This is a genomic window from Pseudomonas sp. URIL14HWK12:I12 (assembly GCF_003097135.1).
Classification (GTDB): domain Bacteria; phylum Pseudomonadota; class Gammaproteobacteria; order Pseudomonadales; family Pseudomonadaceae; genus Aquipseudomonas.
Window position 1 is genome coordinate 57672 of sequence record NZ_QEQL01000004.1, and the last position, 55199, is coordinate 112870.

At 62.3% G+C, this 55199-nt stretch carries 59 protein-coding genes and 1 tRNA gene (2 of these 60 cut by a window edge); 33 read left to right on the forward strand and 27 right to left on the reverse strand.

All coding sequences use genetic code 11. From position 1 onward, the window contains the following. The 4 genes from F474_RS12975 to F474_RS12990 form a co-directional block, all read left to right on the forward strand. Window positions 1-10: the 3' portion of an HlyD family secretion protein gene (locus F474_RS12975; protein ID WP_097085199.1), read on the forward strand. Its footprint begins 1019 nt before the window's first position; 10 of the gene's 1029 nt are visible here — the last part of the coding sequence; its start codon lies beyond the left edge, outside the window; it ends in the stop codon at window positions 8-10. 3 nt (window positions 11-13) lie between these two features. Further along, window positions 14-1417, forward strand: a complete 1404-nt coding sequence (locus F474_RS12980) for an efflux transporter outer membrane subunit (protein ID WP_097085198.1) — start codon at window positions 14-16, stop codon at window positions 1415-1417. A 76-nt stretch (window positions 1418-1493) separates the two neighbouring features. Beyond that, complete coding sequence (locus F474_RS12985; protein ID WP_097085197.1) at window positions 1494-1796, forward strand: hypothetical protein; 303 nt, start codon at window positions 1494-1496, stop codon at window positions 1794-1796. 207 nt (window positions 1797-2003) lie between these two features. Next, on the forward strand, window positions 2004-2861 hold the full coding sequence (locus tag F474_RS12990; protein ID WP_165830314.1) for a LysR family transcriptional regulator: 858 nt from the start codon (window positions 2004-2006) through the stop codon (window positions 2859-2861). Between the two features lie 22 nt (window positions 2862-2883). Here F474_RS12990 and F474_RS12995 read toward each other — a convergent pair whose 3' ends face one another. Continuing rightward, on the reverse strand, window positions 2884-3114 hold the full coding sequence (locus tag F474_RS12995; protein ID WP_097085195.1) for a hypothetical protein: 231 nt from the start codon (window positions 3112-3114) through the stop codon (window positions 2884-2886). Between the two features lie 105 nt (window positions 3115-3219). Beyond that, window positions 3220-4248, reverse strand: a complete 1029-nt coding sequence (locus F474_RS13000) for an antibiotic biosynthesis monooxygenase (RefSeq protein ID WP_097085194.1) — start codon at window positions 4246-4248, stop codon at window positions 3220-3222. Window positions 4249-4331: 83 nt separating this feature from the next. Between F474_RS13000 and F474_RS13005 the strand changes: the two genes are divergently transcribed. Beyond that, the gene (locus F474_RS13005; protein WP_097085193.1) at window positions 4332-5198 is read left to right on the forward strand and encodes a LysR family transcriptional regulator; all 867 of its coding nucleotides are present in this window, start codon (window positions 4332-4334) and stop codon (window positions 5196-5198) included. On the opposite strand, the gene F474_RS13010 is transcribed toward F474_RS13005, so the two are convergent. Beyond that, a complete protein-coding gene (locus F474_RS13010; RefSeq protein WP_097085192.1) occupies window positions 5192-5815 on the reverse strand; it encodes a nucleoside/nucleotide kinase family protein in 624 nt (207 codons plus the stop codon). The two genes, F474_RS13005 and F474_RS13010, sit on opposite strands and share 7 nt — an antisense overlap. A 126-nt stretch (window positions 5816-5941) precedes the next feature. Here F474_RS13010 and F474_RS13015 point away from each other — a divergent pair, with 126 nt between their 5' ends. Beyond that, window positions 5942-7351, forward strand: coding sequence for a sugar porter family MFS transporter (locus F474_RS13015; protein WP_097085191.1), 1410 nt, complete (start codon window positions 5942-5944; stop codon window positions 7349-7351). Here F474_RS13015 and F474_RS13020 read toward each other — a convergent pair. Beyond that, window positions 7345-7620, reverse strand: a complete 276-nt coding sequence (locus F474_RS13020) for a hypothetical protein (RefSeq protein ID WP_097085190.1) — start codon at window positions 7618-7620, stop codon at window positions 7345-7347. The two genes, F474_RS13015 and F474_RS13020, sit on opposite strands and share 7 nt — an antisense overlap. Window positions 7621-7859: 239 nt before the next feature. On the opposite strand from F474_RS13020, the gene F474_RS13025 reads away from it, so the two are divergent. After that, window positions 7860-9236 (forward strand): MFS transporter, encoded by a 1377-nt coding sequence (locus F474_RS13025; RefSeq protein ID WP_097085189.1) that lies wholly within the window; start codon window positions 7860-7862, stop codon window positions 9234-9236. Window positions 9237-9307: 71 nt separating this feature from the next. Here the strand turns inward: F474_RS13025 and F474_RS13030 are convergent, their stop codons facing one another. The 5 genes from F474_RS13030 to F474_RS13050 form a co-directional block, all read right to left on the reverse strand. Further along, window positions 9308-10054 (reverse strand): SDR family oxidoreductase, encoded by a 747-nt coding sequence (locus F474_RS13030; RefSeq protein WP_097085188.1) that lies wholly within the window; start codon window positions 10052-10054, stop codon window positions 9308-9310. A 125-nt stretch (window positions 10055-10179) separates the two neighbouring features. After that, entirely contained in the window at window positions 10180-10491 is a 312-nt protein-coding gene (locus tag F474_RS13035; RefSeq protein WP_097085187.1) for a hypothetical protein, read from the reverse strand. A gap of 58 nt (window positions 10492-10549) precedes the next feature. Beyond that, window positions 10550-12931 carry a response regulator gene (locus tag F474_RS13040; protein ID WP_097085186.1) on the reverse strand — a complete coding sequence of 794 codons (2382 nt, stop codon included), beginning with the start codon at window positions 12929-12931 and terminating at the stop codon, window positions 10550-10552. A 30-nt stretch (window positions 12932-12961) separates the two neighbouring features. Then, the gene (locus F474_RS13045) at window positions 12962-13423 is read right to left on the reverse strand and encodes a response regulator (RefSeq protein ID WP_097085185.1); all 462 of its coding nucleotides are present in this window, start codon (window positions 13421-13423) and stop codon (window positions 12962-12964) included. A gap of 31 nt (window positions 13424-13454) precedes the next feature. Further along, entirely contained in the window at window positions 13455-15695 is a 2241-nt protein-coding gene (locus F474_RS13050; protein WP_256577741.1) for an ATP-binding protein, read from the reverse strand. A 211-nt stretch (window positions 15696-15906) separates the two neighbouring features. Here F474_RS13050 and F474_RS13055 point away from each other — a divergent pair, with 211 nt between their 5' ends. The 7 genes from F474_RS13055 to F474_RS13085 all read left to right on the forward strand — a co-directional run bounded on the left by F474_RS13055 (window position 15907) and on the right by F474_RS13085 (window position 21480). After that, window positions 15907-16140: a DUF6555 family protein gene (locus F474_RS13055; protein WP_097085184.1), complete on the forward strand. Its 234-nt coding sequence runs from the start codon at window positions 15907-15909 to the stop codon at window positions 16138-16140. A 99-nt stretch (window positions 16141-16239) separates the two neighbouring features. Then, on the forward strand, window positions 16240-16473 hold the full coding sequence (locus F474_RS13060; protein ID WP_125483380.1) for a hypothetical protein: 234 nt from the start codon (window positions 16240-16242) through the stop codon (window positions 16471-16473). Window positions 16474-16614: 141 nt separating this feature from the next. Beyond that, complete coding sequence (locus tag F474_RS13065; RefSeq protein ID WP_097085182.1) at window positions 16615-16791, forward strand: general stress protein; 177 nt, start codon at window positions 16615-16617, stop codon at window positions 16789-16791. A gap of 146 nt (window positions 16792-16937) precedes the next feature. Next, window positions 16938-17195, forward strand: a complete 258-nt coding sequence (locus tag F474_RS13070; protein ID WP_125483381.1) for a hypothetical protein — start codon at window positions 16938-16940, stop codon at window positions 17193-17195. 102 nt (window positions 17196-17297) lie between these two features. Beyond that, the gene (locus F474_RS13075) at window positions 17298-18518 is read left to right on the forward strand and encodes an HD-GYP domain-containing protein (RefSeq protein WP_097085180.1); all 1221 of its coding nucleotides are present in this window, start codon (window positions 17298-17300) and stop codon (window positions 18516-18518) included. 407 nt (window positions 18519-18925) lie between these two features. Beyond that, window positions 18926-20983 carry a transketolase gene (gene tkt, locus F474_RS13080; RefSeq protein WP_097085179.1) on the forward strand — a complete coding sequence of 686 codons (2058 nt, stop codon included), beginning with the start codon at window positions 18926-18928 and terminating at the stop codon, window positions 20981-20983. Window positions 20984-21078: 95 nt separating this feature from the next. Beyond that, window positions 21079-21480, forward strand: a complete 402-nt coding sequence (locus F474_RS13085) for a VOC family protein (protein WP_097085178.1) — start codon at window positions 21079-21081, stop codon at window positions 21478-21480. Between the two features lie 52 nt (window positions 21481-21532). Here F474_RS13085 and F474_RS13090 read toward each other — a convergent pair whose 3' ends face one another. Genes F474_RS13090 through F474_RS13100 form a run of 3 tightly spaced genes read right to left on the reverse strand, consistent with a single transcriptional unit; the run spans window position 21533 to window position 23903 of the window. Next, complete coding sequence (locus tag F474_RS13090) at window positions 21533-22111, reverse strand: SAM-dependent methyltransferase (RefSeq protein WP_097085177.1); 579 nt, start codon at window positions 22109-22111, stop codon at window positions 21533-21535. Beyond that, window positions 22108-22878 carry a PIG-L deacetylase family protein gene (locus F474_RS13095; RefSeq protein ID WP_097085176.1) on the reverse strand — a complete coding sequence of 257 codons (771 nt, stop codon included), beginning with the start codon at window positions 22876-22878 and terminating at the stop codon, window positions 22108-22110. The genes F474_RS13090 and F474_RS13095 overlap by 4 nt, the downstream gene beginning before the upstream one ends. Next, a complete protein-coding gene (locus F474_RS13100; protein ID WP_097085175.1) occupies window positions 22875-23903 on the reverse strand; it encodes an acyl-CoA dehydrogenase family protein in 1029 nt (342 codons plus the stop codon). Before F474_RS13100 ends, F474_RS13095 begins: the two co-directional genes overlap by 4 nt. Before the next feature lie 172 nt (window positions 23904-24075). On the opposite strand from F474_RS13100, the gene F474_RS13105 reads away from it, so the two are divergent. After that, the gene (locus F474_RS13105) at window positions 24076-25356 is read left to right on the forward strand and encodes a HAMP domain-containing sensor histidine kinase (RefSeq protein ID WP_097085174.1); all 1281 of its coding nucleotides are present in this window, start codon (window positions 24076-24078) and stop codon (window positions 25354-25356) included. A 62-nt stretch (window positions 25357-25418) separates the two neighbouring features. Here F474_RS13105 and F474_RS13110 read toward each other — a convergent pair whose 3' ends face one another. After that, complete coding sequence (locus F474_RS13110; protein WP_097085173.1) at window positions 25419-26327, reverse strand: LysR family transcriptional regulator; 909 nt, start codon at window positions 26325-26327, stop codon at window positions 25419-25421. Between the two features lie 117 nt (window positions 26328-26444). On the opposite strand from F474_RS13110, the gene F474_RS13115 reads away from it, so the two are divergent. Further along, entirely contained in the window at window positions 26445-27440 is a 996-nt protein-coding gene (locus F474_RS13115) for an aldo/keto reductase (RefSeq protein ID WP_097085172.1), read from the forward strand. Window positions 27441-27552: 112 nt separating this feature from the next. On the opposite strand, the gene F474_RS13120 is transcribed toward F474_RS13115, so the two are convergent. Further along, window positions 27553-27629: transfer RNA gene (locus F474_RS13120), tRNA-Val, on the reverse strand. Between the two features lie 184 nt (window positions 27630-27813). Between F474_RS13120 and F474_RS13125 the strand changes: the two genes are divergently transcribed. Beyond that, the gene (locus F474_RS13125; RefSeq protein WP_097085171.1) at window positions 27814-29097 is read left to right on the forward strand and encodes an FAD-binding oxidoreductase; all 1284 of its coding nucleotides are present in this window, start codon (window positions 27814-27816) and stop codon (window positions 29095-29097) included. Here the strand turns inward: F474_RS13125 and F474_RS13130 are convergent. Then, a complete protein-coding gene (locus F474_RS13130) occupies window positions 29094-29786 on the reverse strand; it encodes a hypothetical protein (RefSeq protein WP_097085170.1) in 693 nt (230 codons plus the stop codon). The two genes, F474_RS13125 and F474_RS13130, sit on opposite strands and share 4 nt — an antisense overlap. 172 nt (window positions 29787-29958) lie before the next feature. Here F474_RS13130 and F474_RS22675 point away from each other — a divergent pair, with 172 nt between their 5' ends. Then, window positions 29959-30126, forward strand: coding sequence for a hypothetical protein (locus F474_RS22675; protein ID WP_165830315.1), 168 nt, complete (start codon window positions 29959-29961; stop codon window positions 30124-30126). Here the strand turns inward: F474_RS22675 and F474_RS13135 are convergent, their stop codons facing one another. After that, window positions 30127-30876: a TerC family protein gene (locus F474_RS13135; protein WP_097085168.1), complete on the reverse strand. Its 750-nt coding sequence runs from the start codon at window positions 30874-30876 to the stop codon at window positions 30127-30129. Between the two features lie 109 nt (window positions 30877-30985). On the opposite strand from F474_RS13135, the gene nhaR reads away from it, so the two are divergent. The 9 genes from nhaR to F474_RS13180 all read left to right on the forward strand — a co-directional run bounded on the left by nhaR (window position 30986) and on the right by F474_RS13180 (window position 39867). Beyond that, entirely contained in the window at window positions 30986-31891 is a 906-nt protein-coding gene (nhaR, locus tag F474_RS13140; RefSeq protein ID WP_097085167.1) for a transcriptional activator NhaR, read from the forward strand. 65 nt (window positions 31892-31956) lie between these two features. Beyond that, window positions 31957-32577, forward strand: coding sequence for a YceH family protein (locus F474_RS13145; protein ID WP_097085166.1), 621 nt, complete (start codon window positions 31957-31959; stop codon window positions 32575-32577). A gap of 138 nt (window positions 32578-32715) precedes the next feature. Then, entirely contained in the window at window positions 32716-33249 is a 534-nt protein-coding gene (locus F474_RS13150) for an ATP-dependent zinc protease (RefSeq protein ID WP_097085165.1), read from the forward strand. A 3-nt stretch (window positions 33250-33252) separates the two neighbouring features. After that, entirely contained in the window at window positions 33253-34794 is a 1542-nt protein-coding gene (locus F474_RS13155) for an inactive transglutaminase family protein (protein ID WP_097085164.1), read from the forward strand. Next, a complete protein-coding gene (locus F474_RS13160) occupies window positions 34794-35771 on the forward strand; it encodes an alpha-L-glutamate ligase-like protein (protein ID WP_097085163.1) in 978 nt (325 codons plus the stop codon). Before F474_RS13155 ends, F474_RS13160 begins: the two co-directional genes overlap by 1 nt. An 8-nt stretch (window positions 35772-35779) precedes the next feature. Continuing rightward, complete coding sequence (gene pabB, locus F474_RS13165; RefSeq protein ID WP_097085162.1) at window positions 35780-37111, forward strand: aminodeoxychorismate synthase component I; 1332 nt, start codon at window positions 35780-35782, stop codon at window positions 37109-37111. A 64-nt stretch (window positions 37112-37175) separates the two neighbouring features. Then, window positions 37176-37910: a phosphoadenylyl-sulfate reductase gene (locus tag F474_RS13170; protein WP_097085161.1), complete on the forward strand. Its 735-nt coding sequence runs from the start codon at window positions 37176-37178 to the stop codon at window positions 37908-37910. A gap of 131 nt (window positions 37911-38041) precedes the next feature. Next, window positions 38042-38794 (forward strand): response regulator, encoded by a 753-nt coding sequence (locus F474_RS13175; protein WP_097085160.1) that lies wholly within the window; start codon window positions 38042-38044, stop codon window positions 38792-38794. Continuing rightward, window positions 38794-39867, forward strand: a complete 1074-nt coding sequence (locus F474_RS13180; RefSeq protein ID WP_097085159.1) for a HAMP domain-containing sensor histidine kinase — start codon at window positions 38794-38796, stop codon at window positions 39865-39867. The genes F474_RS13175 and F474_RS13180 overlap by 1 nt, the downstream gene beginning before the upstream one ends. 6 nt (window positions 39868-39873) lie before the next feature. On the opposite strand, the gene F474_RS13185 is transcribed toward F474_RS13180, so the two are convergent. From F474_RS13185 to F474_RS13220, 8 genes are all read right to left on the reverse strand, one after another. Then, a complete protein-coding gene (locus F474_RS13185) occupies window positions 39874-40923 on the reverse strand; it encodes an AI-2E family transporter (RefSeq protein ID WP_097085158.1) in 1050 nt (349 codons plus the stop codon). A gap of 10 nt (window positions 40924-40933) precedes the next feature. Then, window positions 40934-41758, reverse strand: coding sequence for a DUF4892 domain-containing protein (locus tag F474_RS13190; RefSeq protein WP_097085157.1), 825 nt, complete (start codon window positions 41756-41758; stop codon window positions 40934-40936). 51 nt (window positions 41759-41809) lie between these two features. After that, on the reverse strand, window positions 41810-42661 hold the full coding sequence (locus tag F474_RS13195) for an alpha/beta fold hydrolase (RefSeq protein WP_097085156.1): 852 nt from the start codon (window positions 42659-42661) through the stop codon (window positions 41810-41812). Further along, window positions 42648-43451, reverse strand: a complete 804-nt coding sequence (locus F474_RS13200) for an alpha/beta fold hydrolase (RefSeq protein WP_097085155.1) — start codon at window positions 43449-43451, stop codon at window positions 42648-42650. The genes F474_RS13195 and F474_RS13200 overlap by 14 nt, the downstream gene beginning before the upstream one ends. 116 nt (window positions 43452-43567) lie before the next feature. Continuing rightward, window positions 43568-44011, reverse strand: coding sequence for a hotdog fold thioesterase (locus F474_RS13205; protein ID WP_097085154.1), 444 nt, complete (start codon window positions 44009-44011; stop codon window positions 43568-43570). 17 nt (window positions 44012-44028) lie between these two features. Further along, window positions 44029-44487, reverse strand: coding sequence for a phosphohistidine phosphatase SixA (gene sixA / locus F474_RS13210; protein ID WP_097085153.1), 459 nt, complete (start codon window positions 44485-44487; stop codon window positions 44029-44031). Further along, window positions 44484-44810 (reverse strand): DUF4389 domain-containing protein, encoded by a 327-nt coding sequence (locus F474_RS13215; RefSeq protein WP_097085152.1) that lies wholly within the window; start codon window positions 44808-44810, stop codon window positions 44484-44486. Before F474_RS13215 ends, sixA begins: the two co-directional genes overlap by 4 nt. Window positions 44811-44821: 11 nt before the next feature. Beyond that, the gene (locus F474_RS13220; RefSeq protein ID WP_097085151.1) at window positions 44822-45847 is read right to left on the reverse strand and encodes an NAD(P)H-dependent glycerol-3-phosphate dehydrogenase; all 1026 of its coding nucleotides are present in this window, start codon (window positions 45845-45847) and stop codon (window positions 44822-44824) included. Between the two features lie 176 nt (window positions 45848-46023). On the opposite strand from F474_RS13220, the gene F474_RS13225 reads away from it, so the two are divergent. The 3 genes from F474_RS13225 to fabB all read left to right on the forward strand — a co-directional run bounded on the left by F474_RS13225 (window position 46024) and on the right by fabB (window position 49913). Then, window positions 46024-47934 (forward strand): response regulator, encoded by a 1911-nt coding sequence (locus tag F474_RS13225; protein ID WP_097085150.1) that lies wholly within the window; start codon window positions 46024-46026, stop codon window positions 47932-47934. Between the two features lie 231 nt (window positions 47935-48165). Then, on the forward strand, window positions 48166-48681 hold the full coding sequence (fabA, locus tag F474_RS13230) for a 3-hydroxyacyl-[acyl-carrier-protein] dehydratase FabA (protein ID WP_097085149.1): 516 nt from the start codon (window positions 48166-48168) through the stop codon (window positions 48679-48681). Between the two features lie 11 nt (window positions 48682-48692). Beyond that, complete coding sequence (fabB, locus tag F474_RS13235) at window positions 48693-49913, forward strand: beta-ketoacyl-ACP synthase I (protein WP_097085148.1); 1221 nt, start codon at window positions 48693-48695, stop codon at window positions 49911-49913. A 63-nt stretch (window positions 49914-49976) separates the two neighbouring features. Here fabB and F474_RS13240 read toward each other — a convergent pair whose 3' ends face one another. Both F474_RS13240 and htpG read right to left on the reverse strand, forming a co-directional pair. After that, a complete protein-coding gene (locus F474_RS13240) occupies window positions 49977-50711 on the reverse strand; it encodes a dienelactone hydrolase family protein (protein ID WP_097085147.1) in 735 nt (244 codons plus the stop codon). Between the two features lie 75 nt (window positions 50712-50786). Next, entirely contained in the window at window positions 50787-52697 is a 1911-nt protein-coding gene (gene htpG, locus F474_RS13245) for a molecular chaperone HtpG (RefSeq protein WP_097085146.1), read from the reverse strand. Window positions 52698-52896: 199 nt separating this feature from the next. Here htpG and F474_RS13250 point away from each other — a divergent pair, with 199 nt between their 5' ends. Then, window positions 52897-53178: a hypothetical protein gene (locus F474_RS13250; RefSeq protein WP_097085145.1), complete on the forward strand. Its 282-nt coding sequence runs from the start codon at window positions 52897-52899 to the stop codon at window positions 53176-53178. 37 nt (window positions 53179-53215) lie between these two features. Here F474_RS13250 and brnQ read toward each other — a convergent pair whose 3' ends face one another. Beyond that, a complete protein-coding gene (brnQ, locus tag F474_RS13255; RefSeq protein WP_097085144.1) occupies window positions 53216-54526 on the reverse strand; it encodes a branched-chain amino acid transport system II carrier protein in 1311 nt (436 codons plus the stop codon). 332 nt (window positions 54527-54858) lie between these two features. On the opposite strand from brnQ, the gene F474_RS13260 reads away from it, so the two are divergent. Together F474_RS13260 and F474_RS13265 are read left to right on the forward strand one after the other, a co-directional pair. Further along, window positions 54859-55077 carry a hypothetical protein gene (locus F474_RS13260; RefSeq protein ID WP_097085143.1) on the forward strand — a complete coding sequence of 73 codons (219 nt, stop codon included), beginning with the start codon at window positions 54859-54861 and terminating at the stop codon, window positions 55075-55077. A gap of 63 nt (window positions 55078-55140) precedes the next feature. After that, window positions 55141-55199, forward strand: the 5' end (the start) of a protein-coding gene (locus F474_RS13265; RefSeq protein WP_097085142.1) for a LysR family transcriptional regulator. The gene runs 835 nt beyond the window's last position; 59 of the gene's 894 nt are visible here — the first part of the coding sequence; it begins with the start codon at window positions 55141-55143; the stop codon falls past the right edge of the window.

Sequence of the window (55199 nt, forward strand, 5' to 3'; positions counted from 1 at the left end):
GGAGCATTGAGTGATGCGCACTTTTCATGTGTTGCTTGCCACTGTTGCTTTGGCCACCGCCGGTTGCAGCGTAGGCCCGGACTTCCAGCCACCTGCCGCCGCGCTGCCGGACCAATGGGCAACGAGCACTGAGCCACGCCCCTTGGACGCGCGATGGTGGCAAAATCTGGGCGATGATCAATTGAGGCAGGTCGTCGAGCGCACTGTGCAGGCCAACCTGGACCTGGCAAGCGCTAGCAATCGACTGGCACAAAGCCGCAGCCTGCTGCAGGTCAGCGGTGCTCAGCGGGTACCGGCCTTGGCCGGCGGCGGCAGTTACCAGCGCGAACGAAACAGCAGCGAAGGCCTGAACGACCCCTCCGGCCGCGACGGCCAGGCCCCCTTCGAACTGTGGAGCGCCAGCCTTGACGCCAGTTGGGAGCCCGACCTGTGGGGGCGTGTGCGACGCTCGATGGAAGCCGCTCAGGCGCAGGTGCAGGTCAGCCAGGCCGACCGCGATGCCCTGGCATTGTCCCTGGCCGCGCAGGCGGCAAGCGATTACCTGCGCCTGCGCGGTGTGCAGGCCCAGCTGGAGGTTACCCGCCACAACCTCAGCATTGCAGAGCAGAGCTTGGCACTGACCCGCACTCGTTTCGAGAACGGGGTGACCACTCACTTGGACGTCGCCAATGCCGCCGCCCAGGTCGCCACCGTCCAGGCGAGGGTGGCACCGCAGGAGGCTGAACAGACCCGGCTGATCAATGCCTTGAGCTACCTCCAGGGGCTGCCGCCTGGTGCCCTGCAGGCAGCGCTTGGCAGCCCGCGCCCGCTTGCCAGCCCCAGTGCAGATGTACCTATGGGCGTGCCGTCGCAGCTTGCGCAACGACGCCCGGATATTCGCCGAGCCGCAGCTGCGCTGCACCGGGCAACGGCTGAAGTCGGCATGGCCGAAGCTGACTTCTATCCGCGGGTCACCTTGGGTGCAGGCTTCGGCTGGCAAAGCCTGGAAGGCGCCAACCTGGGAGATTGGGAGGCCAGAGACTGGCATTACGGCCCCACGCTCTACCTGCCGCTGTTCCAGGGCGGCCGGTTGACTGGGACGTTGGCGCTGCGCCAGCAGCAGGCGCAGGCCGCAGCGATAGACTACCGGCGCACCGTGCTGGCCGCTTGGCACGAAGTGGCCAGTGCCTTGAGCGACTATCAGGCCGAGCTACGCCATTACGCAGCATTGACCGAGGCGGTCGAGCAGAACAGTGAAGCGTTCAAAGCAGCCAACCAGCGTTACCGCGAAGGTGCTACCGACTACCTGAACGTACTCAACGTGCAGCGTGCTCTACTTGACACCCAGAGCGCGCAGGTTGCCAGCAGCACCCACGTGGCGCTGGATCGGGTGAGGTTGTACAAGGCGTTGGCTGGCGGATGGCCGCGACAGGGCTGACCGTTCGTCGTGACTGTGGCACCAATTCCGATGGGCGGTACCAAAGACATAACTCACCCTGCCAAGGAAAAGATCGATGAAAAAGCCAATCGCCAGCCTCGCCCTCGCCGCGCTGTTCTCTGCGGCTTCGCTCACCGCTCTGGCGGCCCAACCCCAGGCCGGCGCTTCCAATGAGCCCATGCATAACACTGGTAACCCAAGCACCCAGGCCAACCCCAGCTCGGCCAGTGACGGCGCCAACGGCGGTGCGGCCATTCCAGACCCGCAGCGCACCCCGCAAGGCCATAGCAAGCAAAGCCACGATACCCATGGCACTCAGAAAGGCAGTGGCGCGGTAGGTGGCAAAAGCCAGCCCAAGGGCGACGTCAAACAGCAATGAGCACGTCCCTTCCCCACATTGCCTTGTGGGGAACGCTGAATGGGCGGGCAGCAACTTGCCCGCCTTCGCTTGACCAGATCCCGCACGACGTCCAGGTTCCCTAGGCCTCAAATACCCCCTGGGCCAGCAACTTTCCCCCTCATCCCCCGTCGAATGCCTCTCTGCCCGTAGAATGCCCCGCTCATGCCACTCAAGGAAGACGCTTCCATGATGAACCTGCACCACTGGCGCCTGTTGCTGGCAGTTGCCGACACCGGCAGTTTCAGCCAGGCTGCTCGCTTGCATGGTGTGACGACTTCCGCTGCCAGCCAGGCCGTGAGCCAGCTGGAACAAGCGCTGGGCTCCACGTTGCTCAATCGCGAACCCCGCCCTGCTCGCGCCACCGCGCTAGGCACAGATGTGATCGCCGGCGCCCGGCGCATGCTCGAGGCCTTCGACGGGATCCGCGAACAAGTTGCGCAGCGCATCGGCCATCATCACGGTGCTGTGCACTTGGCCTGCGTACCCTGTGCCAGTGCCGATGCACTGGCCGAGCCGTTACAGGCCTTCAAAGACGCCTACCCGCAGATAGAAATCGTACAGCTCTGGGGCACGACGCTGGAGGTTGAGCGTTGGCTGGCCCAAGGCGCTGCGGATATAGCGTTGCTACCCGACACGCCCCTGCAAAGGCAGACGTTGGCACTTGGCAAAGAAGAGTGGCTGGCCTGGGTGCCGGCCGGCCACCCATTTGCCCGTCGCGACCGGGGTACTCGGTTGAGCCTGGGCGATCTGGCCGGGCAGCCCTTCGTGCTGGCCCACCCAGAGCAAGTGCGACCGTTGTTTGAACGTGCAGGGCTCGAACTTTCAGATGTGCGGGCGACGGTTGAGGGCTGGAGGGCGGCTGCCTCACAGGTGCGAGAGGGTGCCGGGGTAACCGTACTACCTGCCAGTGAGGCCCCCGCGGACACCAACGGGGTATTGCAGTTTGGGCTTGCGCCTGCGTTGCAGCGGCGATCGGCCTTGGTGGTGCGCGAAGGGGCGCATGCTGCAGTAGGTTCGGTATTGGCGTTTTTGCAAGCGCGCTAGCCGTAGCCCCCCAGCGGGATGTTCAGAGCTCGCGAAGTATCCAGGCCAGCGCCCGCCATGGGTACTGATCACCCGCTGCCACGGCCCTGCATCCCGGGTCGTGGACGAACGAGCGGTCAGCGTGGCTGGCGGTCTGTACGCTATGGCAGAAGGGGCACCGAACCATATCGGCTTCCAGTGCCCATTGCCGGCCCCACTCTGCCATCTGCTCGCCCATCTTGGCGCGCCGTAAGCGGCTGTCATCGTGTTTCACTGAGCGCGCCTCCTGCGTCGGCACAGCACATGGCTAAAAACCGCGAGCCTACAGCAAGGCAGCTCTTTTACCTAGCGCGAGACGGCGAGTGGTTTGCCAACCCGATCACAGCAACGGCGCAGGCCCATACTCACGCTCACAGCGCAGGATCCGTACCCTGTAATCGCTGTACCAGACTGCCTTGCCCAACCGCTGTGCCGCCAGGTGCTCGGCATCGCGTTGCCAGGCGGCAGCAGATGCCTCATCGGCCCAATACGAAACGGTCAGGCCCAGCCCATCCAAGCCACGAGCGCTCTCAACGCTGATAAAACCGGGCTGTTCGCGGGCCAGCTCAATCATTCGCTCGGCACAAGCGTTATAGCCCGCTTCGTAGGGTGCTCGCCGCGAACTGAAAACGACGGCGGTATACGGCGGCAGAGGCGTCGTTGCGAGCGCCGTTGCGCGGGAGTGCCGGTAAACCTGCGCCGCCTCCAGCAACGCCAGGGCCGCAGGCGGTACGCGGCCGTTGAGCGCAGCTCGCTCCGGCTGGAACAGCGTGAGACAGAAAAACCGATGCCCAGCCAGTTCAAAGCCCAATACCTGGCCGTCGCCCGCCCAGGCCACAGGTTTCAGATCGCTCGCTTCCAGAGCCTGTGCCAGCTCCGGTGCCAAGCCGTAACTGCAGTTGAACTCGGCCTGTAGCTCAACACTGGCATAAGCCCGCGCCAGGCGCGAACCCGGTAGCAGGCGAACCTGCTTGGAAGTGTCTCGCAATGCGCAGGCCAATGGCGCTATCACTACCCTGCCCGCTTGGGGCGCCCATTCGGCGTGCACGGCGTCGGCCATGCCCAGGGCATGCCGGGCAAACTCGAGCACCCCGTGCTGAAAGCCGGCGCAAGTACCCAGTACCGGCACGCCAGAAAGCCTGGCTTGCTTGAGCGTATCCACCACGGCCTCACCGTCGCGATAGGGGCCTCCCGGTGCGACCCACAGGCCGTCGAACTCCTCAACCATCACCCGCCCGAGCCTATCGGTGGCGAGCCATTGGCTGGTGACAGGCTCACCCAGCACTTCGGCCGCCATCGCCAAGGCTCGCGGGATGGCCAAGTGGGCCACTATCTGGGGGTCGAAGTCCCCTATCAAGCCAATCTTCATATCGCTGCTCCTGTCGCTGTCGAAAACGCTCGACGGACTGTAAGCTTGCGCACCTGCAATGAATATCAGCCAGAGCACAAACCGTGATTGCAGCTACGCACTATCGTCTTGAACACTCTGACCTTCAGTTGGTCCTTGCCCTGCAACGCGGGGGCAGCCTCGCCCGTGCAGCGGTATTGCTTGGCCAGGATGTTTCCACGGTGTTCCGGGCCATCCATCGGCTGGAGAAAGCCATGGGGGCGCAGTTGTTTGAAAAACCGCGCAGTGGCTACCGCCCAACGCCGTTGGCCGAGCGTCTGGCACGCCAGGCCGAGCTGGCCGAACAGGCACTGCAACAGGCACGGGGCGAAGTGCAGGAAGGCAGCCAGGCGCTTCGGGGAACCGTACGCCTGACCTGCAGCGAGGCCGTGTTGCAGGCGTTGGTTGCGCCCGCATTGGGAAGGTTCATGGCGCAATGGCCCGGTGTCGAGCTACTGCTCGACAGCACGCGTCACTTTGCCAATCTCAGCCGCCACGAGGCAGACCTCGCGATCCGTATCACCGATCAGCCACCGCTACACCTGATCGGCCAACGCCTGGCCGGTGTCCACTATGTAATGTGCGGCCATCCACGGCTGATCGATCAGGACGCCCCTGGCGCGTTACCTTGGATCGCGCTGCGCGATGAGGGCGGCGAGCACTCCACCACTACGTGGCGGCGAGCGCAGTTTCCCGCTGCGCAGGTCGCCTGCCAGGCGCATGGGCTGCATGCCCTGGCACAGCTGGCGCTGGCAGGGCTGGGGCTGGCGCTGCTGCCCACCTGGCTGGTGGCTGCACCGCTGCAGGTGCTGGAAGCCGACACTCGCGGCTGCGACAGCGCTCTGTGGCTGCTGATGCGGCCTGACTGCCGGGCACAGCCATCGGTAAGCCATGTGTTTGATGCACTGCGCCAGCACTGTAAGGCTCACTGATCCCACGGTACCTGCAGCGCAGCCCTATGCCGGTGCGCTTCGATCAACACTGCGTTGGGCTCATCGGTGTCGCGCACCCAAGCCTTGGCCTGTTCCAGGGTACGGCCAAAACGGCAATGGCGTTCGACCAGCCGCTGGCGCCGTAGCTCACCGGGCACGGCCACATACCAGCACTCATCGAACAACTCGGCCACTGGCGCCCAGCCCTGCTCTGGCAGCAACAGGTAATTGCCTTCGCTGATCACCAAATGCGCTTCGGCAGGAACGGCGATGGCGCCAGCAATGCCCTCCTCCAGCGCCCGATCGAAAAAAGGGGCATAGACCACCTCTTGCGCGTTGGGCTTGCGCAGGCGCGCCAGCAATGCTCGATAGCCGGCGGCGTCGAAGGTGTCTGGCGCGCCTTTGCGTGCCGCGCGGCCAAGCCTTGCCAGCTCCTGGTTGGCAAGATGAAAGCCATCCATCGGTACGATCACCGCACTAGGCCCGATGGCCTCGGCGAGCAACCGCGCGACGGTCGACTTGCCGGCGCCGGGAGCGCCAGCGATGCCGAGCAGCACCCGCGGTGAGCGTTCCATGAGCGCGCGCGCCCGCTCTATCAGTGAGGATGGTAGCTGCATGCTGGATTTTCCTATGGCTGAATCGTTTCAAATAGACAAATTTTCTAACAAGTTTAGGGCACCAAAGTTCAATTACGGCGTCAGTAGCCCAAGCGCCCAGGCCGGGCGCTGTACAAGGAGACGTGCATGACCCTCAATAACAATACACAGGCCAATCCACGGCTGGTCATCCTGATCGCCGTGATCGCCGCGCTGGGAGGCTTGTTGTTTGGCTACGACACCGGCGTGATCGGCGTTGCCCTGCTCGGCCTGGGCCGCGAGTTTGCGCTGGACGACACCCTCAAGCAACTAGTGACCGGCGGGATCATTTTTGGCGCTCTGTTCGGTTGCCTGGGCACTGGCCCGGTGTCCGACCGCTTCGGCCGGCGCCGCGCGATCGTGCTGGTCGCGGTGGTGTTCGCCGTTGGCTCGCTGCTGTCGGCGATGGCTGGCAATGTGACCCTGTTGATCTTGTCCCGCATCTTGCTGGGGCTCTCGGCAGGTAGCTCGACGCAAATCATTCCGGTGTACATCGCCGAAGTGGCCCCGCCAGAGCACCGCGGCAAGCTGGTAGTGCTGTTTCAGTTCATGGTGGTGTTCGGCATTAGCGTGGCCTACTTCACAGGCTTTGCACTGGGCGAACATTGGCGCTGGATGTTCGGGCTGGGCGTGGTGCCCGCGTTGATCCTCCTGGCTGGCATGGCAGTGCTCCCCGAGAGCCCACGCTGGCTCCTGATGAAGGAGCGGGAAGCTGAGGCCGAGCAGGTGCTCAATCGGGTGAGGGGCAACCCCGCCCAGGCCCGTGCCGAAATCGAAGAGATCCGTGAAGTGGCGTTCAAGCAGCCCGAAGGAAGCTGGCGCGATCTGTTCAATCCCTGGGTGCGCCCGGCGCTGATCGTGGGCGCGAGCATTTCGATGTTTTCCCAAATCACTGGCAACAACGCGTTGATCTACTACGCGCCCACGATTTTGACCAAGGCCGGTTTCAGCGACGAAATGGCCGTGCTCGCCACTGGTGCCAGCACTCTGCTGGTGGTGGTGATGACGGTGATCGGCAGCTGGCTGGTCGACAAGGTCGGCCGCCGCCGTTACCTGCTGTGGATGATCCCAGGCTCAATCGTTGCGCTGGCATTGATGGGTTATCTATTCCAAGGTGCAGGGCCCTCCACCGATGCGCAACGCTACCTCGCCGTTGCCTGCCTGGCGGCTTACCTGATGCTCAACTGCGGGGGCTTTGGCGTGTGCATCTGGCTTATCAACGCCGAGGTCTACCCCCTGTTCGTGCGAGGCAAGGGGGCCAGCGTGGGAGCCTTCAGCCACTGGTTCTTCGACCTGCTGGTAACCCTGAGCACCTTGAGCCTGGTGACCTGGCTAGGTATCGCCCACACTTTCTGGCTCTACACCGGCATCTCGATCGTTTCGCTGGTGTTCATTTACCGCTGTGTTCCAGAAACACGGGGCCGAAGCCTGGAATCGATCGAGCACGCCCTTCGGGAATCGCGCTTCTATCCTTACCAGGAAAAGCAGGCAGCCGAGCGCACACCTGTGGCTCAGTAACGCCCCCGCATGAGGGCGCGCACATCGATGCGCGCCCCTTCCCGCGCCACACCCTGCAGGGGCGGCGCTTGCCAGCTGTCCGCTGCCTCAGTGATTTCGCCGTGGAGTTGCTCCCACTCGGCGAACCCATCGAGCAAACCCTGATAGTAGAGCGCGTTGAGCCAGCCCAGCGCTATGCCTGTGCTCAGCACCAAGGCATGCTCATCGTCGCTGTAGGCCAGCTCCGCAACCAGGTCCCGAAACTTGCTTACCAGGGTTGTCTTGTCCACGTGTGCCGATCCTCATAGGCTTATCGTTATCTCGACCTCGGCTTGGAAGCATTTGTTTCTTTTTATGTTTAAAGTATGCGACTGTCCGTTAATCGAACGCTATCAGAGGGCCGGCCAGGCCTGTCATTGACACCTATCAAGCTCAACGGTATCTATGTACCACCCAGTTAGTTTTGCCCCTTCCTGTTGGCGCATTACCGACGGTCATTTGCTCGATAATAAAAACAACGGAGATCGCCATGGCCAGCCATGACACCCACGGTTCCAACCAAGCGAAGAAAGCGACCGCCAGCGGATGGGTCGGCTCGGCACTCGAGTATTACGACTTCTTCATCTACGCCCAGGCGGCAGCGCTGATTTTCCCGCAGATATTCTTCCCATCCACCGACCCCAAGATCGCAATCGTCGCCTCGCTGGCAACCTATGGCGTAGGGTACGTTGCGCGCCCCATCGGCGCGTTCGTGCTCGGCCACCTGGGTGACACACGGGGGCGCAAAAACGTGCTGTTGTTGTGCATGTTCCTGATGGGCCTGGCCACCATGGCCGTGGGGCTGCTGCCGACCTACCACCAAGTGGGCATGCTGGCACCGACGCTCCTGGTGATCCTGCGCCTGATCCAAGGGTTTGCCGTTGCAGGGGAGATCTCCGGGGCAAGCTCGATGATTCTTGAGCACGCGCCGTTCGGGCGCCGGGGGTATTACGCCAGTTACACCCTGCAAGGCGTGCAGGCCGGGCAGATCTTCGCCGCCGCGATCTTCTTGCCGCTGGCCTATTTCATGCCAGACGATGCCTTCAACAGTTGGGGGTGGCGGATCCCGTTCCTGCTCAGCGCTGTCGTACTGATTGCCGGCCTGATCATCCGCAAGGAAGTGCATGAGACGCCGGTCTTCACTCAGGAAGGTGCCGCTTCGAAAACGCCTAAATCACCGATCGCCGAGGCCTTCCGCTATAACTGGAAGAACATGGGCCTTGTGATGTGCATGGCGCTGATGAATGTGATTCCGGTGGTAGCCACGATTTTCGGCGCAGCTTACGCCGTGCAGCCGGCCTACGGCATCGGTTTCGAGAAAAGCGTCTACTTGTGGATTCCCGTAGTGGGCAACATCGTTGCAGTGCTGGTCATTCCCTTCGTCGGCAACTGGTCCGACAAGATCGGGCGGCGGCCGATGATCATTGGCGGCGCTCTGGGCTCCGGGCTGCTCTCGTTCGTGTACCTCTACGCGATCAGCATTCACAACGTGCCCCTGGCCTTCGGCATGTCATTGCTGATGTGGGGTGTGGTGTATCAAGGCTACAATGCCGTCTTCCCAAGCTTCTATCCCGAGTTGTTCCAGTCGCGGTACCGGGTCACGGCCATGGCAATCTCCCAGAACATGGGCACCATGTTCACCGCCCTGCTTCCGGCGCTGTTTGCCGCAGTAGCACCACCCGGCTCGCAGAACGTGCCGGCCACAATCGGCGCCCTAGCGTTCGGGATCACGGTGATCTGCGCGCTGGCCGCCTGGAAGGCTCGCGAGACCTACCGCATCCCGATGCAGGAGCTGGGGATGCCCGACGCTAAGCCGCTGGAAAAAAGCCAGTACGACGCGCAAAGGATGCAAGCCGCTCGTACCTGAGCGGTGTAGTCAACGCCCATAAAAAACCCGGCCAGTGCGCCGGGTTTTTTATGGGTTTCTCAATGCCTGCTCTAGCGACCCCCGCCCAGGTCGATGAAGGTGCCTGTTACATAGCTGGATAAACCCGACGCCAGCCAGAGGATAGCCTCAGCTACCTCTTCAGGCTGGCCACCACGGCCGATGGGCAGCGTTTTCTCCAGCTTATGGACACGCTGGGGGTCCCCAGAGAGCGCATGAAAATCAGTATGAATGTAACCGGGGCGTACTGCATTCACGCGTATACGCTCAGCCGCCAGCTCCTTCGAAAGCCCCAGCGTGAAAGTATCCAGCGCCCCCTTGGAACTGGCGTAGTCGACATACTCGTTGGGCGACCCTAGCCGAGCCGCGACCGAAGACACGTTGACGATACTGCCGCCCGCCCCGCCATGGCGCGATGACATCCGAGCGATAGCATGCTTGGCACACAGCATTGGGCCTACCACGTTGGTTTTCATCAGTTTGAGCAGCCGAAACTCGGACATTTCTTCCAAGCGGCTCTGCTCAGCAATGGTAGCGGCGTTATTGACCAGCACGGTCACAGGGCCCAGCTCGTGGTCTACCCGGCTGAACATCTGGATGACTTCGTCTTCGTTGCTGGCATCGCCCTTGAAAGCGATGGCGCGCGCGCCGAGCGCGTGCAGTTGATCCAGGGTCAGCCGCGCGTGTGCGTCATCTGTCTGGTAGCTGATGCAGAGTCGGTAGCCTTCACGCGCCGCGAGGCGAGCGGTGGCCGCGCCGATGCCGCGGGTACCGCCGGTGATGACCATGACCTTGCCCATCGAATGAACCGCTCCGTATGTGAGTCGCACGAGTGGTGCCAAGGCTACCCTACGGAGCTGGCCCAAGGCCAGCAATGACGGCGGCCCCTGCGTGGATAATCAGGTTGGGGCCGCCTGCATAGCTGTCAGATAGGCGTCTTTTGGTGATGATCGTCCATCGGTGCGCCACGGTGCCCGCCAGCGTGACGCTTGGCTTGATCGATGCCCCATTTGAGCAATTCGGAGGTAGGGCCCGGGTCATCTTCCTTGCGGGCGATCTGTTCGTGAATCAACTGCCCCCCGGAATCATGGACCCGCATCTCCACGCGGTACTGCTTGTCGGCGACCTGGCGCGCGGTGACGTGAATACGGGCGCCATTGCCCAAGGTTTCTTCGTGGACTTTGGTGAGGTGATCGTTGCCCACCCAGTCTTCGTGGCCTCGTCCGTGCTCTGTCATGCTCAGCCCTCTTTTGCAGTGATCCTTACTTTCACAGACCCGGCTGAGGCTGCAAGGTTCAGGATTGCGGCAGGGGCCGGGCAATGGCCTGGCTCAAGGCAGCAGCAAGGTCTTCTTCCCGGTAGGGCTTCTGCACGATCAGCTGCTGGCCGGGGTCGAGCCCGCCAATCTCGGCATAACCTGTAATGAACACAACGGGTAATCCAGGCTGTCGGTTGCGCGCTTCATCGGCCAACTGAGCACCGTTCATGCCCGGCATGGCGTAGTCGGTCACTAGCAGGTCTACACCTTCATGCAAGCGCAGTAGCGCCTGATCTGCGCCATCTGCCTCGAGCACCGTGTAGCCCAGCCCTTCCAGCAGCAGAGCGGTGACGCTCCTGACATCCGGGTCATCATCTACGAGCAGAATCCGATGTTGCTGGCCCGGCGCTTCGGCCACGGCCTTTTCAGCCGGCTTTTCTCGCAGTTGCGGGCCCGATACCCCAGGCAGATAGACCTTGACCGTGGTGCCCCGGCCCTCCTCCGTAGTAATGGCCACTCCGCCGCCAGACTGTTTGGCGAAGCCGAAGACTTGGGCAAGCCCCAGCCCCGAGCCCTTGCCCACCTCCTTGGTGGTGAAGAATGGCTCGAAGGCCTTGGCCAGTACCGCTTCGCTCATTCCGCAGCCCGAATCCTGGATCGCCAGCACCACGTAGTCACCCGGCTCTGGGTCCTCTGGCCGCCTGGCAGGTACCTGGACCGTTTCGTTGTAGGTGCTCAAGCGCAGCGCGCCGCCCTTGGGCATGGCATCGCGTGCGTTGATTGCCAGGTTCAGGATGATCATCTCGGTCTGAGTGGCGTCGACCAATGCGCTCCACAGTGCCGGGGCGGTATCGGTTTCGATCCAGATGCTGCCGCCCAACGTGCGTTGCAGCAGATCAAGCATGCCCTGCACGGTGTCGTTAAGGTTCACTGCCGCTGGCTGCAAGCGCTGGCGCCGGCTGAAGGCCAGCAACTGCCCGGTTAGCCGTGCCCCCCGCTCGCCTGCCTCGAGGATATTCTGCAAGCGGCTGGCAAAGCGGTCGGTCTGGCCTCGGCCCAGGTCACGCAACAGGAAGTGAGTGCTTCCCAGAATGACCGTCAAGAGGTTGTTGAAGTCGTGGGCGACCCCGGCGGTCAATTGCCCTACCGCCTCGAGGCGTTGCATTTGTTGCAGTGCGGCCTCGACCCGCTCGCGTTCGTCGATCTGCTCGCGTAGGCGTTCATTGGTCGCCGCGAGCGTGTCAAGGACCTGCCGCTCACTGGTGATGTCTCGTACCGCCGCATAGAGCATTTCGCCATCGGGCACGATGGTCCAGGACATCCAGCGGTAGTCGCCATTGGCGTGGCGGAGCCGGTTGACGAAGCGGCTGGACACGTTACCCAGGGCAAGCCGCCCCAACTCACGCGAAGTGGCAGCCTGGTCTGCAGGGTGGGTGAGGTCGGCCAGGCGCATGCCGGCCAGTTGTGCACGGGTCAGCCCGAGGGTCGCTTCCCAGGCCGGGTTGAGCGCCTCGGGCGTGGTATCGGCACGCATCACTGCAAGCAATTCGCGCGACAGCTCCCAGGTGCGGTCCCGCTCACGGGTGCGCTTCTGCACCCGATCGCTGAGCAGGTCGTTCAGCCGCTCCAGCGCTTCGGTGGCCTGCTTCTGCTCGGTGATGTCCTGCACCACCCCAGTGAAGCGCACGCAGCGCCCCTCTTCGAAGGTGGAGCGACCGCTGGTCTTGAACCAGCGCTCGGCTCCGGTGGGCAGGCGGACCCGGTAATCGACCTGATAGGTTCTGGCGCTCGCCAATGACTCCTCGACACCTCGCTCCACGCGGGCGCGATCGTCGGGATGAAGGCGGTCGAAGAACAGCTCCATGCTCACCGGTGTTTGCTCGTCGAGCTCGTACATTTCCCGGCAGCGTGCATCCCAGATCAGCAATTCGGTACGCGGATCGAAGTCCCAGGTACCCATCCGGGCCGCCTCGATGGCAATACGTGCACGGGATTCGGCATCGTGCAAGTCGCGCTCGGCACGTTGGCGCTGCCGGCGCTCGTCTACCTCGGCCAATGCGCGCCTGACGGCGCTGGGCAACAGCGGCAGGCTCTGCTTGAGTACGTAGTCGGTCGCGCCAGCACGCATCATCTTGACCGCGTGCTCTTCGCCGAATACCCCGGAGATAACGATAAAAGGAGTCAGCGGCGCCAGTTCGCGAGCGACGCTCAAGGCCTGCTCGCCCGAGGAGCCAGGCAGCAGCACGTCACTCAGGATAAGATCGAAGGCCTGGGCCTGCAGTAGTTTGGCCGCTGCCTGATGGTTGTGGACCGTAGTGGCCTGGATGTCCAGGCCAGCTCGCTCCAGGGTGAACAAGGTCAGTTCCGCGTCGCGGACGCTGTCTTCGATCAGCAAAAGCTGCAGGGGAGGCGCGGGCATGTTCACCAAGGGGTCAGTACGGGAAAGGGCTCAGGATTGCGGGCGACGCTGCAAGCGCAGCGAGCCGGGTGGAGGCTCGTTGAGCACGGCCCAGAAAACGCCCAAATCGGAAATCGCTGACACGAATTCGCGGAATTCGACCGGTTTGACGACGTAGGCGTTCACTCCGAGCTCGTAGGCGCGCTGCAGGTCAGGCTCTTCCCGCGAGGAAGTCAGCATCACGATCGGAATGCTGCGCAGCTCCTCAGCGGTGCGCACCGCCTTGAGCACCTCAAGCCCGTCGACCTTGGGCAGTTTCAAGTCCAGCAGCATGACCGCCGGGTTGCCCTCGTCACGTGTGGCATGCTCGCCACGGCGGTAAAGGTAGTCGAGCGCCTCGGCGCCATCGCGCAGCACGATGACCTCGTTGGCCAACTGGCTGCGCTCGAGCGCTACCAAGGTCAATTCCAGGTCGCGGGGATTGTCTTCGACCAACAGAATGGGTTTGAGCATGTGTGCCTCGTGAAAATATTGGCGCGGCGCCTCAGGCGCGGCGCGGCAATGCAAAATAGAAAGTGGCACCCTGCCCCGGTTGGCTTTCGGCCCACACGCGACCCTCATGGCGCTCTATGATCCGCCGCACGCTCGCCAGCCCTATCCCTGTACCCTCGAACTCTTCCATGCGATGCAAACGTTGAAATACCCCGAACAGCTTGCCAGCGTAGGCCATGTCGAAGCCCACGCCGTTGTCGCGAACATGCACGACGATTTCATCTTCGCGCTCGGCAGCGCCCACTTCGATCACTGAAGGGTCGCGCCCGCGGCTGTATTTGATCGCGTTGGAGAGCAGGTTGCGCAAGGCCAAGTGAATGAATGCGGCGTCGGCGATCACCTTGGGCAGTGGCTCGATATGCCATTGCACATGACGGCCCTGAAGGTCTGGCTCCATCTCCCGCCGAGTGGCGTCTACCAGCGCCCCCAGGTCGACATCAGACAACCGCAGTGCTGAACGCCCCATCTGCGAAAAGCTCAGCAGGTTGTCGACCAGGGTACCGGCGAAGCGCGCCGACTCGCCGATGTGTTCGAGAAAACGCACGCCCCGCTCCGACAGCTTGGTGCCCTCGAAATCGCTGAGCAGCTCGGCGTAGCCGGCGATGTGCCGCAACGGCGCGCGCAGGTCGTGAGACACGCTGTAGGAGAACGCTTCGAGTTCCTTGTTCGACTTCTTGAGCTCCCCGGCCAGCTGGGCAAGCTCCTCGGCCTTGCGCAGCACAATCCCCAGCACCGCCGTGCGCAACTCCGATACGCCTTCGACGACCATCGCGTCCCAACCACGGCTATGGCCTTTGACCGTCTCTTCCCACTGCTCGAAACTGGCACGCGGGTTCAGGTGGCCGTTGCCATCGACAGGTTTTTCCGGCCGCCCCGCCCAATGCACGGTTCGCCGCTGCTCCGGCTGAAACCAGATCAAATAGTGATTGTGCAGTTCGGAGATCGCAACCGCCAGAACCCCTGCGGCATGCTCGGCGAGCCCCTTGAGCTGGGGCACGTCGCGGGTCACGTTGTCGGTGACGAATACCTCACCCGCCAGCTCCCGCTGGCTGAGCCACTTGACCAGCGCTTCGACCTGCGCGGCCGGCGGAGTTTGCCCGAACAGATCGCAGTGGCTGTCGGAAATCACGGCCCCGCCCTGCGCGCCGGCAAATTCCAGGAAGGTGTCAGGTTGCGCCAGCAGACCCTCACGCACGCTGTCCCGGTCCGCCATCGAGGACAACAATCGCACGATGCGCTGACGCAAGCCAAGCAGGTGCTCGGTATCGGCATGAGCCTCGCGAGCCTCGATCTGCAACGACAGCACGCTGCCCAGCAGCTCACAGGCCATGCGCACCTGAAAACCCACGGCCCGCGGATTGCTGTCATGGCATGATACAAGCCCCCACAGACGCCCGCGCACCACGATCGAGATCGACATGGACGCCTGCGTGCCCATGTTGCGCATGTAACGTAGATGCACCGGTGAAACGCTACGCAGCGCCGCATGGCTCATGTCGAGCGCCGAGCCGGTACGAGGATTGATCGCGGGCACTAGCGCGGAAGGCACGTAGTCGGCGTCTTCGATGACCCTAATTCGGCTGGCGACGTAAAGTGCGCGGGCCTGCCGGGGGATGTCAGAAGCCGGGAAACACAAGCCCAGGTAGCTGGGATAGCCATCATCGGCAACCTCGGCCAATACCAAGCCATTGCCCTGCTCATCGAAACGGTAAGCCTTTACCCGGCCGAACCCGGTAATGCGCTTGAGCTCGAACGCAGCCAGGCGGCACAAGGCCTGGATGTCCTGAACCTCCTGCATTTGCCCGACAAACGCCCGTACCAGCGGGTAAAGATGACCATGCGCGGCAGCTACGTCGCGGGCAGGTTCGAATTCGGCGATCAGTACCTGGTCCCAGGCGTGGGCAAGCATCGCGAAACGCGACTGGTCGCAGCCCTTGAAATGCAGATCGCCCAAGTGCACAGGATGATGCTCATCGCGCGGCAGGGTGCCGAGCTTGCGTACCACATCGCTACCGCCGTCCAGGCAGTGCTCGAGCGGCTTGCCCAGCAGTTGGCTGGCCTCAACGGCCAGCCAATCGCGCACATTGTCACTGGCCTGCAGCACTTCGAAAGTGGTCGGGTCGAGGACCAGCATGAAGCCCTGAGGCTGGATGCTTCCGGGCAGATGGATTGGCTCCCGCGCGCATTGCTCGGCAGCACTGGCGTGAGCGGCAGCCGAATCGGTCGAGTTCAATGTGCAGGCTCCTTGATCCTGGAAGCTGCGCGGGCAGGCCACGCTGTTCAAATGCGCACACAGTACCAGACACGCCGAAGGACAGTGAGCGCATTTCTCGGTTGCACAGTAAATATGCCCCATGGGGGCGACGACAGTGCGCCAGGCGCAGGGCAATGAACCAATCGAATGATTGGCGGTCTGACGCGCGTTCATGGAAGGAGCTCAGGCAATGGCCAGGTTAAGGCATTTTCTCATTCGGTACCGCTACAAGGGCCAGTCGCGCAGTTTCGCGCAGAAAGACAGCCGGATGTCGGCGACGGACGCGTGGTACTACGCGTCCCTGCACTGCGGCGCGGATCGCCTCTACGGCATTACGCTGAACCAGCAATCGCCTCAGGCTATGCGTATACAGGCGCTCCAGTGTGGCGTCAGCGAAGTGGGCTTTCATGAGTTGCCCAGCTGAAAACATTGATGTCGAAAGAGTCTGGCGGGTGCGGTTTGCTTCATGAACAGGGCAAATTTGTAATACAGTCGGGCGGTGATTTAAGAGAGGATACAGATGATGGTTGCCCATCTGCGTGTTGTACCTAACGACCGGACCCTGGACAGTTGGAAGTTGCACTGGATTCATGATGAAACCACCATCCACTGCCGGCGCTGCCTGGCCAGCCAGTCTGTGTTTGATGCCAGTCAGCCTTTCGTTCACAACATCGGATGCGGCCGTGGGGATGCTTTTTCCCATTACCCATGGCAGGACCTGGCCGCCATCCTGAAGGCGCAACTGCAGCAGGCCTGATGACCTGCTCGCGCCCGTTAGCGCACCGGTATACGCGACCTTCTATCGCAACGCACGAGCGCGCGCAAAACTTAGCCCGGCACTGCCTCTCACAGCTGTATCCGCCCTCTGCGGATACACCACTGACAGGAGGAAGTGAACATGTCCACGACATCGAACAAAAACCCTGGAAATTTTGCCAATGACCGTGACCGCGCATCCGCTGCCGGCAAGAAAGGCGGCCATAACTCCGGCGGCAATTTCGCCCGAGACACCGCTCGCGCGTCTGAAGCAGGGCGCAAAGGCGGTATGAATAGCCGCAACCGCAATAAGTCCTGAAGCACCTCGCCAGGTACTCGGCGTATCGCCGGGCACCTGGCCCGCCCAGCTGAATATTCTGCCTAAACAACCCCGCCCCCTGGCCGATACTCCCATTAGCGAGCACGCATACGCCCCGCGCCCGTAATGAAATGCTGGAGAGCGCCTTGGAAGATATTTTTTTGTTGGTCGAACACAGCCGTGATCGCGGTGAAGTGCATGTGTTGGGGTGGTTTGCCACTGAAACCGAAGCGCGTGAAGCAGCGCAGGCTCTGGAACGGCAAGCCTGGCGCGCGGCTATGAACATCAAGGGCGTCGATCACCATGCCCCCGCGCCGATTGAGGCGACCTATCGCCGCTATTGGGTCAAAGGCATTTCCCGGTATCGCGGCAATACGCTGGCCACCTCTGGCACGCTTCACTGAACGATCGTACCCGCAATATCTATAGCCGCAATATCATTTTGATGGTATCGCTATAGGGGCGCAGTTCGAACGCAGCCAACATGGCGCTCGAGGAGAATCATCGTGCTCAGGCACATCCGCATCGATCAACTCCAACTTGGTATGTTCATCCATGAGCTGGATGGTAGTTGGCTCGACCATCCCTTCTGGAAGACGCGCTTTTTACTCACCCGCGCCCAAGACCTGGACAAACTGCGACGGGCGGGCATCCAGACACTGCGGATCGATACCGCCAAAGGCCTCGACGTTCCCGATATCACTCAATCGCAACAGGCGCCCATCCCCGCGCCCGCGCCCGCGCCTGCTCGGCCAATCGAAGCCATGCTCGACCGCCAAGAACTGCGCGCAGAGCTGCCCCAGGCGCTGCGCTTGCTGGCCGGCTCCAAGGCGGCAGTGGCCGCAATGTTCAATGACGCGCGCCTGGGAAACGCAGTAGACGCGGCGCGGGTCAACGAGGTTGTCACCAACATCTCGGCTTCGGTACTTCGCAACCCCAGCGCCATGATCAGCCTGGCACGGCTCAAGCGGGCCGATGACTACACCTATATGCATTCGGTAGCAGTCTGCGCACTTATGGTTGCCTTGGCACGCTCACTCCAACTGCCTGAGGACCAAGTGCTCCAGGCCGGCACGGCTGGCCTGCTGCACGACATCGGGAAGCTGGCTATCCCCGATGAAATCCTCAACAAACCCGGGCGGTTGACCGACGACGAGTTCTGTACCATCAAGCGACATCCGGCGGAAGGTTGTCGCATTCTCGAGCAAGCCTGTGACGTGGGCCAAGTGGCACTGGATGTCTGCATGCACCATCACGAAAAGGTAGATGGCTCAGGCTATCCCCACGGCCTGGCAGGCGGGCAGATCAGCCTGTTCGCACGTATGGGGGCGGTGTGCGACGTGTACGATGCCATCACCTCACAGCGCGCCTACAAGTCCGGCTGGGATCCGGCCATTTCGATCAGCCGCATGGCCGAATGGCGTGGGCACTTCGACAGTGACGTGTTGCACGCCTTTGTGCGCTGCGTGGGCATCTACCCGGTTGGTGCGTTGGTGCGGCTGCAAAGCGGGCGGCTGGGAATTGTCATTGAGCAGCATGGGCAGTCGTTGCTTACGCCTAAGGTCAACGTGTTTTTCTCCGCCCGCACGAACCTTCCTATCCCGCAACAGGTGATCGACCTGAGCCTGCCCGGGTGTACCGATCGCATCATTGGGCGGGAGAATTCAGAGAACTGGGGGTTCCGCCAACTCGATGACCTGTGGGCCGGCCCATACGCGCCGAGCTGACCTGATACGACGAATGCGGGGGCCATGCTTAGCCTTTTTGGTGGTTAGCCGCCTGCGGCGGCTATCGAAGGGGCCGGTATGCCGCGCCTTGGGGGCAATTGCAGATATTTAGGCCATCGAATGCAGCTTGCGACACAACCTTCATCCCGCTTTCACGCCCTCTTCACACCTGCTGAGCGATCCTGAGCTCCCCATGTGTGATTCAAAGCGTTTATTGCCCGCTTCGGCGGGCTTTCTTTTGCCCGAAATCCCCCCCCTTCCCCGTGGTCCGCTGCTCGGCTTGCATTTCACGAATCGACCATTGAGTCGATTGCAGGCAACTTAGGCACACGCCGTAGGGTCCGCTGAGCATCCCCTATGCCATTAGGCCCGCCCGAGGTGGGCCGGCCTGAACAGGAGCTGCTCCGATGCCCGATACCGATCATTGCGACCTAGACCGCCTATGCACCGACACTCTTCGGACCTTAAGCATGGACGCGGTCCAGAAGGCAAACTCAGGCCACCCTGGCACGCCCATGGCGCTGGCGCCGGTTGGCTATACCTTGTGGAAGGGCTTTTTACGCTACCACCCTGACCATCCCGACTGGGCCAACCGAGACCGCTTCGTGCTTTCGGCAGGGCACGCGTCGATGCTGCTGTATTCGCTATTGCACTTGGCGGGGGTGGTCGAAGTCGATGCCCAAGGACAGCGCACGGGCGCCCCAGCGGTAAGCCTCGACGATATCCGCCAGTTCCGCCAGATGAGTTCGAAAACGCCAGGTCACCCGGAATACCGCATGACCACAGGCGTTGAAACCACGACCGGGCCACTGGGCCAGGGGTGTGCCAACAGCGTAGGAATGGCCATGGCGTCACATTGGCTGGGTGAACATTTCAACCAGCCGACCGCGACGCTGTTTGACTACGACACCTATGTGATCTGCGGCGACGGTGACATGATGGAAGGCATCAGCGGCGAGGCTGCTTCATTGGCCGGGCATCTGAAGCTTGCGAACCTTTGCTGGATCTACGACAACAACACCATCAGCATCGAAGGCCATACCGAGCTTGCCTTCAGCGAAAACGTCATAGCCCGTTTCACCGGCTACGGCTGGAATACCCTGCACGTCAAAGACGCCAATGATACGCAGGCGCTGGCCGAGGCATTGCGTGCCTTCAGGGGCCACACCGATGCGCCCACCCTTATCGTGGTCGACAGCGTCATTGGCTACGGCTCGCCAAACAAGCACAACACAGCCGCTGCCCATGGCGAGGCGTTGGGTGAGGAAGAAGTGCGCCTGACCAAACAGGCGTATGGCTGGGAGCACGACCAGCCCTTTTATGTGCCGGAACAGGCAGCGCACCACTTACGTGATGCCCTGCGTGACCGAAATCAGGCCGCTTTCGATACCTGGCAGCAAGCACGGGCTCAATTGGAGCGCGATCAGCCGGCGCTGGCCGAGCAGCTGCAGCGCATGCTCTGCGGCCAGCTGCCCGAGGATTGGGCTGCGGCACCGGTATCCTTCGAGGCCGACGAGAAAGGCATCGCCAGCCGACAGGCCGGTGGCAAGGTGCTCAACGCCTTTGCCGAGCGTATCGACTGGCTGCTGGGAGGCTCGGCCGACCTTTCACCGTCAACCAAGACCAACCTCACCTTCGACTCCGCCGGCAGCTACCAAGCCGGGCATTACCATGGCCGCAACCTTCACTTTGGCGTACGTGAACATGCCATGGGCGCCATCGCCAACGGCCTGGCGTTGAGCTACCTGCGACCCTATACCTCGACCTTCCTGGTGTTCAGCGATTACATGAAGCCACCCATGCGACTGGCGGCGATCATGGAGCTGCCGGTGGTATTCGTATTTACGCACGACTCCATCGGCGTAGGTGAAGACGGCCCGACGCACCAGCCGATCGAACAGCTCGCCCAACTGCGCGCCACCCCCGGCCTGCTCACACTTCGCCCCGGCGATGCCAACGAAGTGACACAGGCCTGGAAGATCGCCCTGGCCCAAACCCATCGCCCCAGCGCCATCGTATTGTCACGCCAGCCCCTGCCGACACTGGACCGCAGCCAGTTCGCCAGTGCTGACCAGGTGGCGCGGGGCGCGTACGTGCTGGCCGATGCTGAAAACGGTGAGGCGCAGGTGATTCTGATGGCTACCGGCAGCGAGCTTTCCCTGGCGGTACAAGCCCGCGCGCAGCTTCAAACCGCAGGCATACGTACGCGCGTGGTATCGATGCCCAGCTGGGAGCTGTTCGAGGAGCAACCCCAGGCTTACAAGGATCAGGTGCTCCCGCCAAACATTACTGCACGCGTGGCGATAGAGCAGGCCGGCCCACTGGGGTGGGACCGCTACGTAGGGCATGGCGGTGACAAAGTGGTGATGCACAGCTTCGGGGCTTCTGCTCCCATCACCAAACTTCAGGCTCAATTTGGCTTTACCGTGGAAAACGTGGTCAAGGTGGCCAAGCAGCTGGCGTAGCCATCAAGCGGTAGTGTGGCCATCGCATAACTGAAATGCGCCCTGGCTACACTGCCTCCGCAACCTCACGCCATTGCAGTGGCAAGGAGCCGAACATGTACAGCCATATCATCCTAGGCGCGCGGGACCTTCCCGCGCTCATTCGTTTCTATAGCCCAGTGCTGCAAGCGTTGGGCCTTGAGCGAATGGAAGACGAGCAGGACGGTGGCCCGGAAGGGGCCGGTTGGCAGCTGCCGGGCCAGCATTGGCCGCAGTTCTATCTTCAAATGCCCTTCGACGGTAAAGCGGCCAGCGTGGGGAATGGCACGCAGGTCAGCTTTCGCGCCCGAAGCCGCGCGCAGGTCGATGCCGCCTGGGCGGCGGCGTGCCTAGGGGGTGGGAGGGATGAGGGGGCGCCGGGCTTGCGCCCGCAGTACGGGCCGGATTACTACGGTGCGTATTGTCGCGACCCGGAAGGCCATAAACTGTGCTTCGTCTTCGTAGAGGCGTTTGGTTGAGACAGTACCCGTATTCAGAGCTCACAACCGGTAACGTCTTTTATACAGCTTGTTAGTCCAGCCCCTGCGCAGCGCCCCATACCTCCAAAAGGAAATCTTCTTCGCGGTGGCTGGCCAGTTTCTCCAAGCCCAACCCCTGCTCCAGTGCCCAGTGCACTTGCTCTCCCTGCTGAGGAGCGCCCTCGATCGGGTGCAACCAGTGGCAGGCCAGCACGTGGCCGCCCTCGGCGAGGCTGGCAGCAGCGCACTCCACAACCTGCGCCCAAGCCGGCGGGCTCAGGTAATAGCCCATCTCACTCAATACGATCAAATCGAAATGCCCCACCGGCCAGGCTTCTGGCAGCGCCCCCTGGCTGACCTGAACATGGTCAAACGGCGCCAGCCGGCGAGTCGCCAGCTCGACCGCGCGGGGGGTAAGGTCCATCGCCAGCAGGCTCTCGCATCGCTGAGCCAATGCCTGGCTGAGCACACCGTTGGCGCAGCCAGGCTCGAAGGCCCTGGCATAGTGCCGCTTCGGCAGGCAGGCCAGCGTGATGTCACGTTTGCGCTGTTCATACCAACGCCGATCAAACGCCCAAGGGTCGTCGTCGCGCGCGAACAGTTCACTGAAATAATCGGCAGGGGTGTTCATAGAAATACCAGCTCAAACGGCTGCAAGAGCCGCTCGAGCGTTGCGGGGCTGAGAACAGGTGGCGCCCCGGTGCTGGGGTCGCTCGCCAACTGGGTGGCATGCTCGGCGATAGCCGACTGCTTGCGCTCATGCGCTTGAGGCGCAAGCCATAACTTCCTGGCTCGATCCCACGGCAGTCGCGGGTCTTCGGGTTCAGCCCAGTGCCAGGCCCAGACGGGGGTCTCGATCAACACGGCACCGCGCACCTGCGCAACATGCGCTGCGACTTCACCCAGGGTTTCATGATCGCAATGGCCATCGCTACGCCAGGTTACAAGCAACCGGTCGCCTTCACTCACCTCGCGTAACAGTTGCTCCCGCAATGCTGATGCATGCTCCGCCACCCTACCATCCGGCAGCGCCAGGTGCCGCCAGCGAAGCCGCCGAGTATCGAAACCCAGCCGCGTCAAGGCGCGTGTGCTTTCACGCCGACGTTCATCGCGCAGGCGCGCCGGGGGCCATTGTGCAGAGCCCGGGTGGCTGCCGTCACCGTCTGTGACCGAGATCAGGGTGATATCCGATACCCGCCCGGCCAGGCTTGCCAGCAAGCCGCCGCACGCCAGTATTTCGTCATCCGGGTGCGGGGCCGCCACCACCAAACGCGTATTTGCAGGAACCAATTGATCAACACTGATCGGCGGCACCTGACCAAGCGCCTGGCTGGCCTGCCAGGCGCTCAGGGGCGTGCCTGGCACGCCAAAGGGTGCATCGGTGGCAGTCAGGCTCATAGCGCCCACCGCAACGATGGGAGGTCGGTGATACTCGCGCCGAGGGCGGCAAGATCTCGCTCGGCATGGCTTTGGCGGATGAACACAGGCAGGTCGGCAAACAGCCTTGCAAAGCGTGGGTCGCCGCAGAAAGGGCTTGCGCCCAAGGCCCGCCCGACATGTCGAAGCACCGCTTCGGCGCAGTCTTCCACCACCGCACGAGCCCGTCGAGTCACCCGCTCGGCATCGGCGGCCGGATGGGCATCTATCCAGGCAGCGGTTTCGCGAAGCACCGCAGCAGCAGCGCTCAAATGGGCGTCGACTGCGCCCAAGTGAGCCAGACGATGGGGCTCTTCGCTGCGCTGGGCTGCCTCACGCAGATAATCGCCGGCACACACCGCTGCCCCGTACCAGCACGCAGCAATCCCCGCACCGCCTTGCCAGAAACCTGGGCGAGACAGGTACTCACCCGGGCCGCCGACCGCCTGCGCATAGGCCCCCTCAAGCTCTACCTCCACACTGGCGCTGGCTGCCATGCCTATCGCCTGCCAGCCCTGCTCGGAGGGTCGCACGCACGGGTCGGCCATGCTGATGGCAACCAGCTGCGGCCGGCCCTGTTCATCCCAGGCACTTACCAGAGCGTGATCGACCTGCAGCGCACCCGAGCACCAGGCCTTGCGACCGGTGAGCTTGACTCGGCTGCCTTGGCGCTCGGCGATCTGCACACGGGCGCCAGGGGCCTCGGCCGCCCATACTGCCCATATCCCACCGGTGTCGAGATGGGCAGCGCCGAGCTCTGCCAGAATAGCGCGGGCGTCAGTATGGCCTTCGAACAGTTTCACAAGCGCTAGGTCGAACCCCGCTACCTGGGCGAGCGCTTGCCAGCGCTCTAGCGTCCGGCCACCTGCAGGGAGCGGCAGCTCGTCCAATTGCGCGTGCTGGCATTGCCGCAACACCTGAGCCAATCGTTCGTCGAGCTGCAGCTGGTTGGCCCGCTCTGCAAAAGTCTGCAGCAAGAAAGCATAGGGGTGGTGGGGCACTGCCATTGGTGGCACTCCAGTGAGCGATTTGACGTTGGAAAGCCAGCAGCGGTCGAGGGTTCCACCTAAAACCCGGCTTCATAACTTTTCACATTTTTTTCACACTGCCATCACTAGCGCCTCACGCTGCTGGCGCCACGCTTCGCGGCTTTTAAGCAGCCGCGTCGCAACCGAGCCAATGGATTTCAAATACACCCTCAGCAAGCGCATCGTCATCGCCTTCGCGGCCATGAGCGCGTTCGTTGCCGGCACGTTCGCGGTGGGGATCGTGGCAAGTGAGCGGGTCATGGAGGGGCGGCTGACCGAGCTAAGCCTGGCGGGCAACCTACGCCGCTTGCTGATGCAGGAAAGCCAGGATCTATGGGTTCATCGCCCTGAGAAAGACGAGCTGTTCTACATCCAGGGCGGGCGCGACGACTTCGCGCTGCCGGCCAACCTCGAAGCACTGCCGCGGGGCTTTCACGAAATCGGCGAAGGCGAAGACGCCTACTACGCCGCTGTCGAAGTGGTCCAGGGGCGCAAGTATGTGCTGTTGCGCAACCAGCAGAGCCTGATGCAACGCCAGCGCATCCTTTACTCGGTAGCCATTGCAGGTTTTAGCCTAAGCGTTGCCCTCGCGGTGCTGCTCGGCTGGCTGATTGCCCGGCGGGTGATCGCGCCGGTGACGAGCCTGGCTACCCAGGTGCGCCGTACCAGCGCGCTGCCGGTTGGCTTGGTGCCGGCCGCCGGCACCACCTGGGCCGAAGATGAAGTGGGCGAGCTCGCCGCATCATACAACCAGACTCAGAGCCGCCTGGCCGATGCCCTGCGCCGGGAGCAGCAGTTCACCAGCGATGTCAGCCACGAATTGCAGTTGCCGATTCACACCCTCGACCAGGCGTGCCAGGCACTGGGCCAGGCCAATGATGGCGACCCGCGCTTGCAACGGCAGGTGCTGCGAATCAGCCGGGCGATCCAGCAAATGGAGGGCCTGGTAAGTACGTTTCTGTTGCTGGCGCGTGATTACGACGACCCTTCCCTGCGCGCCGAAGTCACAACATTGGCCGCGGCTGCCGACCAGTCGGTCGATACCTGGGCACCGGCGATCCGGGAAAAAGGCCTGGCCTTTGAGCAGGTGCTGGAGGGTGAGCTGACGGAGACCTGGAACTCGACCCTGCTGTTATCGGTAATGGGTAACCTGTTGCGCAACGCCTGGCATTACACCGACGAAGGTTTCATCCGCCTCACCGTTCGGCCCGGGCAATTCATGGTCGAGGACAGCGGCATCGGGATTCCTGAAGAGAAGCGCCATGCCATGTTCCAGCCTTTCGTGCGGGGCGACGAGAAGCGCGGCGAGGGCCTGGGGCTTGGGTTGTCACTGGTGCAGCGGATCTGCCAAGACCAAGGCTGGCGGGTCGAGCTGAGCGGTCGAGAGCCGCAGGGGTGCTGCTTTACCGTGACCTTTCGCCCACAGCCCTGAAGCTGCACGACAGTGCGCGAATGGCATCGGCATTTCTATACCTGCTCTGGAGCGGCTCAGGCTCAAAGTGCGATGAGCAACCCGGTTTCGGCTGCTTGCTGATGCAGGCATTGCGCTGCCCAGTCGACGAACGCTCGCAGCCTGGGTGAGCTCTGGCGGTGGGGCGGGTAGACCAGCGCCATGGGCCAGTCCGGCGCCGGGTAACCTTCGAGTACCGGAACCAGGCTACCGTCGGCCAGCGCTGCGCCAGCGTTGTAACGGGGAACCTGAATCAACCCGAAGCCGGCCTGCGCAGCCTTTACGTAAGCATCGGCGCTGTCGACGCTGAGCATGCCGGGTAGCCTTACCGGCTGCGCAAGGCCTCTGAACTCCAGCGGAAAGTCCCGCCCATCACTGGCAGCGAACCGCACCATCTGATGGCCGTCAATCAACCCTGCGGGCGTGCTGGGAACCCCATGCCGGGCCAGGTAACCGGGGCTGGCGCAAGTGACTTGGCACACCTTCACCAGTGGCCGTGCGGCGAGCATAGGATCTTTGACCTCACCGGCACGCAGCGCGCAGTCGACCCCCTCTCGCTGCAGATGCACCTGCCGATCATTGAACCCAAGCTCCAGACGCAGGTTAGGGTAGCGCCGATAGAAATCGGGCAACTTCGGAATGATCCAATAGCAGCCAAAAGTGCTCGGCAAGCCTATTCGCAAGGTGCCGCGCGGGCCACTGCCCAAGTGGTTTTCCAGGTCGTCCAGGTCCGAAAGCAGTTGCCGGCAGCGCTGGTAATACTGTGCCCCATCCTCAGTCACCCTCACCCGCCGCGTGGTGCGATTGAGCAACTGAACCTTCAAATGCGCTTCGAGTTGCTGGATAGCGAGGGTGACGCTGGCACGAGGCAGCTGCAGATCATCTGCCGCCTTGCCAAACCCACCACATTCAACAATGCGGCAGAACACGTGCATTGCAACCAACCGGTCCATGTAGAAGCGCTCATCATTCAAAATTTGCGAATAGTTAAACCAAAAACCACGGGTTTATCCAAGCAATCTGGAAGATCAGACTGGCTTCACTTTCAACCACATCGAAGGATCTCTTGAATGCACACTCGCACACTGGGCTTGAACGGCCCCCACGTCAGCGCATTGGGCCTAGGTTGCATGGGCATGTCGGATTTCTACAGCCGCAGCGGCGACGACACCACTGCGCTCGCCACGCTCGACCGCGCGCTGGAGCTAGGGGTAACGCTATTCGACACTGCCGACATGTACGGCCCTTACAGTAACGAGCAATTGCTCGGGCGCTGGCTCGCCGGCCGACGCGAGAAAGTATTCATCGCTACCAAGTTCGGCATCGTGCGCACAGAAGACCCCCACGCACGGGGTGTGAACGGGCGCCCCGAATACGTGCGGCAATCGCTGGAAGGCAGCCTGCAGCGCCTGGGTGTTGAACGGATTGACCTGTACTACCAGCATCGCGTCGACCCTGATGTACCCGTTGAGGAGACCTTCGGCGCGCTGGGTGAACTGGTACGCGAAGGCAAGATTGGCCACCTCGGCATTTGCGAAGCGCGCGCCAGCACTATCGAGCGAGCGCACGCAACGCATGCACTGGCGGCCGTGCAAAGCGAGTATTCGCTTTGGTCACGGGAGCCAGAACACAATGGAGTACTGAACACCTGCCGCAGGCTTGGCCTCGCCTTCGTACCCTACAGCCCTCTGGGCCGGGGGTTTCTGACCGGGCGTTTCAAAAGCCCCGAGGATTTCGCCGCCGATGACTACCGCCGGCACAGCCCGCGCTTTCAGGATGAGAACTTCAATCGCAACCTCGCCCTGGTAGAACAGGTAAAGGCGCTGGCCGATGCTCGCGGGGTGAGTGCCGCCCAACTGGCGTTGGCCTGGGTGCTTGGCCAAGGCGAGGAATTCATACCCATACCCGGGACCACGCGAGTGGATAACCTGGAAGCCAACCTGGCGGCGCTTGCGATCACGCTGGATGCCGCCGAGCGCGCCCAACTGGACGCGATCTTTCCGCCAACAGGCGCGGCAACTGGCAACCGCTACGGCGCTGAAGCGATGGCCACCCTTGACCGATAGCCGGCGCTGGCTTGGTGGCGAGCTCGCCAAGTGTAGGCCAATGGCATGGTAGGCCCCAGCTAACGCACAAACGAAAGAGGCGACCCTCGCGGATCGCCTCTTTCGTCGCATCTGGTAGGCACAATTGGACTCGAACCAACGACCCCCACCATGTCAAGGTGGTGCTCTAACCAACTGAGCTATGTGCCTGCTGTGGGTCGGCATTCTACGGATCAGCGGGAAGGTGTCAACACATTTTTTCGCTAAGTAACTGAAATGGCGATTGATTTGTACCACGCCCTTCGGCTCAGCAGGCCAGCAAGGGGCTGGCGGCGCCTCAGAAACTCCGGTAGGATCCGCTCATCCGTCAATAATTTTAAACAGAGGTCGCAGGATGGCGAATATCGCTTACCCACCGTCGTACTACGCCGCTTCCGCCAATCCCGCCCCGGCGCGCCCGGCGCTGCGCGAGGATACCGAGGCCGACGTCTGCGTGGTCGGGGCCGGCTATACCGGGCTTTCCAGCGCACTGTTTCTGCTTGAGCAGGGCTTTTCGGTTGTCGTGTTGGAGGCTGCGCGGGTGGGCTTCGGCGCATCAGGGCGCAACGGCGGGCAGATCGTCAACAGTTACAGCCGTGACATCGATGTGATCGAGCGCAGCGTCGGCCAGCAGCAGGCCCGCCTGTTCGGCGAAATGGCCTTCGAGGGCGGGCGCATCATTCGCGAACGCGTGGCGCGCTACAACATCGACTGCGACCTGAAAGACGGTGGCGTGTTCGCTGCACTGAGCGCCAAGCAGATGGGGCACCTGGAAGCGCAGCAACGCCTTTGGGAGCGCTATGGCAATAAGCGACTGGAGCTGCTCGACCAGCGTCGCATCCGCGAGGTCGCGGGCACCGACCAATATGTAGGTGGCCTGCTGGACATGAGCGGCGGTCATATCCACCCCCTCAACCTGGCCCTTGGCGAGGCAGCGGCGGTGGAATCGCTAGGTGGGCGAATCTTCGAACAGAGCGGCGTGACTCGGATCGACCGAGGCGCAAACCCAGTAGTGCACACCGCGCAGGGCAAGGTCAGGGCCAAGTTCGTGATCGTCGCTGGCAATGCGTACCTGGGCAACCTGATTCCTGAACTGGCTGCCAAATCGATGCCCTGCGGCACCCAGGTGATTGCAACCGAACCCTTGAGCAGCGACCTGGCGGCTAGCCTTCTGCCACAGGATTACTGTGTAGAGGACTGCAACTACCTGCTCGACTACTATCGCCTATCGGCCGACAAGCGCCTGATCTTCGGCGGCGGCGTGGTCTACGGCGCCCGTGACCCCGCCAACATCGAATCGATCATCCGGCCCAAGCTGCTCAAGGTGTTCCCGCAGCTCAAACAGGTGAAGATCGACTACGCCTGGACCGGCAACTTTTTGCTCACCCTTTCGCGCCTGCCGCAAGTAGGCCGCCTGGGGGACACGGTTTACTACTCGCAGGGTTGCAGCGGCCATGGCGTAACCTATACCCACTTGGCCGGCAAGATCATCGCCGAGGCGTTGCGTGGCCAAGCCGAGCGCTTCGACGCCTTCGCTGGGCTACCGCACTATCCGTTCCCCGGCGGGCGGGCCTTGGGCGCTCCGCTTACGGCGCTAGCCGCGTGGTATTACAGCCTGCGTGACAAATTCGGCGTTTAACGCCGCTGCAGGGTCGCAATCGCCTTGGCTGCGGCCTGCTCCTGCCCTGCCTGGGCCAAACGGGCAGCCGCGTCGCGCCAGCGCTGCTCATCCACCCTTGCCGGCAGCTGCGTCGGTTGTTGCAACAGCACGGCCCAGTTACCCTCCCGGCGCCAGGCGGAGGTGAAGTCGCCGGCATCCAGCCGCAGGCGCCGCTGCTGGCCAGCACGCAGCACGACTTCTTTGTGAAAACGATCAAAGCCTACCAGCAATGCATAGCGTGCCTCCCCGATGAACATCGGGCCTGGCCGATAGGCAACCATCACAGGGTAACCCGCAGCTACCTGGAACATCAGTGCTTCCAACGACGGTTCCACCGGGTACACCAGCAAGCCGTACTGCCGAGCGGCCTCGGCCATGGCCTCGTTCATCCCCCCTTGGCTTGTGGGTTTGCCCAAAGCGGCCTCAACCATGCCAGGCGTTACCGCAATGTTCTGCTGGCGCAGTGCAGCGGCGAGGGCCTCCGCCGCACCGGGGGGTTGTACGCTACGGTAGAACGGCACACCGCCGAGTTCGACCTTGTCGGGCAAGCCGGCGATAGGGGTCGGTGGCACTAGCCGAGGCGGTTTACTGCTGCAGCCAGGCAACATGAAGCCCAGCACCAAGGCCAGGCACAAGGTGAAAACAGGGCGAGCAAGAGTGAACGGCATCGAAAATCTCATGAGTTATGCGGCACGAACGCCGGCTTGGCTCAGGATGATAGGCACGCGGCCTATGGAAATACAGGCCCTGTGAAACATGCCGCTTGTCAACGGCGTGAAACAATCTATGGGCTACGCTGTTCAGTATCACAAACGCCTGCGTTTGTTGAGGAGATTACAGATGAACCTGACAATGGCGATTGTCCTGATGATCGGTGGCTGGTTCCTGGTGGCGGCAGCCATGTTATGGGGAGTACTGCGGGTCGCTCGTCGCCATCACCGCCCTGCCCCCTCGCGAGCACCCACGCCCAAGGCCAGCGCCCCGACCAAGATGGCCGGGGCTCATTGATCAGCCGGCCTTGCCTTCGCGTTTGAGCCGAGCGCGGCGGGCCCAGATGTTCAGGCATTCGATCGCCGCCGAGAAAGCCATGGCGGTGTAGATGTAGCCCTTGGGCACATGGGCACCGAAGCCTTCGGCAATCAGCGTCATGCCGATCATGATCAGAAAGCCCAGCGCAAGCATCACGACCGTCGGGTTGTCGTTGATGAACTTGGCAAGAGGCTCCGAGGCCAACAGCATGACCAGCACCGCTACGATCACCGCGATGATCATGATGGGCAGGTGCTGAGTCATTCCCACTGCGGTCACGATGCTGTCGATGGAGAACACAAGGTCGAGTAGCAGGATCTGGCCAATCGCGGCTGCGAACCCGATCGCGACCTTGCTACTGACATCCTGCTCCTGCTTTTCGGCCGGGTCTACGCTGTGGTGAATTTCGGTCGTGGCCTTCCAGACCAGGAACAGGCCACCCGCAATCAGAATCATGTCCTTCCATGAAAACGCTTGCCCTGCCACTTCGAACACCGGTTCGGTGAGAGTCACGATGAAGGCCACGGTGCTCAACAGACCCAGGCGGAGAATCAAGGCCATGCTGATGCCAATGCGGCGCGCCTTGGTGCGAAATTGCACTGGAAGTTTGTTGGTGAGAATGGAGATGAAGATCAGATTGTCGATCCCCAGTACCACCTCCATTGCGATAAGGGTGGCCAATGCAGCCCAGGCGGCTGGGCTGGCAGCGAGTTCCAACAGGTATTCCATGATGTGACCCTGATATTGATCTGGTGGCAACGGATTCTAGTCAAGCTTATACTTCACGAAAATTCGTATTTTCAGGTCGAATACTTCGTTAATCCCGAACAATAGCGCCATGCTCAATTATCGCCAACTGTACTATTTCTGGAGCGTTGCCCGCACTGGCAGCATCGCCCGTGCCAGCGAGCAGCTCAACCTGACGCCGCAGACTATCAGTGGGCAGCTGGGGCTGCTGGAGGCGCATCTGGGTGTTGCCCTTTTTCGCAAGGCCGGCAGGCAGCTGGAGCTGACCGAAGCCGGTCGCCAGGCATTGCCCTATGCCGAGCGAATCTTTCAGACTGGCGCCGAGCTCGAAGCCCTGCTACGGAATCAGCCAGCTGAACAACCAGTACTGTTTCGCGTAGGTGTGGCTGATGTCGTGCCCAAGTCCATCGTCTATCGCCTGCTCGAGCCCGCCATGGCCCTACCGGGCCCGCAGCGCATCACTTGCCGTGAAGACAAGCTTGAGCGCCTGCTCGCTGATCTCGCAATCCAGCGGCTGGACTTAGTAATCTCCGACAGCCCCATGCCCGCGCATCTCGACATCAAGGGGTTTAGCCACAAGCTGGGCGAATGTGGCATTGGCTTTTTTGCCGCCCCCTTGCTTGCAGCTACGTTGCGGGGCCCCTTCCCTGCCTGCCTGCACGGCCAGCCCTTGCTGATTCCGGGGGCCGACAGTGTGGTGCACAAACGCTTGCTGCGCTGGCTTGACGAGCAACAGGTGCAGACGAGAATTGTCGGTGAATTCGACGACAGTGCCCTGATGCAAGCCTTCGGCCAGTCCGGCGCCGGCGTGTTCGTCGCCCCTAGCGCGATTGCCGAAGAAGTGGCCCGCCAATACGGCGTGCACTGCATCGGCGTCACTGACGCAGTGAGTGAATCCTTCTATGCCATTTCGGTGGAGCGGCGTACTCATCATCCGGCCATCGTCGCGCTGAGCGAGGGCGCCAAGCGCGATCTGTTCAATCACCCTGCCCCATGAGCTGGCTTCCCACCGAGCTGCAGCCCGCCTAAGCTATCGTCACCTCGACTGCCGGTAGCCTCAACATGACTGACACCGCCCCTCGCCTGAGCGTCACCGAACTGCGCGTGCTCGGCTCGCTGATCGAAAAACAGGCGACCAACGCCGACACCTATCCGCTAACGCTCAATGCGCTGGTGCTGGCCTGCAATCAAAAGACCAGCCGAGAACCGGTCACCCAGCTATCGCCGGGGGAAGTCGGTCACAGCCTTCGCCAACTTGAGCAGCACGGCATGGCCCACCTGGTGATGGGCAGCCGCGCAGACCGCTGGGAGCATCGGCTCGACAAGGCTCTGGAACTGACTCCTCCACAATTGGCTTTGCTGGGTTTGTTGTTCCTCCGTGGCCCGCAAACGCCCAACGAGCTGCTAACCCGTAGCCTGCGCCTGTATCCGTTCGATGACAGCGAGCAGGTGGTGCACCAACTTGAACGCTTGGTGGCCCGCGACCTGGCGGTGTTGATCGAACGTCGACCTGGCCAGCGTGAGGATCGTTACACCCATGCACTGGGCGACCTGGCCGATGCCGAGGCGATCATGGCGGCGCGCGGCGCTGAACGCGCTGCCAGTCATGACAGCGACCGGTTGGAAACCTTGGAGGCCCGAGTGGCTGCACTCGAAGCACGGCTGGCGGCGCTCGAAGGCTGACCTGCGCCCGCCACGGCAGCCGCAACTGAAACATCCAGAAACCGCCCTTGCGGGCGGCTGACTGGTGTGACGAAACCTTCGTGCTAGAATCCCGCGCCATTCGGGCCGCTGCCCAAGCCACTGCCAAGTCAAGGATTCATGACACACGCCAAGCTCTGCGCCGTACTCGCCCTGCTCCTGCTGCCCGCCCTGGCCAGCGCCGAGGGCAAGACGGTCTACGGCCTCAATGAATACGCCCGCCTCGACATCGACCTCGAAGTTGCCGCCAAGCTCGACACCGGCGCCGTCACTGCCTCGCTCAGCGCTCGTGATATCAAGCGCTTCAAGCGCGACGGCCAGCCATGGGTTCGGTTCTACCTGGCGATCGACAACGCTCATGATCACCCTATCGAGCGACCACTGGCACGGGTCAGCCGCATCAAGCGCCGCGCCGGCGACTACGACGCCAGCGTAGGCGATGCCTATACCGCGCGGCCGGTGGTCGAGCTCAATGTGTGCCTGGGCAACACCGTGCGCACCCTGGAAGTGAACCTCACCGACCGCAGCGCATTCCAATACCCGCTGCTGATCGGCTCCGAGGCACTGAAACGTTTCAATGCCGTGGTCGACCCCAGCCTTAAATACTCCGCCGGCAAGCCTGCCTGCGCCAACCTGCCCGCCCGAGCCGAGTGACCCATGCGTTCGTCGAACCTGCATTTGAAGATTCTGATCACGCTACTGGTACTGCTGGGCGCCGGCATCACCGGTTATCAAATATTCGGCCTGGGTATTCCGGTCACCGAAGACGAAACTGACGACCTATGGAACATCGACGCCAAGGTCGAATTCGTTGCCAGCCCCAAAACCCCGGTCAAGGTGCAGATGTACGTGCCGCCCCTGACCCGCGATTACGTCAGCCTCAACGAAAGCTTCATCTCCAACAACTACGGGGTGAACGTCAACCGGGTCGATGGCAACCGCAAGGTCACGTGGTCCTCACGCCGAGCCTCCGGCAACCAGACGCTCTATTATCGCCTGGTGCTGACCAAGCGTTACAGCAATGAAAAAAACCCGGCCAAAGGCCCGATCTTTCGCGACAGCGCCCCACTCGAAGGCCCTGAAAAGGTCGCTGCCGAAGCGCTGCTTGCGCCTATCCGCCAGCATTCTGCCGATGTCGAGACCTTCATCAGCGAAACCATCAAGCGGGTCAACAACCTCAAGGACGATAACGTCAGGCTGCTGTTGGCGGGTGACTCATCGCCTACGCACAAGGCTCGGGTGATCGACCTGCTGCTGTCGGTGGCACACGTTCCGGTGGAGCGGGTCCACACCCTGCGCCTGGTGGCCGACGCTCCGCAGATGCCCGAGCTTTGGCTACGCAGCTTCAACGGCAGCGATTGGCTCTATTTCAACCCTGAAACCGGTGAGCAGGGCCTGCCCAGTGACCGCCTGATCTGGTGGAGCGGTGACGACAACCTGATCACGGTCGAGGGCGGCAAGAAGCTTCAGGTCACCTTTACGCTCAACAACAGCGAAATGAACGCCATACGCCTGGCCAAGCTCACCGACGAAAACACCGACGCGGATTTCCTCGAGTACTCGCTGTACAGCCTGCCGCTGCAAACCCAGCAAACCTTCATGATCATGGTGATGATCCCGATCGGGGTTCTGGTGATCCTGATCCTGCGCAATCTGGTGGGCCTGCAAACCCTCGGTACCTTCACCCCGGTGCTGATCGCCCTTGCCTTTCGCGAAACCCAGCTGGGCTATGGCATCGTGCTGTTCAGCCTTATCACCGCGTTGGGGCTGTCGCTGCGCTCCTACCTTGAGCATTTGAAGCTGCAGATGCTGCCGCGCCTGTCAGTGGTGCTGACGTTCGTGGTGGTGATGATCGCCGCGATCAGCCTGCTCAGCCATAAGCTGGGCCTTGAGCGGGGCCTGTCTGTAGCGCTGTTTCCGATGGTGATCCTGACCATGACCATCGAGCGCCTTTCCATCACCTGGGAAGAGCGAGGTGGCGGCCACGCCATGAAGGTGGCGGTCGGCACGCTGTTCGCCGCGTCGCTGGCGCATGTCCTGATGAACATCGAACAGATGATCTATTTCGTCTTTACCTTCCCCGCCGTGCTGCTGATCCTGGTTGGCTTCATGCTGGCGATGGGGCGCTACCGTGGCTACCGGCTGAGCGAACTGGTGCGTTTCAAGGCGTTCCTGGCGCGCGGCGAGGATGGGCGCTGATGTTTGGCTTCTGGAAAACCTGGAAAGCCCTCAAAGCGCGCGGGATCATGGGCATCAACCAGCGCAACGCCGATTACGTGCTCAAATACAACCCGCGCCGCCTTTATCCGCTGGTAGACGACAAGATCCTCACCAAACAGCGCGCGCTCGCTGCGGGCATTCACGTTCCGGACCTCTACGGCGTGATAAGCACCGAGCGGCAGATCCGCGAGCTCGACCAGTTCATCGGTGGTCACGACGATTTCGTCATCAAGCCCGCTCAGGGCGCTGGTGGCGACGGTATCCTGGTGATCGCCGACCGCTTCGAGGGGCAGTACCGAACGGTGTCTGGCAGGTTGATCAGCCGCGCCGACATCGAGCATCAGATCTCCAGCATCCTCACCGGGCTGTATTCCCTGGGCGGCCACCGCGACCGCGCGCTGATCGAGTACCGCGTCAAGCCCGATCCGATCTTTCGAAGCATCAGCTACGAAGGGGTGCCGGACATCCGTATCATCGTGCTCAAGGGTTACCCGGTCATGGCCATGCTGCGCCTGCCCACCCGGCAATCCGGCGGCAAGGCCAACCTTCACCAGGGCGCAATCGGTGTAGGCGTGGACCTCGCCACGGGCATCACCCTGCAAGGCACCTGGCTGAACAACATCATCCATAAGCACCCTGACACCACCCACGCCGTGGACAACGTCCAACTGCCGTACTGGGACGGTTTCATGCTGCTGGCCGCGCGTTGCTACGAGCTGTGTGAGCTGGGGTACATTGGTGTCGATATGGTCCTGGACCAAGACAAAGGGCCGCTGATTCTAGAGCTCAACGCCCGGCCCGGGCTGAATATCCAGATTGCCAATAACTGTGGGCTGAGCCTGCGCACTGAGGCGATCGAGCGGCACCTGCAGCAGCTGGAAGCAAGCGACCGCAGCGAAACCGCCGAAGAACGGGTAGCATTCGTTCAGTCCCTGTTCGGCCACGTCGACACCTGAAGCCCACCATGCCTGCCTGTACCCTTCATGCCCTGCCCTACCAAGCCGACCCGGCCGATTATTTCGCGCGTATCCGCCACGCACCGGGCGCGGTGTTGCTAGACAGCGCCCATCCATTGGCCAGCCGCGGCCGGTTCGACCTGCTCAGCGCCTGGCCCAGCACCTACCTGCAACCGTTGGTAGGCGAAGCTGGCCTGAGTTTCCTGGCGCGCCTGCGCGCAGCGCTCCTTGCTCTGGGGCCGGCCGAGCTCGAGGGCGAGTGGCCCTTCGCCGGTGGCTTGATCGGCTACCTGGCCTATGATTTCGGCCGGCGCTTGGAGCGGCTGCCCGCGCCAAACGTCGACGACCTCGGCCTGCCTGACGCAAGCCTGGGCCTCTACGCCTGGGCGCTGGCAAGTGACCACAAGGCGCAAAGAAGCACGCTGATCTTTCATCCCAGCCTGCCCGACCGCGACAGGGCACGCCTGATAGCGCTGTTCGAGGCGCCACCGACCGGCGATGACGGTGTATTCGCTCTGACAGCCCCCTTCGCCAGTGATATCAGCGCCGAGGATTATCGCAGGGCATTCGAGCGGGTTCAGGCCTATATCCAGGCTGGCGACTGCTACCAGGTGAACCTCACCCGCCGCTTCAGTGCCCGCTGCCAGGGCGATGCCTGGGCCGCCTACCGGCGCCTGCGCACGTCCTGCCCAGTGCCCTACTCAGGGTTCATGCAGCTGCCCGGCGGCTTCAGCCTGCTCAGCCATTCACCAGAGCGCTTCATCGAATTGCACGAAGGTCAAGTCGAAACGCGCCCGATCAAGGGCACTCGCCCGCGCGGCCAAACGCCCGAACAAGACGCCGCACACGCTGCAGAGCTGTTGAATAGCCCGAAAGACCGGGCCGAAAACCTCATGATCGTCGACCTGCTGCGCAACGACCTGGGCCGCAGTTGCCAGGTCGGTACCGTCCGTGTGCCGGAGCTGTTCGAGCTCGAAACCTACCCCAATGTGCACCACATGGTCAGTTGCATCACCGGCACCCTGGCGGCCGGTCGCGACGCCCTTGACCTGCTGGCAGGCAGTTTCCCTGGAGGGTCGATCACCGGCGCACCGAAAATCCGTGCCATGCAAGTGATCGACGAAGTCGAACCGACTCACCGTGCCTTGTATTGCGGCTCATTGCTATACGTAGACGTGCGCGGCGAAATGGACAGCTCCATCGCCATCCGCAGCCTGCTGGTCAAGGGTGATGCGATTCATTGCTGGGGGGGCGGCGCGGTGGTCGCAGACTCGGTATGGGAGGCCGAGTACGAAGAATCCTTCTACAAGGTCCAGGTGCTCTTGGAGGCCCTGGGCTGAGGCTTTTTTGTTACCATCAGTTGCATTCGAGCGCCAAAGCGCCAAGCAAACAGGAAACCGCCTGATGAGCCATCCTTTCGACGTTGCCGAAACCGCAGCGGCCTATGCCAGTAAATCCCCACAGGACATTCTCAAGCTTGCCTTCGAACATTTCGGCGACGACCTGTGGATCTCCTTCAGTGGGGCCGAGGATGTAGTGCTGGTCGACATGGCCCTGAAACTGAACAAGCAGGTCAAAGTCTTCAGCCTCGACACCGGCCGGCTGCACCCGGAAACCTACCGCTTCATCGAGCAAGTGCGTGAGCATTACGGCATCGCTATCGAAGTGCTGTCGCCCGAGCCTGAGCCGCTGCAGGCGATGGTCAAGCAAAAGGGCCTGTTCAGTTTCTACAAGGACGGCCATGGCGAATGCTGCGGCATTCGCAAGATCGCCCCGCTTCGCCGGAAGTTGGCCACTGTGCGTGCCTGGGCCACCGGCCAGCGCCGCGACCAGAGCCCGGGCACTCGCAGCCAGGTCGCGGCCGTAGAAATCGACGGCGCGTTCTCTACCCCCGAGCGCCCTTTGTACAAGTTCAACCCGCTCGCCCAGATGACCAGCGAAGAGGTGTGGATGTACATCCGCATGCTCGAGCTGCCCTACAACCCACTGCACGAGCGCGGCTTCATCAGCATCGGTTGCGAGCCCTGCACCCGGCCCGTGCTGCCTCGCCAGCATGAGCGCGAGGGGCGGTGGTGGTGGGAAGAGGCAACTCAGAAGGAATGCGGCCTGCACGCGGGCAACGTCATCGCCAAGGCCTGACCCTTCGGGTGAGTCGGCCCGGTTTGTATCAGGGCTGATACAGTGTCGAAATTGCCTCAACACGTCCGGTTCATAGCCTATGCTTTTCCCATCTGCCCGCAGCGGTCGCTGCGGGCCCGAGAACCGACTGCATGCTCATGACCGCGCCGTTCGACACCCTTAACGTTCTCCATGAAGATAAACGCTGGAATACGCGCGCGCTGATCGTAGACGACGACGTACCTATTCGTGAACTGCTGATCGACTACCTGGCCCGCTTCGGCATCCACGGCCAAGGCGTGAGCGACGGCAATGGCATGCGTGCAGCCATGCAACAGGCAACTTTTGACGTGGTGATTCTCGACCTGATGTTGCCTGGGGAAGATGGCCTGGCGCTGTGCAGGCACCTGCGGGCAGAGTCCGACATTCCAATCCTGATGCTCACGGCGCGCTGCGAACCCACTGATCGAATCATCGGCCTGGAGCTAGGGGCTGATGACTACATGGCCAAGCCCTTCGAGCCCCGCGAGCTGGTGGCGCGCATTCAGACCATACTGCGTCGAGTGCGCGATGACCGCAGCGATACCCGGAGTAATCTTCGCTTCGACAACTGGCGGCTGAACAGCGTGCTGCGCCAACTGGTCTCCGCCGAAGGGCTGGTGGTGCCCCTGTCGAACGCGGAATTTCGCTTGCTATGGGTGTTTCTGGAAAGGCCTCGGCGGGTGCTGAGCCGTGAGCAGTTGCTTGACGCGGCGCGGGGCCGATCCATCGAGGCGTTCGATCGCAGCATCGATCTGCTGGTCTCACGCCTGCGACAGAAACTGGGAGATGATCCTAAATCCCCTACCCTGATCAAGACCGTACGCGGTGAAGGTTACCTGTTCGACGCGCGGGACATCGGTTGATGCGAGCAGCTGACACGCTGTTCGCGCGGTTGTTCGGGGTGTCCCTGGCTGCGATTGTGCTTGCCCATGTGCTGGCCTTCTTCTGGTTCCAGCATTACGGCTTTCCGCCGCCACCGCCCCCTGAGCAGCCGGCAGGGGTCAACCAGCCGCACCCGCCTGGGTTCGGCCCACCATTGGATGCCCAAGGCAGGCCAACCCCGCCCCCAGGCTACGAGCCGCATTCGCCACTGCGCGGGCCATTGGTGCCTTTTTTGTTCCAACTGGTGACGTTGGTTGCAGCGGCCTGGTTCGGCGCACGCTTTCTTTCACGGCCCATTCAGCGCTTCAGCGAGGCTGCCGAGCAGCTGTCCGAGAACCTCGACAGCCCACCGATCGAAGAGCATCTGGGCCCGCGTGAAGCCCGCCAGGCGGCGCACACGTTCAATCGAATGCAGCAGCGTATTCGCAAGCAGGTGCAGCAGCGTGCTCGCATGCTCGGGGCGGTATCCCATGATCTTCGAACACCGCTCTCCCGCTTGAAACTTCGCCTTGAACAGATGCCTGAAGGCAAGTTGCAGAGCCAGATGCGACAAGATCTGGACGATATGATCGGCATGCTCGATGCGACGCTGAGCTACCTCCACGAACAGCGCACCGAAGAGGCCCGGCAATGGTATGACCTTCAGGCGCTGGTCGAGTCGCTGTGCGAAAACGCTCAGGACAACGGGGCTCAGGCCAACGCAGAGGGGCACTGCGCGCCCCTTTACACTCAACCGATGGCACTGCGCTCCTGCATTTCCAACCTGCTGGATAACGCGCTTCGCTATGGCGGCGCAACTACCGTCAAACTGACCGATTCCAGCGAGCAGGTGGTGGTGCGGGTGATCGACTACGGCCCAGGCATTAGCCTGGAGCTGCGCGAAGCGGTATTCGAGCCGTTCTATCGCCTCGAAGGTTCGCGCAACCGTAATTCCGGGGGCGTCGGGCTGGGCATGACCATCGCCCGTGAGGCGGCCCAACGCCTGGGCGGCAGCCTGGTGCTGGAAGACACCCCCGGCGGTGGGCTGACAGCCGTGGTCAGCCTGCCGCGCTGAAGCGCATCAGGAGAGCGTGCGCCCAGCATTCCCCCGGGCCCAGTCGGTCAACAGGTTGTAGGCAATGGCAAGCAGCGTCGGGCCAATGAACAGGCCAATGAAGCCAAATGCCAACAGGCCGCCGAAGACACCCAGCAGCACGATTACCAGGGGCAGATCGCCGCCACGGCTGATCAGGTAGGGCTTGAGAACGTTATCGACGCCGCTGATCACGAAGGTGCCCCAGATCGCCAGGAAGACCCCCATGCCCCAATGCCCCTGCCAGAACAGCCACCCGGTGGCAGGGATCCAGGCCAGCGGTGGCCCCATGGGAATCAGGCTGAGCAGGAAGGTGAAGATGCCGAGCACCAATGCGCCTGGTACCCCTGCGATCAGGAAACCGATCAAGGCCAGGGCGGCCTGGGCGGCGGCAGTGCCGATCACGCCGTTGACAACCCTCTGCACGGTGCCGGCGACCAGCACCAGGTAGTGCTGTGCACGGTCGCCAATCAGTCGCTGCAGCAGGCTCAACACGAACGCCTCGACACGTGGGCCGTCGCGATAGAAAAAGAAAACGAAAACCAGACTCAGGGTCAGCTCCAATAGCCCACTGCCCAACTGGGCGCTGCGGGCCAACAGCCAGTTGCCGACCTGCCCCATGTAGGGCTTGAGTGATTGCAACATTGCCGCACCTTGCTGGTCGAGGCTGTTCCAGCCAGTGACCAGCCGCTCACCTACCCAAGGCACCTGGCCTAGCCATGCCGGCGCATCAGGCAACCCTTCGACCTGAATGTCACGCACGAACACTGTGGCGTCACGCACGTGATCGACCAGGTTGAAGCCCAGCCACACCAGCGGCATGAGCACCAGCAGCAACCAGCCGGTGGTGAGCACCCCGGCAGCGAGCGTGGCGCGCCCGCCGAGCAGCCGCGTCAGAAGGCGCATCAGCGGCCAGCTTGCGTAGGCCAGGATCGCGCCCCACAACAAAGCCGAGGTAAAGGGTAATAGCACCCACACGCACGCCCCGAGCAATACCAGCAGCAGCAACTGCACCAGCAGGCGATCATTGTTGATCATTCATCGACCCTTAGCGTAACCACTCAAGTGAAAGCGCCTGCCCCTGCTCACACAGGCTCAGGCGGCCCTGGCGCACCCCTTGCGAATACAACGCCTGTTGCCAGGCCGCAGCATGTGGGCCGCAGACTCTGACGCGCAAGGTGCTGTCCAGGTTCAGGCCCCGGGCAATTACTGCCACCCATTCCGGCTGCGGCATGTCGGCCAGGTCGGCGAAAGCCAGGCGGCCGCTGCTACGCAGCTCGCGAAGCAAGGTCGAAGGGGTAGGCAGCAACACCCCTAGCGGCTGCTCCGCCACCAGCCTCTCAACATGCAACGCGACTCGCCGATTACCTCGCGTGACACCGTAAAGGGCAACCAGGGTGCGGGCATCCTGACGCTGCAGAAGAAACGCCTGCTGTTCATCGGCGCCGAAGAGCCGGGCGTTGCCGAAAACCTCGTTGGCCCACAGGCTGCTTTCGCCGCAATCGCGGCCCTGGCACCAGAACACCACCTGGCTGCCGGGTTCGCGGAGTGCCTCCCGGGCGCTGTCGAACAGTGTGCTCATCGTGCGCTCGGTAGGGTACTCCTGCGTGAGCGATTCCACCTTACCCCGCACGTCCAGCCGCCCCTCCATGCGCAATTGCCCGCTGATCTTGCGCAGTGGGCCGAGGGGGTAGAAGCGCTCCTGCTGCTGGAGCGACCGTTGATCGACCACGCGGGCATCGGGGCCGGGAAGCCAATCAGCCAGTTCAGCCCCCTGCGCACCTACCGTGCTAAGGCCCAGCGCGAGCGCGAACCAACAGGCCAGTGGCTTGACTACGCGTGTCGCGCGATGCGCCGGGATAACAACAGGCATGGCTTTCTCCTTGAAAACGGCCGCCAAGCCTCAGCAGTTCCTGCCGGCAAGTCAACAATCTGCGAAAAAGCGATTGATACAACCTGCTACAAGAATCGCACCGGTTTCATCATCCAGATGCAGATGATGGCCGCCCGGCAGAGTGACCTGTTCGAAGGGTAGCTCAGCCAGCAGCGGGCGCTGCGCCGCCAGCACGCCACCCTCAGCCAGCATGAGCAAGGTCGGGCAGCGCACTGCCTGCGCATAGGCCATGGCTTGCTGCGGCAACATCCGCTGTGCCGACGCCAGCATCAGCCGTGGGTCGGTGCGCCAGGTGAAGCCGCCGGGCACAGCCATCAACCCGCGTTCGGCCAAGTAGCGTGCGCCCTCTTCACTGACCGGCAAGCGCCCACGCTGGCGGGCGAGCACCGCGCGCTCAGGGTCGACATAGACAGGTTTGCGCTTGCTGGCGAGCAACAAGCGTTCGCCCAGCGCCTGGCCAAGCCGCGCCGGGCCGTGCTCTGCGGCTTCGGTGGGCGCAAGTAAGCCATCGATCAGCGCAAGCCGCTCAATGCGACCCGGGCAAGCGGCCGCCAACTGTACCGACACGATCGCCCCCAGGCTGTGGCCGATCAGGCTGAACTGGTCCCACCCAAGCGAGGCGGCCACGTGCAACACATCCTCGGCGTAAGCCCATAACGGATAATCGGCACCGGTAGCTCGATGGCCGGAGAGCCCATGACCTGCCAAGTCCAGAGACAGTAGCCGTAGATGGGTGAGCCGGGGAGCGAGCCGCGCGAAGCTGCCGGCGTTATCAAGCCAACCATGCAACGCAAGGCATGGAGCCCCCCCGGCCGGGCCGCTGAACTGCCCGGCCAATTCGACGTGCGGCAAGCTGAATCGAACCTGCTCAAACGCTGTCATTGCACTTTCGCTCCCATCGCTGGATCACCGAGCGCACTAACATTGCCGTCGCAACCGGATGCTCGAAAGGGAACATGTGGCCACCGGGCATGCGGTGAAACTCGCCACGGGCCAGCCGGCGCGCATGCCATCCGTGATGAGGCAGTACCACACGGCTGTCTTCGCCCTGCACCAGCGCCAAGGGTAACTTCAAGGTCGCCATCGGGGCGGGCAGCCGGTGGGGCACACTGCGGTAGATTGCAAGTTCGGTCGCGGCCTCGAAGCGTAGCCGCAGGCCAGTGCCTTCGCTGCGCAAGCCGTGGGCCAGATAGGCTTCAAGGCAGTCAGGATCAAACGCACGAAACAGCGCCTTACTGGAAAAGTAAGCCCGCGCGGCCAGCAGGCTTTCGAAGCGCTCACGCCTCCCTTGGGTTCGGCCAGCCGGCGTAATACGGTCTATCAGCCCCAGGCGCTTGGCCACCAGCACCAGCCAGCGGTCTACCCGAGTCAGCAACGGAGAGTCGAGTAACACCACCCCGCGGTACAACTCCGGATGGCGCAGGGCGGCATGCAAATGCAATCCACCCCCCAGCGAATGCCCCACGCCCCATACAGGGCGAGGTTGCCGGCGCAGATGCTCCACCAGTTCATCGACCAGCGATGGCCAGTTGTCGCTGACGGGGTAACGGGGGTCATGCCCATGCATGCCCAGGTGCGCCACGTGATAGTGCGGCGCCCAGGCCTCGAACAATTTGCCGTAGACCTCGCTGGGAAAGCCGTTGGCGTGGGCGAAAAACAGCGGCTCGGCCATGGTGCGGTGCTCTGAAGGCTATCGGGCCATTCTCGACACAGGCCATGTGCGCCACAACCAGCGGATCGGCCTAAACAGCGGCCAAACGGGCCGCGGGCAGACGGGCCGCGGGCAAATCAGCGGCCAGCCGGCGTTTCACCCAGCGGCACCACGGCCACGGTCAGCCGGCAGATGCAGGAAGCCCGGCCGCTGTCGTCGACCAGTCGAATGTCCCATACATGAGTGCTGCGGCCGATATGGACAGCGTGTGCGGTGGCCGTTACCCGCCCACTACGAACGGCTCGAAGATGGTTGGCATTGACTTCCAGCCCTACGCAATAGAATTTGGTGGTATCGATACATTGATAGCTCGCGCTGGTACCGATCGTTTCCGCCAGCACCACCGAGGCCCCGCCGTGCAGGATGCCCTGCGGCTGATGGCTTCGGGCGTCCACGGCCATGCTGCCGGTGAGCGACTGATCGTCGAAGGCTTCGAAGCGGATGTCCAGCGCCTCGCCGATGGTGTTTCGCTGGCGGGCATTGAGCTGGTCCAGGTCAGGCCGGGTTTTCCATAAGGGCATCTTGGCAACTCCTTCAGTCATTGAGGTGAGTGATGCAAGGCACGCAAGGTCATCAGCCCGGCGAGCGCGCCCTCCCCCTCCAGCTCGGCAAGCGCCGCAGTCCCCATTGGCCAGGGGCTTGTCAGCTCACCTCGCTCGAGCAGGCCCAGCAAGGTCCCGACCAGTGGCTGATGGCTAACCAGCAGCCAGTTACCCTCTCGCTGGCCAAGCTCGGCCAGCACATCATCGGGCTCGCTGTCGGGGGTAAGCCAGGGCACGGTCTGCATCGCCACCGTACCGCCTAACGCCTGCTGCACCAGCTGTGCGGTCTGCTGGGCACGCAGGTAGGGGCTTGCAAGAATACCGGCCAAGGGCTGGCCCTGGAGGAACGTTGCATTGTGCAGCACCTGCTTGCTGCCATGATCAGTCAAGGGGCGCAATGCATCGGTCGAGGCCTGCAAGGTGGCTTCCCCATGGCGCAGAACCCATAGTTTCACAGGCGAGGCTCCTGCTCGGCAGTGGCGTCGGGCACGTGACCTTCGGCAGCCCTATGCGCAGGCCAATCGGCGAAAGGCCAGGGCTTTTGATCTGTATGAAAACTCCCGAAGCGGCCGATCTGGGCCATGAACTGGCTCAGGCTGTCGCCAAAATTCATCATCCCCACATGAGGCTTGCCATACACAAGCCGATGTATCAGCTGTACCAGCACCAATAGCCCCAGCACGAACTGCCCGACCTGCCACACCAACAGGTAGAGGAGCATCCACAGCACGCGCAGAAGCAGCGATTCTTGTTCCGGTTGCAAGTGAGGAGGGGCCATGGTGCGTCCTTTCAAGTGAAGTCTTTGGTGGAAATGAAATCGATGTCAGTCTTGGGCTCGGCCCGCATCAGTGCCTCGATGACCTGGTCCAGCGTGCGCCCCTCGAACAGGATGGCATGCAGCCCAGCAACCAGCGGCATGTACACCCCAAGCTGGTCGGAGCGGGCCTTGAGGACGCGCAGTGTGTTGACACCTTCGGCTACCTCGCCCAAGCGCTGGACAGCATCGTCCAGGCTCAGCCCCTGGCCCAGGGCGTGGCCGATCTGGTAATTACGGCTTTTGGGCGACGAGCACGTGACGATCAGATCGCCTACTCCCGCCAGGCCCAGAAAGGTCATGGGGTTGGCACCCTGGCTCACGGCGAAGCGGGTCATTTCAGCCAATGCACGGGTGATCAGCATACTTTTGGTGTTTTCGCCCATGCCTAGCGCAGCAGCCAGGCCGGCAATGATCGCGTAGACGTTCTTCAACGCGCCGCCGAGCTCTACACCGAAACGGTCGGCACTGGCGTAAACACGAAAGGTACGGCCATGCAATGCAGCCTGGACCTGGCGGCAGAGGTCTTCGTCTTCGCTGGCCACAACCGTGGCGGTCAACGCATGCTCGGCGATCTCACGCGCCAGGTTCGGCCCGGACAGAACGCCAAGGCGCGCTTGGGGGGCGATCTCGGCAAGGATCTCACTCATCAGCTTGAAAGTATCAGGCTCGATACCCTTGGTCAGGCTGACCAGCATACGCCCGGCCAGGGTGGCCGCATGTGGGGCAAGCACCCCCCGCAGGGCGCTGGACGGCAGCGCCACGAAGATAAGCGAGGCCGCTTGCAGTGTGGCGGCAAGGTCGGTGGTGGGCTCGACCGCCGGGTGCAGGGCGATCCCGCGGAGGTATCGAGGGTTCTCGCGCTGCACACGCATGGCTTCGGCCTGGGCCGGGTCGCGCATCCACTGCCGCACAACATGGCCATTCTCGCCCAGCAGGTTGGCAACGGCGGTACCGAAGCTGCCGCCACCCAATACTGCGATCGGTTGTCGCTCAGTCATAATCTATCCAGAAGAACGCCTCAACGAAGCGACCCGCCCATTATACGACCCCTGGCCAGCGCGGCCAGCCCGCCGCGCATAACGCGGCCCGTCCGCCGGCCATGGCCGAGGCGCGCCCAGCCGGGTAAGATGGCGCCCCGCCCTGCTCTCGACCGCGCCTTCGGAGAATCGTTTCCATGAGTTTCAGGTGGCGCGGCGACATTCACGCCCGCACTCATATCATCAGCCTTGGCCCGGCCCTGCTGCTGACACTTCTGCTGATCTGCTTCTTTACCTTCGTGCGGATCCAGGACCTTCGCCAGGAAATGAACCACACCGGCCAGCTGATCGCCACGCAGCTGGCGCCGGCCGCCGAATATGGCGTGGTCACCGCCAGCCCGCAGGTGCTCGAGGGGTTGCTGCGCGGCACGCTGAACATCCCGCACGTACGCTTTCTTGAGGTGCAGGACCCCACAGGTAAAGTGCTCGCGCGTGTCGAGCAGCCGGGGGACTCGCCGCCGGCGCCAAGCATGGAAATGTTCCAGGCCCCGATCCGCGTGCAGCGCTTTGCACTGGCCGACGCCGATCCCGGCCTTGAAGGGCCGCAACCGCTGCATGCCGATGATTACCTGGGCAGAGTACTGGTGGGCATGTCCGACGACGGTTTCAACCAGCGCCAGCAGGAGATTCTGCTCAAGGCCGGTGTACTGGCACTGTTCACCTTGCTCATAACCTTCCTCCTGGCACGGCGCCTGGCGCGCAGCCTGTCGCAGCCTATCAGCGACATGAGCGAAGCCGTCAAGGCGATCCGCCGCGGAGAATTTCGCACCACACTCCCCGAAGAACGCGACAGCGAACTGGGGGAGCTGGCGCGGCACATCAATGATCTGGCCTTGGGCCTTGAACAGGCTAGCCGCGAGCAACGCGAGGCCATGGCGCAGTTGATCCAGACCCGCGAGGAAGCTGAGCGGGCCAACAATGCCAAGAGCGAGTTCCTGGCGATGATGAGCCACGAACTGCGCACCCCCATGAACGGTGTGCTCGGCATGTTGCAACTGCTCGAAACCACACCGTTGAGCGAGGAGCAGGCCGAATACGCCACGCTGGCGACGCAGTCCACCGAACATTTGCTCAAGGTCATCAACGACATTCTCGATTTCTCACGCATTGAGCGGGCCAACCTGGAGCTGGAGCACATCTCGTTCAACCTCGGCGAGCTGATCCACAGCAGCGTGGGTGCTTTCGCGCACACTGCACAGCAGCGAGGCCTCGCGCTAGAGCTGGTGCTGGATGAAACCAGCCAAAGCTGGAACGTCAACGGCGACCCCACGCGCATCCGGCAGGTGCTGGTCAACCTGATCGGCAATGCCCTGAAATTCACCGAGCACGGGGTGGTGCGCGTGCAGGCCAGCTGCCAGGCCCTGGACGATCAGCTGACCTGGCTGACCTGCTCGGTCAGCGACACCGGCATTGGCATCGGCGCGCCAGTGCTTGAAAGCATGTTCATCGCTTTCCGCCAGGCCGACAGCTCGATCTCGCGCCGCTACGGGGGGACTGGCCTTGGCCTGCCCATCGCCCGAACGCTCGCCGAACGCATGGGGGGCACGCTGCGGGCCCGTAGCGAGGAAGGTCGGGGCTCGGTGTTTACGTTTGAAATACCCCTGGCATTGCATCGCACCGAAGGCAACCATCATCTGGCAGAGCCCCTGCCGCCACCACAACCGAAGGTAAAGGTAGAGCCGGCCGTCGCACGGGTCCTTCTGGTGGAGGACAACCCCGTCAACCAGACCGTCATCGAAGCCATGCTACGCAGCCTCGGGCACAGCGTCACCGTGGTTGGCGACGGCGCCACGGCCCTGGAGCAGGTCGCACAGCAGCACTGGGACGCTGTGTTGATGGACTGCCGCCTACCGGTACTCGATGGCTATGAAAGCACCCGGCGCATCCGTCGCCTGCCAGACCGGCAACAGCTGCCAGTCATTGCGCTGACCGCGAACGCCCTACTGGGTGATCGCGAAGCCTGCCTGGCCGCAGGCATGAATGACTACCTGGCCAAGCCTTTCAAACGCGCCGATCTCCAGCAACTGCTTGGCCGCTGGCTCGGTTGATCGGCGCCAGGCCATCACTATGGTCGAATCCTGCGCGTAACGGTGATAAAGTGCAGCGGGCCATGTGCCGGGCGCGGATTTTCAGTGAACAGTTGTTCATTGTATTGCCCGCCGGCTGTGACTTTCATACCAACGCAATAGTCTATGACTGTGCAAACCGGCCGGGTTCATGACACCGGAAGGCCGGCCGGAAAGATCGCCCTGCCCAGCAGGGACTATTGAGGAGCTCGCATGACCACACAACACGCCTTTACTCGGGAAGAGCTGCTGCGCTGCAGTCGCGGTGAGCTGTTCGGCCCAGGTAACGCGCAATTGCCCGCCCCCAACATGCTGATGGTCGATCGCATTACCGACATCCGCACCGAGGGCGGCAAGTATGGCAAGGGTGAATTGGTCGCCGAGCTCGACATCACGCCGGACCTGTGGTTCTTCGGCTGCCATTTCGAAGGTGACCCGGTCATGCCAGGCTGCCTGGGCCTGGATGCCATGTGGCAGTTGGTCGGCTTCTTCCTAGGCTGGCAGGGCCTGCCGGGCCGGGGCCGCGCGCTGGGGTCAGGCGAAGTGAAGTTCTTCGGCCAGGTGCTCCCCACCGCCAAGAAAGTCACTTACAACATCCATATCAAGCGCGTGCTCAAAGGCAAGCTGAACATGGCCATCGCCGATGGCTCGGTCAGTGTCGACGGCCGCGAGATCTACACCGCCGAAGGCCTGCGCGTCGGCGTGTTCACGTCCACTGAAAATTTCTAAGGGTTATTCGCATGCGTCGCGTCGTAATCACCGGTCTTGGCATCGTATCGTGCCTGGGCAATGACAAAGAGACCGTCTCCGAAAACCTGCGTAAGAGCCGCCCGGGCATCCGCTACAACCCAGAATATAAAGAGATGGGCCTGCGTAGCCAGGTCTCTGGCTCGATCGACCTGAACCTTGAGGAGCTGATCGATCGCAAGGTTTACCGGTTCGTAGGCCACGCTGCCGCTTATGCCTACCTGGCGATGGAGCAGGCGATCAAAGACTCGGGCCTTGCCGATGACCAGGTGTCGAACCCCCGCACTGGCCTGATCGCCGGCTCCGGTGGTGCTTCCACCCTGAACCAGATGGAAGCCTTGGACATCCTGCGCGAAAAAGGCGTCAAGCGCGTTGGCCCTTATCGCGTCACTCGCACGATGAGCAGCACCGTATCGGCGTGCCTGGCTACCCCCTTCAAGATCAAGGGCCTGAACTACTCCATCGCTTCGGCCTGCGCCACAAGCGCACACTGCATCGGCACCGCGATGGAGCAGATCCAGCTGGGCAAGCAGGATGTCGTCTTCGCCGGTGGCGGTGAAGAAGAGCACTGGAGCCAATCTTTCCTGTTCGACGCCATGGGTGCGCTCTCCACCCAGTACAACGAAACGCCTGAAAAGGCCTCTCGTGCCTATGACGCCAAGCGTGACGGCTTTGTCATTGCCGGCGGCGGTGGCATGGTCGTCGTGGAAGAGCTCGAGCACGCCCTGGCCCGTGGCGCCAAGATCTACGCCGAAATCGTCGGCTATGGCGCGACGTCCGATGGCTACGACATGGTCGCCCCTAGCGGTGAAGGTGCGATTCGCTGCATGCAGCAGGCCTTGGCGACGGTCGACGGCCCCATCGACTACCTCAACACTCACGGCACTTCCACTCCGGTGGGAGACGTTGCCGAAATCAAGGGTGTGCGTGAGGTCTTCGGTGACAAGGCTCCGGCTATCAGCTCCACCAAGAGCCTTTCGGGGCACTCGTTGGGCGCAGCAGGCGTGCACGAAGCCATTTACTGCATGCTGATGATGGAAGGCAACTTCATCGCCGGCTCGGCCAACATCGACGAGCTCGACGAAGCGGTGGCCGACTTGCCGATCCTGCGCGAAACCCGTGAGAACGTACAACTCAATACGGTGATGAGCAACAGCTTCGGCTTTGGCGGCACCAACGCCACCCTGGTGCTCAAGCGCTGGGAAGGCAAGTGATCGAGGGTTGATCACCCATGAAAAACGGCGCCCTAGGGCGCCGTTTTTCGTTCCAGGCCGCTATCAATGCTGCGGCTGGAAGACTTCGCCAAACAAGTTGTACATGGCCTGGAACGCCCGGTCCGAGACCTTCTTGTTGTATTCCTGCTTGCCGGGATTATTGGCCTCAGGGTCTGTGAATGAATGATAGGCCCCGCCATAGCTGACCAATTGCCAATCCACCCCTGCGCCGTTCATCTCCTCGATAAAGGCCGGCAGTTGTTCGTTGGGCACCAGCGGGTCGGCATCGCCGTGCAGTACCAGTACAGCACCGCTGATGTTCTTGGCGTCAGCCGGGTTCGGGGCATCGAGCGTGCCATGGAACGACACGGTCGCCTTGAGCGGCGCTCCGGTACGAGCCAGGTCCAACGCACAGGCGCCGCCCAGGCAAAAGCCGAACGCGCCGAGGTTGGTTTTGTCGACCGCTGCCAGCCCTTGGCCGGTCAGCTGGTCAAGGACAGCATTCATGCGCTTGCGCAACAGGCCGCGGTCGTTCTTCAGCGGCATCATCGCTGCCAAGGCCTCGTCGGCATTGGTAGGGCGCACGTCCCGGCCATACAGGTCAGCCAGCAGCACTACGAAGCCTTGGGCGGCGACTGCTGTGGCAATACGCTCGGCCCCTTCGGAAATACCCATCCAGTTGGGCGCCATGACCAGGCCTGGGCGCGGAGATTTGATGTCGCTATCGAATACCAGGCGGCTCTCAAAAGAGGTGCCATCTACCTGGTACACCAGCGATTCGTGCGTGATCGTGCTCATGGAAGGCTCCTTGGATAACCCCGATACATACAAAAAGAAAAAGCCCGCCATTGGCGGGCTTTCGAGCAAACGGCTTTACACCGACAACTCAACCAGCAGCTTGTTCAAGCGCCGGACGTAATCGGCCGGGTCTTTGAGGCTATCGCCTGCCGCCAGTGCCGCCTGGTCGAACAGGATATGCGCCAAGTCCTTGAAGCGGTCCTCATCCGGCTCGCCGTCAAGCTTTTCGATCAGCGGATGGGCTGGGTTGAATTCGAAGATCGGCTTGGAGTCCGGCACCTTCTGCCCACTGGCTTCCAGAATCTGACGCATCTGCAGCCCGAGGTCCTGCTCACCGATCGCCAGAATGGCTGGAGAGTCGGTCAACCGGTGCGAGACGCGCACCTCACTTACAGTGTCGGTCAAGGCGCCTTTCAAGCGCTCCACCAACCCTTCTTTGCTCTTGGCGACTTCTTCCTGGGCCTTTTTGTCTTCGTCGCTGTCCAGCTTGCCAAGGTCCAGATCGCCACGCGCAACGTCTACGAAGCCCTTGCCGTCGAAGTCGGTCAGGTAGCTCATCAGCCACTCGTCGATGCGATCGGTGAGCAGCAGTACTTCGATGCCTTTTTTGCGGAAAACTTCAAGGTGGGGGCTGTTCTTGACCTGGGCGTAGGACTCACCGGTCAGGTAGTAGATCTTGTCCTGACCTTCCTTCGCACGCTCCAGATAAGCCTTCAGGCCGACGGTCTGCTCAGCGCTGTCTTCGTGGGTAGAGGTAAAGCGCAGCAGGCCGGCGATCTTTTCCTTATTGGCGAAGTCTTCGGCCGGGCCTTCCTTGAGCACCTGGCCAAAGTTCTTCCAGAACCCCTTGTATTGCTCGGGCTCGTTCTGGGCGAGTTTTTCCAGCATGTCCAGCACGCGCTTGGTCAGCGCACCCTTCATCGAATCGATGATCGGGTCTTTCTGAAGAATCTCGCGCGAAACGTTCAGTGACAGGTCATTGGAGTCCACCACACCCTTGATGAAGCGAAGATACAGAGGCAGGAACGACTCGGCCTGGTCCATGATGAACACGCGCTGCACGTAAAGCTTGAGCCCCTTGGGCGCCTCGCGGTGGTAGAGGTCGAACGGTGCGCGGGCCGGCACATAGAGCAGCGAGTTGTACTCAAGCTTGCCTTCTACCTTGTTGTGGCTCCAGGCCAGCGGGTTCTCATAATCATGGCCGATGTGCTTGTAGAACTCCTGATATTCCTCGTCCTTGATCTCGGTACGCGGGCGGGTCCACAGGGCGCTGGCGCGGTTGACCGTTTCCCACTCCTGCTCAGCTGGCGCCTCTTCACCCTCGGCAGCCGGGGCCTGTTCCTTTTCCAGCTCGATCGGCAGGGCGATGTGATCGGAGTATTTCTTGATCACATTGCGCAGGCGCCAGCCATCGGCGAACTCGGCCTCGTCAGCCTTCAGGTGCAGCACGATGCGTGTGCCACGCTCGGGCTTGTCGATGGTCGCTACCTGGAACTCACCCTCGCCTTTGGACGACCAGTGAACGCCCTCGGCGGCTGGCAGGCCCGCGCGGCGGGTATAGACATCTACCTGATCAGCAACGATGAAGGCCGAATAGAAGCCCACGCCGAACTGGCCAATCAGATGAGAGTCTTTTTTCTGGTCGCCGGTGAGGTTCTTCATGAAGTCGGCGGTGCCGGACTTGGCGATGGTACCCAAGTGGGTGATCACATCTTCGCGGCTCATGCCGATGCCGTTATCGTCGAGGGTAACGGTGCGGGCGTCCTTGTCGAAGGTCACCCGGATGCGCAGTGGCGCGCCGTCTTCGAGCAGTTCAGGCTTGGCCAGGCTCTCGAAGCGCAGTTTGTCGGCAGCGTCCGAAGCGTTGGAGATCAACTCCCGCAGGAAGATTTCCTTGTTCGAATACAGCGAATGAATCATCAGGTGCAGCAGTTGCTTGACTTCGGTCTGAAAGCCCAGGGTCTGCGCTTGAGTGTCCGCGCTCATGTCTTGTCACTCCGTTTTGATTGCCAAGGCCGGGGCTTGCCGGCCGATGACAAGCAAATGGGGCCAAGCGTTTCGATTTCAAGCCTGCATCCCCAACGAAAATTTCCTTACGGATCCGCGCTTTATATTGGCCAATGAACGGAACCTCCCGAGTTGAGCAAGTTCGAACACTGCACAAACCAAAAGGAGTGACTCCCACATGAAAACTACTTTCGCTACTGCCCTGATCCTGGCCGCCTCTCTGGGCCTGGCCGCTTGCGACAACGCCTCCGACAAGGCCAAAGATGCCCAGGACCACAAAGAAGCCGCCCAACAGCAAATGGATAAAGCCCAGGAGCACGTGAACGAGGCGGCGAAAGAAAACGCCCAAGGCAACAAGGATGCCGCTGAGGCGCAACAGAAGGCTCAGCAGGAAAGCACTCCAAGCGGCGCTGCGCCTGCACCGGCCGATGCCACCACCCCGGCGCCAAGCAAGAACTGATTCGAAACGGGTGCCGGCAAACCCGGCACCCTGCCTGTCAGGCGCGCTGAAGGCGCCCGAGCAAGAAGCGGTCGGCGAACACCGCCACTATCAATGTGGCAACCGACGGAAGCAGCCACGCCATCCCCTGCTCTGCCAATGGCAGATGCGTCAGCATCGAAGGCATAGAGGCTCCAAGCCCTGCGACCTTGAGCGCATCGATGACCCCAAATACCAACGCCATCAGCATCACCGGAGCCACCACAGCACCGGGGGACCGCCACAGCCCGTGGGCGAAGCTCAGCGCGACCAGCACGATGCATGGCGGGTAGATGGCGGTCAGTACCGGGACCGAGAAGTGGATCAGCTGAGTCAGGCCGAGGTTGGACACCAGCAGCGAGAAACCTGCCAGCACAGCGACCAGCACCTTGTAGGGGTAGCCCAGCAGTTGGCCGAAGAACTCCGCGCAGGCGCAGGTAAGGCCTACGGCTGTGACCAAGCAGGCCAGCGCGATCAGAACCGCCAGAAAGTCGCTGCCCAACGAGCCGAACGTCGCTTGCACGTAAGCATGCAGCACTTGCGCGCCGTTGGTAGCACCTGCCGCGATGGTGTGGCTGCCGGCGCCGAGGCGAAACAGGCTCACATACACCAGCACCAGGCCCAGGCCCGCGATCAGCCCGGCGATCACGGCATAGCGTGTGATCAGTCGGGCATCCTCCACGCCTCGTGAACGGATCGCATTAACGATCACAATGCCGAATACCAGGGCCCCGAGGGTATCCATGGTCAGGTAACCACTGATGAAGCCCTGAGAGAACGCCGCCGCCTTGTAGGCGGGGGTCGCCTCGCCCACACTGCCAGCTGGCACCATGAAAGCGGCGGCGCCCAGTACGATGAGGGCCACGATCTTCAGCGGAGCGAGGAAACGGCCAACGGTGTCAAGCAAACGGCCGGGGTACAACGACACCAACAGCACCAGCGCGAAATAGACAGTGCTATACGCCAAAAGCGGCAAGGGCCCGTCGCCGGTCAACGGTGCTACACCGACCTCGAACGACACGGTGGCCGTGCGTGGGGTGGCGAACAGCGGGCCAACCGAAAGGTAGCACACCACCGCCAGCACGGTTCCGGCGGCCCGGCCGATGGGCGTGCTCAGCGCATCCATCGCACCACCCACCTTGGCCAGTGCAATCACGGTGATCACCGGCAGCCCAACTGCCGTGATGAGAAAGCCCAGCGCCGCCACCCATACGAACGGGCCGGCCTCTAAACCTACGATGGGCGGGAAGATGATATTGCCTGCCCCTACGAACAGGGCGAACGTCATGAAGCCCAATGCCAGGACGTCCTGGCCTTTCAACACTTTCATTGCTTGAGAACCACACTGAGGAAGTACGACGGAAAAGGAGGCTTACCTTGTGGGTGATTGACAGGAGCACCGGGGTCGGATGCACCGCCCTCCGCCCCTTTTGAGGGTGGCGAGCGCGGGCGGAAGGTTACCGGAAAACCCATCGACCCGCACCTTTGTGGCGCGCTGAATCGACTAACGCGCTAGTTTGGCCCGTTTTTCGGATAATTCCTGCAAGTGTGTCCAGCGAGCCCTTACGGGGATTTTTTGGGGTGCGGTAAAACTTGTCCTAAAAACAAGGGTCTACCGCTGCATCGGCAGGCCTGCCGAGCAGCTTTCGAGGTTGGAGCATCATGACAGCAGTATTGGTTGGGCAATTCCATGCACGCGACGCCGAAGGGCGGATCTACCCGGTGCATGAATACCATGAAGCCGTCCAGTCTCCTGAGGGCGTGATCGGCTCCAAGCCTCTGACCACCTATCGCCTGGCGATTGGAGACCGGGTGACGCACCTGGGCGAAGACCGCTTTCAATTGGTTCAGAGCGGTGTGGAGATTGTTCGCGTTCCTTGACAGGGCGAGCTCTGTGCTGGCCCCTGTGCCAAAATCGGTGCACTCTGCCAGGATACTGCCCTGATGCATTTGCGCCATTTCGAAGTCGTTGACGCCCTGCTGCGAACCGGTAGCTTTACCGC

Coding starts and splice junctions, on each gene's coding strand:
- F474_RS13160 (WP_097085163.1), top strand. CDS start 34,794: ATGTTTGGCTTCTGGAAAACCTGGAAAGCCCTCAAAGCGCGCGGGATC.
- F474_RS13010 (WP_097085192.1), bottom strand. CDS start 5,815: ATGCAGCTACCATCCTCACTGATAGAGCGGGCGCGCGCGCTCATGGAA.
- F474_RS12990 (WP_165830314.1), top strand. CDS start 2,004: ATGATGAACCTGCACCACTGGCGCCTGTTGCTGGCAGTTGCCGACACC.
- F474_RS13190 (WP_097085157.1), bottom strand. CDS start 41,758: ATGCCTGTTGTTATCCCGGCGCATCGCGCGACACGCGTAGTCAAGCCA.
- F474_RS13195 (WP_097085156.1), bottom strand. CDS start 42,661: ATGACAGCGTTTGAGCAGGTTCGATTCAGCTTGCCGCACGTCGAATTG.
- F474_RS13045 (WP_097085185.1), bottom strand. CDS start 13,423: ATGCTCAAACCCATTCTGTTGGTCGAAGACAATCCCCGCGACCTGGAA.
- F474_RS13225 (WP_097085150.1), top strand. CDS start 46,024: ATGAGTTTCAGGTGGCGCGGCGACATTCACGCCCGCACTCATATCATC.
- F474_RS13105 (WP_097085174.1), top strand. CDS start 24,076: ATGGATTTCAAATACACCCTCAGCAAGCGCATCGTCATCGCCTTCGCG.
- F474_RS13175 (WP_097085160.1), top strand. CDS start 38,042: ATGCTCATGACCGCGCCGTTCGACACCCTTAACGTTCTCCATGAAGAT.
- F474_RS12985 (WP_097085197.1), top strand. CDS start 1,494: ATGAAAAAGCCAATCGCCAGCCTCGCCCTCGCCGCGCTGTTCTCTGCG.
- F474_RS13155 (WP_097085164.1), top strand. CDS start 33,253: ATGCGTTCGTCGAACCTGCATTTGAAGATTCTGATCACGCTACTGGTA.
- F474_RS13240 (WP_097085147.1), bottom strand. CDS start 50,711: ATGAGCACGATCACGCACGAATCGCTGGTGTACCAGGTAGATGGCACC.
- F474_RS13200 (WP_097085155.1), bottom strand. CDS start 43,451: ATGGCCGAGCCGCTGTTTTTCGCCCACGCCAACGGCTTTCCCAGCGAG.
- brnQ (WP_097085144.1), bottom strand. CDS start 54,526: ATGAAAGTGTTGAAAGGCCAGGACGTCCTGGCATTGGGCTTCATGACG.
- F474_RS13130 (WP_097085170.1), bottom strand. CDS start 29,786: ATGCCGTTCACTCTTGCTCGCCCTGTTTTCACCTTGTGCCTGGCCTTG.
- pabB (WP_097085162.1), top strand. CDS start 35,780: ATGCCTGCCTGTACCCTTCATGCCCTGCCCTACCAAGCCGACCCGGCC.
- F474_RS13125 (WP_097085171.1), top strand. CDS start 27,814: ATGGCGAATATCGCTTACCCACCGTCGTACTACGCCGCTTCCGCCAAT.
- F474_RS13035 (WP_097085187.1), bottom strand. CDS start 10,491: ATGACAGAGCACGGACGAGGCCACGAAGACTGGGTGGGCAACGATCAC.
- F474_RS13055 (WP_097085184.1), top strand. CDS start 15,907: ATGGCCAGGTTAAGGCATTTTCTCATTCGGTACCGCTACAAGGGCCAG.
- F474_RS13220 (WP_097085151.1), bottom strand. CDS start 45,847: ATGACTGAGCGACAACCGATCGCAGTATTGGGTGGCGGCAGCTTCGGT.
- F474_RS13260 (WP_097085143.1), top strand. CDS start 54,859: ATGACAGCAGTATTGGTTGGGCAATTCCATGCACGCGACGCCGAAGGG.
- F474_RS13115 (WP_097085172.1), top strand. CDS start 26,445: ATGCACACTCGCACACTGGGCTTGAACGGCCCCCACGTCAGCGCATTG.
- F474_RS13145 (WP_097085166.1), top strand. CDS start 31,957: ATGACTGACACCGCCCCTCGCCTGAGCGTCACCGAACTGCGCGTGCTC.
- F474_RS13170 (WP_097085161.1), top strand. CDS start 37,176: ATGAGCCATCCTTTCGACGTTGCCGAAACCGCAGCGGCCTATGCCAGT.
- F474_RS13100 (WP_097085175.1), bottom strand. CDS start 23,903: ATGGCAGTGCCCCACCACCCCTATGCTTTCTTGCTGCAGACTTTTGCA.
- F474_RS13180 (WP_097085159.1), top strand. CDS start 38,794: ATGCGAGCAGCTGACACGCTGTTCGCGCGGTTGTTCGGGGTGTCCCTG.
- F474_RS13060 (WP_125483380.1), top strand. CDS start 16,240: ATGGTTGCCCATCTGCGTGTTGTACCTAACGACCGGACCCTGGACAGT.
- F474_RS13150 (WP_097085165.1), top strand. CDS start 32,716: ATGACACACGCCAAGCTCTGCGCCGTACTCGCCCTGCTCCTGCTGCCC.
- F474_RS13025 (WP_097085189.1), top strand. CDS start 7,860: ATGGCCAGCCATGACACCCACGGTTCCAACCAAGCGAAGAAAGCGACC.
- F474_RS13250 (WP_097085145.1), top strand. CDS start 52,897: ATGAAAACTACTTTCGCTACTGCCCTGATCCTGGCCGCCTCTCTGGGC.
- F474_RS12980 (WP_097085198.1), top strand. CDS start 14: ATGCGCACTTTTCATGTGTTGCTTGCCACTGTTGCTTTGGCCACCGCC.
- F474_RS13185 (WP_097085158.1), bottom strand. CDS start 40,923: ATGATCAACAATGATCGCCTGCTGGTGCAGTTGCTGCTGCTGGTATTG.
- F474_RS13065 (WP_097085182.1), top strand. CDS start 16,615: ATGTCCACGACATCGAACAAAAACCCTGGAAATTTTGCCAATGACCGT.
- htpG (WP_097085146.1), bottom strand. CDS start 52,697: ATGAGCGCGGACACTCAAGCGCAGACCCTGGGCTTTCAGACCGAAGTC.
- F474_RS13030 (WP_097085188.1), bottom strand. CDS start 10,054: ATGGGCAAGGTCATGGTCATCACCGGCGGTACCCGCGGCATCGGCGCG.
- F474_RS13040 (WP_097085186.1), bottom strand. CDS start 12,931: ATGCCCGCGCCTCCCCTGCAGCTTTTGCTGATCGAAGACAGCGTCCGC.
- F474_RS22675 (WP_165830315.1), top strand. CDS start 29,959: ATGAACCTGACAATGGCGATTGTCCTGATGATCGGTGGCTGGTTCCTG.
- F474_RS13110 (WP_097085173.1), bottom strand. CDS start 26,327: ATGGACCGGTTGGTTGCAATGCACGTGTTCTGCCGCATTGTTGAATGT.
- F474_RS13015 (WP_097085191.1), top strand. CDS start 5,942: ATGACCCTCAATAACAATACACAGGCCAATCCACGGCTGGTCATCCTG.
- F474_RS13085 (WP_097085178.1), top strand. CDS start 21,079: ATGTACAGCCATATCATCCTAGGCGCGCGGGACCTTCCCGCGCTCATT.
- nhaR (WP_097085167.1), top strand. CDS start 30,986: ATGCTCAATTATCGCCAACTGTACTATTTCTGGAGCGTTGCCCGCACT.
- F474_RS13095 (WP_097085176.1), bottom strand. CDS start 22,878: ATGAGCCTGACTGCCACCGATGCACCCTTTGGCGTGCCAGGCACGCCC.
- fabB (WP_097085148.1), top strand. CDS start 48,693: ATGCGTCGCGTCGTAATCACCGGTCTTGGCATCGTATCGTGCCTGGGC.
- F474_RS13000 (WP_097085194.1), bottom strand. CDS start 4,248: ATGAAGATTGGCTTGATAGGGGACTTCGACCCCCAGATAGTGGCCCAC.
- F474_RS13215 (WP_097085152.1), bottom strand. CDS start 44,810: ATGGCCCCTCCTCACTTGCAACCGGAACAAGAATCGCTGCTTCTGCGC.
- F474_RS13205 (WP_097085154.1), bottom strand. CDS start 44,011: ATGCCCTTATGGAAAACCCGGCCTGACCTGGACCAGCTCAATGCCCGC.
- F474_RS13135 (WP_097085168.1), bottom strand. CDS start 30,876: ATGGAATACCTGTTGGAACTCGCTGCCAGCCCAGCCGCCTGGGCTGCA.
- F474_RS13090 (WP_097085177.1), bottom strand. CDS start 22,111: ATGAACACCCCTGCCGATTATTTCAGTGAACTGTTCGCGCGCGACGAC.
- tkt (WP_097085179.1), top strand. CDS start 18,926: ATGCCCGATACCGATCATTGCGACCTAGACCGCCTATGCACCGACACT.
- fabA (WP_097085149.1), top strand. CDS start 48,166: ATGACCACACAACACGCCTTTACTCGGGAAGAGCTGCTGCGCTGCAGT.